The organism is Rhodophyticola sp. SM2404 (assembly GCF_053570515.1).
In genome coordinates, this window is the sequence record NZ_JBSEDL010000002.1 from 395229 (window position 1) to 448989 (window position 53761).

The 53761-nt window shown below is 55.6% G+C and carries 53 protein-coding genes, 1 tRNA gene and 1 pseudogene (1 of these 55 running past the window's edge); 12 read left to right on the top strand and 43 right to left on the bottom strand.

The annotated features are described in order from the left end of the window. From rpsC to ACTYEO_RS05065, 23 genes are all read right to left on the bottom strand, one after another. On the bottom strand, positions 1-391 hold the 5' portion of the coding sequence (gene rpsC / locus ACTYEO_RS04955; RefSeq protein WP_449322598.1) for a 30S ribosomal protein S3. Its footprint begins 317 nt before the window's first position; the window shows 391 of its 708 coding nt (coding positions 1-391); the start codon lies at positions 389-391; its stop codon lies beyond the left edge, outside the window. Next, on the bottom strand, positions 391-771 hold the full coding sequence (gene rplV, locus ACTYEO_RS04960; RefSeq protein ID WP_449322599.1) for a 50S ribosomal protein L22: 381 nt from the start codon (positions 769-771) through the stop codon (positions 391-393). The genes rpsC and rplV overlap by 1 nt, the downstream gene beginning before the upstream one ends. A gap of 3 nt (positions 772-774) precedes the next feature. Further along, on the bottom strand, positions 775-1053 hold the full coding sequence (gene rpsS / locus ACTYEO_RS04965) for a 30S ribosomal protein S19 (protein WP_011453714.1): 279 nt from the start codon (positions 1051-1053) through the stop codon (positions 775-777). A gap of 3 nt (positions 1054-1056) precedes the next feature. Continuing rightward, positions 1057-1899, bottom strand: coding sequence for a 50S ribosomal protein L2 (gene rplB, locus ACTYEO_RS04970; RefSeq protein WP_449322600.1), 843 nt, complete (start codon positions 1897-1899; stop codon positions 1057-1059). Between the two features lie 127 nt (positions 1900-2026). Then, the gene (locus tag ACTYEO_RS04975; protein ID WP_449322601.1) at positions 2027-2323 is read right to left on the bottom strand and encodes a 50S ribosomal protein L23; all 297 of its coding nucleotides are present in this window, start codon (positions 2321-2323) and stop codon (positions 2027-2029) included. Then, on the bottom strand, positions 2320-2940 hold the full coding sequence (gene rplD / locus ACTYEO_RS04980) for a 50S ribosomal protein L4 (protein ID WP_449322602.1): 621 nt from the start codon (positions 2938-2940) through the stop codon (positions 2320-2322). Before rplD ends, ACTYEO_RS04975 begins: the two co-directional genes overlap by 4 nt. After that, a complete protein-coding gene (gene rplC, locus ACTYEO_RS04985) occupies positions 2940-3677 on the bottom strand; it encodes a 50S ribosomal protein L3 (RefSeq protein WP_449322603.1) in 738 nt (245 codons plus the stop codon). The genes rplD and rplC overlap by 1 nt, the downstream gene beginning before the upstream one ends. A gap of 14 nt (positions 3678-3691) precedes the next feature. Next, positions 3692-4006 (bottom strand): 30S ribosomal protein S10, encoded by a 315-nt coding sequence (gene rpsJ / locus ACTYEO_RS04990; protein WP_449322604.1) that lies wholly within the window; start codon positions 4004-4006, stop codon positions 3692-3694. 107 nt (positions 4007-4113) lie between these two features. Further along, positions 4114-5289 carry an elongation factor Tu gene (gene tuf, locus ACTYEO_RS04995; protein WP_449322605.1) on the bottom strand — a complete coding sequence of 392 codons (1176 nt, stop codon included), beginning with the start codon at positions 5287-5289 and terminating at the stop codon, positions 4114-4116. Between the two features lie 84 nt (positions 5290-5373). Further along, positions 5374-7494, bottom strand: a complete 2121-nt coding sequence (gene fusA / locus ACTYEO_RS05000; protein WP_449322606.1) for an elongation factor G — start codon at positions 7492-7494, stop codon at positions 5374-5376. 27 nt (positions 7495-7521) lie between these two features. Then, entirely contained in the window at positions 7522-7992 is a 471-nt protein-coding gene (gene rpsG, locus ACTYEO_RS05005) for a 30S ribosomal protein S7 (protein ID WP_449322607.1), read from the bottom strand. A 12-nt stretch (positions 7993-8004) separates the two neighbouring features. Continuing rightward, complete coding sequence (rpsL, locus tag ACTYEO_RS05010) at positions 8005-8376, bottom strand: 30S ribosomal protein S12 (RefSeq protein WP_449322608.1); 372 nt, start codon at positions 8374-8376, stop codon at positions 8005-8007. A gap of 341 nt (positions 8377-8717) precedes the next feature. Continuing rightward, positions 8718-9635 (bottom strand): DMT family transporter, encoded by a 918-nt coding sequence (locus tag ACTYEO_RS05015; protein ID WP_449322609.1) that lies wholly within the window; start codon positions 9633-9635, stop codon positions 8718-8720. A gap of 35 nt (positions 9636-9670) precedes the next feature. Continuing rightward, positions 9671-10570 carry a glycosyltransferase gene (locus ACTYEO_RS05020; RefSeq protein WP_449322610.1) on the bottom strand — a complete coding sequence of 300 codons (900 nt, stop codon included), beginning with the start codon at positions 10568-10570 and terminating at the stop codon, positions 9671-9673. 158 nt (positions 10571-10728) lie between these two features. Beyond that, on the bottom strand, positions 10729-14958 hold the full coding sequence (gene rpoC, locus ACTYEO_RS05025) for a DNA-directed RNA polymerase subunit beta' (protein WP_449322611.1): 4230 nt from the start codon (positions 14956-14958) through the stop codon (positions 10729-10731). 54 nt (positions 14959-15012) lie between these two features. Further along, entirely contained in the window at positions 15013-19149 is a 4137-nt protein-coding gene (gene rpoB / locus ACTYEO_RS05030) for a DNA-directed RNA polymerase subunit beta (protein ID WP_449322612.1), read from the bottom strand. A gap of 263 nt (positions 19150-19412) precedes the next feature. Continuing rightward, positions 19413-19793, bottom strand: coding sequence for a 50S ribosomal protein L7/L12 (rplL, locus tag ACTYEO_RS05035; RefSeq protein ID WP_449322613.1), 381 nt, complete (start codon positions 19791-19793; stop codon positions 19413-19415). Positions 19794-19868: 75 nt separating this feature from the next. Next, positions 19869-20381 (bottom strand): 50S ribosomal protein L10, encoded by a 513-nt coding sequence (gene rplJ, locus ACTYEO_RS05040; protein WP_449322614.1) that lies wholly within the window; start codon positions 20379-20381, stop codon positions 19869-19871. Between the two features lie 388 nt (positions 20382-20769). Further along, on the bottom strand, positions 20770-21468 hold the full coding sequence (gene rplA / locus ACTYEO_RS05045) for a 50S ribosomal protein L1 (protein ID WP_449322615.1): 699 nt from the start codon (positions 21466-21468) through the stop codon (positions 20770-20772). A 3-nt stretch (positions 21469-21471) separates the two neighbouring features. After that, entirely contained in the window at positions 21472-21924 is a 453-nt protein-coding gene (rplK, locus tag ACTYEO_RS05050) for a 50S ribosomal protein L11 (RefSeq protein ID WP_449322616.1), read from the bottom strand. 131 nt (positions 21925-22055) lie between these two features. After that, on the bottom strand, positions 22056-22589 hold the full coding sequence (gene nusG, locus ACTYEO_RS05055) for a transcription termination/antitermination protein NusG (protein WP_449322617.1): 534 nt from the start codon (positions 22587-22589) through the stop codon (positions 22056-22058). A 202-nt stretch (positions 22590-22791) separates the two neighbouring features. After that, positions 22792-22983, bottom strand: coding sequence for a preprotein translocase subunit SecE (secE, locus tag ACTYEO_RS05060; RefSeq protein WP_449322618.1), 192 nt, complete (start codon positions 22981-22983; stop codon positions 22792-22794). A 123-nt stretch (positions 22984-23106) separates the two neighbouring features. Continuing rightward, positions 23107-23182, bottom strand: a tRNA-Trp gene (locus tag ACTYEO_RS05065). 127 nt (positions 23183-23309) lie between these two features. Here ACTYEO_RS05065 and ACTYEO_RS05070 point away from each other — a divergent pair. Further along, positions 23310-24011, top strand: a complete 702-nt coding sequence (locus tag ACTYEO_RS05070) for a lysophospholipid acyltransferase family protein (protein ID WP_449322619.1) — start codon at positions 23310-23312, stop codon at positions 24009-24011. 73 nt (positions 24012-24084) lie between these two features. Here the strand turns inward: ACTYEO_RS05070 and tuf (ACTYEO_RS05075) are convergent, their stop codons facing one another. Further along, positions 24085-25260, bottom strand: a complete 1176-nt coding sequence (gene tuf, locus ACTYEO_RS05075) for an elongation factor Tu (protein ID WP_449322605.1) — start codon at positions 25258-25260, stop codon at positions 24085-24087. A 123-nt stretch (positions 25261-25383) separates the two neighbouring features. Next, complete coding sequence (locus ACTYEO_RS05080) at positions 25384-26184, bottom strand: hypothetical protein (protein WP_449322620.1); 801 nt, start codon at positions 26182-26184, stop codon at positions 25384-25386. A gap of 119 nt (positions 26185-26303) precedes the next feature. Between ACTYEO_RS05080 and ACTYEO_RS05085 the strand changes: the two genes are divergently transcribed. Then, positions 26304-27650, top strand: a complete 1347-nt coding sequence (locus tag ACTYEO_RS05085; protein ID WP_449322621.1) for a cytochrome P450 — start codon at positions 26304-26306, stop codon at positions 27648-27650. Between the two features lie 14 nt (positions 27651-27664). On the opposite strand, the gene ACTYEO_RS05090 is transcribed toward ACTYEO_RS05085, so the two are convergent. Genes ACTYEO_RS05090 through ACTYEO_RS05100 form a run of 3 tightly spaced genes read right to left on the bottom strand, consistent with a single transcriptional unit; the run spans position 27665 to position 32375 of the window. Beyond that, complete coding sequence (locus ACTYEO_RS05090) at positions 27665-28813, bottom strand: M48 family metallopeptidase (RefSeq protein WP_449322622.1); 1149 nt, start codon at positions 28811-28813, stop codon at positions 27665-27667. Positions 28814-28824: 11 nt separating this feature from the next. Continuing rightward, positions 28825-30063, bottom strand: a complete 1239-nt coding sequence (locus tag ACTYEO_RS05095) for a DUF898 family protein (protein ID WP_449322623.1) — start codon at positions 30061-30063, stop codon at positions 28825-28827. A gap of 8 nt (positions 30064-30071) precedes the next feature. Then, positions 30072-32375 (bottom strand): DNA topoisomerase IV subunit A, encoded by a 2304-nt coding sequence (locus tag ACTYEO_RS05100; protein ID WP_449322624.1) that lies wholly within the window; start codon positions 32373-32375, stop codon positions 30072-30074. 131 nt (positions 32376-32506) lie between these two features. Between ACTYEO_RS05100 and ACTYEO_RS05105 the strand changes: the two genes are divergently transcribed. The 6 genes from ACTYEO_RS05105 (at position 32507) to ACTYEO_RS05130 (ending at position 36685) form a co-directional block, all read left to right on the top strand. Beyond that, the gene (locus tag ACTYEO_RS05105) at positions 32507-33058 is read left to right on the top strand and encodes an SH3 domain-containing protein (protein WP_449322625.1); all 552 of its coding nucleotides are present in this window, start codon (positions 32507-32509) and stop codon (positions 33056-33058) included. Between the two features lie 60 nt (positions 33059-33118). Beyond that, complete coding sequence (locus ACTYEO_RS05110; protein WP_449322626.1) at positions 33119-33946, top strand: SDR family NAD(P)-dependent oxidoreductase; 828 nt, start codon at positions 33119-33121, stop codon at positions 33944-33946. 121 nt (positions 33947-34067) lie between these two features. Beyond that, a complete protein-coding gene (locus ACTYEO_RS05115) occupies positions 34068-34271 on the top strand; it encodes a twin transmembrane helix small protein (protein WP_449322627.1) in 204 nt (67 codons plus the stop codon). 10 nt (positions 34272-34281) lie between these two features. Next, complete coding sequence (locus tag ACTYEO_RS05120) at positions 34282-34854, top strand: cob(I)yrinic acid a,c-diamide adenosyltransferase (RefSeq protein ID WP_449322628.1); 573 nt, start codon at positions 34282-34284, stop codon at positions 34852-34854. Positions 34855-34997: 143 nt separating this feature from the next. Next, positions 34998-35759, top strand: coding sequence for an electron transfer flavoprotein subunit beta/FixA family protein (locus ACTYEO_RS05125; protein WP_449322629.1), 762 nt, complete (start codon positions 34998-35000; stop codon positions 35757-35759). Further along, positions 35759-36685 carry an electron transfer flavoprotein subunit alpha/FixB family protein gene (locus ACTYEO_RS05130; RefSeq protein ID WP_449322630.1) on the top strand — a complete coding sequence of 309 codons (927 nt, stop codon included), beginning with the start codon at positions 35759-35761 and terminating at the stop codon, positions 36683-36685. Before ACTYEO_RS05125 ends, ACTYEO_RS05130 begins: the two co-directional genes overlap by 1 nt. Before the next feature lie 69 nt (positions 36686-36754). Here ACTYEO_RS05130 and ACTYEO_RS05135 read toward each other — a convergent pair whose 3' ends face one another. Continuing rightward, positions 36755-37591: a DUF6473 family protein gene (locus ACTYEO_RS05135; RefSeq protein WP_449322631.1), complete on the bottom strand. Its 837-nt coding sequence runs from the start codon at positions 37589-37591 to the stop codon at positions 36755-36757. A 167-nt stretch (positions 37592-37758) separates the two neighbouring features. On the opposite strand from ACTYEO_RS05135, the gene ACTYEO_RS05140 reads away from it, so the two are divergent. Further along, a complete protein-coding gene (locus ACTYEO_RS05140; RefSeq protein WP_449322632.1) occupies positions 37759-38634 on the top strand; it encodes a 3-hydroxybutyryl-CoA dehydrogenase in 876 nt (291 codons plus the stop codon). Between the two features lie 14 nt (positions 38635-38648). Here ACTYEO_RS05140 and ACTYEO_RS05145 read toward each other — a convergent pair whose 3' ends face one another. The 7 genes from ACTYEO_RS05145 to ACTYEO_RS05175 all read right to left on the bottom strand — a co-directional run bounded on the left by ACTYEO_RS05145 (position 38649) and on the right by ACTYEO_RS05175 (position 44191). Further along, complete coding sequence (locus tag ACTYEO_RS05145) at positions 38649-39518, bottom strand: lysophospholipid acyltransferase family protein (protein ID WP_449322665.1); 870 nt, start codon at positions 39516-39518, stop codon at positions 38649-38651. 90 nt (positions 39519-39608) lie between these two features. After that, on the bottom strand, positions 39609-39890 hold the full coding sequence (locus ACTYEO_RS05150; protein ID WP_449322633.1) for an HPr family phosphocarrier protein: 282 nt from the start codon (positions 39888-39890) through the stop codon (positions 39609-39611). Then, complete coding sequence (locus ACTYEO_RS05155; RefSeq protein WP_449322634.1) at positions 39887-40279, bottom strand: PTS sugar transporter subunit IIA; 393 nt, start codon at positions 40277-40279, stop codon at positions 39887-39889. The genes ACTYEO_RS05150 and ACTYEO_RS05155 overlap by 4 nt, the downstream gene beginning before the upstream one ends. A 21-nt stretch (positions 40280-40300) precedes the next feature. After that, positions 40301-41227, bottom strand: coding sequence for an RNase adapter RapZ (gene rapZ / locus ACTYEO_RS05160; RefSeq protein WP_449322635.1), 927 nt, complete (start codon positions 41225-41227; stop codon positions 40301-40303). 27 nt (positions 41228-41254) lie between these two features. Continuing rightward, entirely contained in the window at positions 41255-41755 is a 501-nt protein-coding gene (locus ACTYEO_RS05165; protein WP_449322636.1) for an HPr kinase/phosphorylase, read from the bottom strand. A gap of 3 nt (positions 41756-41758) precedes the next feature. Next, positions 41759-43489, bottom strand: coding sequence for a sensor N-terminal transmembrane domain-containing protein (locus ACTYEO_RS05170; protein WP_449322637.1), 1731 nt, complete (start codon positions 43487-43489; stop codon positions 41759-41761). Further along, on the bottom strand, positions 43490-44191 hold the full coding sequence (locus tag ACTYEO_RS05175; protein WP_449322638.1) for a response regulator transcription factor: 702 nt from the start codon (positions 44189-44191) through the stop codon (positions 43490-43492). A gap of 360 nt (positions 44192-44551) precedes the next feature. Between ACTYEO_RS05175 and ACTYEO_RS05180 the strand changes: the two genes are divergently transcribed. Continuing rightward, entirely contained in the window at positions 44552-46150 is a 1599-nt protein-coding gene (locus ACTYEO_RS05180) for a phosphoenolpyruvate carboxykinase (protein WP_449322639.1), read from the top strand. Between the two features lie 60 nt (positions 46151-46210). Here the strand turns inward: ACTYEO_RS05180 and ACTYEO_RS05185 are convergent, their stop codons facing one another. Further along, positions 46211-46981 carry a sulfite exporter TauE/SafE family protein gene (locus tag ACTYEO_RS05185; RefSeq protein ID WP_449322640.1) on the bottom strand — a complete coding sequence of 257 codons (771 nt, stop codon included), beginning with the start codon at positions 46979-46981 and terminating at the stop codon, positions 46211-46213. A 341-nt stretch (positions 46982-47322) separates the two neighbouring features. Here ACTYEO_RS05185 and ACTYEO_RS05190 point away from each other — a divergent pair, with 341 nt between their 5' ends. Further along, complete coding sequence (locus ACTYEO_RS05190) at positions 47323-49068, top strand: DUF6538 domain-containing protein (RefSeq protein WP_449322641.1); 1746 nt, start codon at positions 47323-47325, stop codon at positions 49066-49068. Positions 49069-49173: 105 nt separating this feature from the next. Here the strand turns inward: ACTYEO_RS05190 and ACTYEO_RS05195 are convergent, their stop codons facing one another. From ACTYEO_RS05195 to ACTYEO_RS05210, 4 genes are all read right to left on the bottom strand, one after another. Next, positions 49174-49968 (bottom strand): hypothetical protein, encoded by a 795-nt coding sequence (locus tag ACTYEO_RS05195; RefSeq protein WP_449322642.1) that lies wholly within the window; start codon positions 49966-49968, stop codon positions 49174-49176. Continuing rightward, positions 49949-50593: a hypothetical protein gene (locus tag ACTYEO_RS05200; RefSeq protein WP_449322643.1), complete on the bottom strand. Its 645-nt coding sequence runs from the start codon at positions 50591-50593 to the stop codon at positions 49949-49951. Before ACTYEO_RS05200 ends, ACTYEO_RS05195 begins: the two co-directional genes overlap by 20 nt. Continuing rightward, positions 50593-51210, bottom strand: a complete 618-nt coding sequence (locus ACTYEO_RS05205; RefSeq protein WP_449322644.1) for a recombinase family protein — start codon at positions 51208-51210, stop codon at positions 50593-50595. The genes ACTYEO_RS05200 and ACTYEO_RS05205 overlap by 1 nt, the downstream gene beginning before the upstream one ends. A 66-nt stretch (positions 51211-51276) precedes the next feature. Further along, a complete protein-coding gene (locus ACTYEO_RS05210; RefSeq protein WP_449322645.1) occupies positions 51277-51552 on the bottom strand; it encodes a DUF3303 domain-containing protein in 276 nt (91 codons plus the stop codon). Between the two features lie 233 nt (positions 51553-51785). Here ACTYEO_RS05210 and ACTYEO_RS05215 point away from each other — a divergent pair, with 233 nt between their 5' ends. After that, positions 51786-52925 carry an MFS transporter gene (locus ACTYEO_RS05215; protein ID WP_449322646.1) on the top strand — a complete coding sequence of 380 codons (1140 nt, stop codon included), beginning with the start codon at positions 51786-51788 and terminating at the stop codon, positions 52923-52925. A gap of 4 nt (positions 52926-52929) precedes the next feature. On the opposite strand, the pseudogene ACTYEO_RS05220 reads toward ACTYEO_RS05215, so the two are convergent. Next, a pseudogene (locus ACTYEO_RS05220) lies at positions 52930-53157 on the bottom strand (FkbM family methyltransferase); the annotation flags it as partial. Positions 53158-53420: 263 nt separating this feature from the next. After that, the gene (locus ACTYEO_RS05225; protein WP_449322647.1) at positions 53421-53678 is read right to left on the bottom strand and encodes a DUF3303 domain-containing protein; all 258 of its coding nucleotides are present in this window, start codon (positions 53676-53678) and stop codon (positions 53421-53423) included. Between the last annotated feature and the right edge of the window lie 83 nt (positions 53679-53761).

The window sequence follows — 53761 nt, forward strand, 5'->3', positions numbered from 1 at the left end:
GGAAGGACACACGACGCTCGAGCTGCTGAGCAATCGATTCAGCGACAAGCTGAGCATCAAGCTCGGGCTTGCGCACTTCAACGATGTTCAGGTGCAATTCACTGTCGGTCATTGCCGCCAGCTTCTTGCGAAGCGTCTCGATGTCTGCACCTTTTTTGCCGATGATCACACCAGGACGAGCGGTGTGGACCGTAACGCGGCATTTGCGGTGAGGACGTTCGATGATGACCTTCGAAACACCTGCTTGCTTGCATTCAACAGCAATGAATTCACGCATACGGATATCTTCAAGCAGAAGATTACCGTAATCCTTCGTGTCGGCATACCAGCGGCTGTCCCAGGTGCGGTTCACCTGCAGGCGCATGCCAATCGGATTGACCTTATGACCCATTACGCTTGCTCCTCGACCTGGCGAACTTTGATGGTGAGTTCCGAGAACGGCTTGTGGATACGCCCGAACCGGCCACGTGCACGCGGACGACCGCGCTTCATGATCAGGTTCTTGCCCACGAAGGCCTCGGCGACGACGAGTTCGTCAACATCAAGGTTGTGGTTGTTTTCAGCATTGGCGATTGCCGATTGCAGGCACTTCTTCACATCGATCGCGATACGCTTGTTCGAGAAGGTCAGCGCGGTAAGCGCTTTCTCGACCTTCTTGCCGCGGATCAATTGAGCGACGAGGTTCAGTTTCTGCGGGCTTGTGCGCAGCATGCGCAGCTTTGCCATCGCTTCGTTATCCGCCACGCGGCGGGGATTTTTATCCTTGCCCATGGCTTACTTCCTCTTAGCTTTTTTGTCAGCCGCGTGACCGTAATAGGTGCGCGTCGGCGAATATTCCCCGAACTTCTGGCCGATCATATCCTCGGTCACATTGACCGGAATATGTTTGCGACCATTGTAGACCCCAAAGGTGAGGCCCACGAACTGGGGAAGGATGGTGGAGCGGCGCGACCAGATCTTGATGACCTCATTGCGACCGGATTCCTTCGATTTTTCTGCCTTTTTGAGGACGTAAGAGTCGACAAAAGGACCTTTCCAAACAGAGCGAGACATGTCTTAGCGCCCTTTCTTCTTGGCGTGACGCGAGCGGATGATAAGCTTCTGAGACGCCTTGTTCTTGTCGCGGGTGCGGCGACCCTTGGTGTCCTTACCCCAAGGCGTAACCGGCGTACGGCCACCCGAGGTACGACCTTCACCACCACCATGCGGGTGATCGATCGGGTTCATTGCAACACCACGAACGGAAGGACGCTTGCCCATGTGACGGACACGGCCAGCCTTACCGAGGTTCTGGTTCGAGTTGTCAGGGTTCGACACGGCACCAACAGTGGCCATGCATTCCTGACGCACCAGACGCAGCTCGCCCGAAGACAAACGAATCTGAGCGTAGCCGCCATCACGGCCAACGAACTGAGCATAAGTGCCTGCGGCGCGGGCGATCTGGCCGCCTTTACCTGGCTTAAGCTCGATATTGTGGACAATCGTCCCGATAGGCAGACCCGAGAAGGGCATCGCGTTGCCGGGCTTGATGTCTGCCTTTGCGGAGGCAACCACCTTATCACCAACTGCGAGACGCTGTGGTGCGAGGATATAGGTTTGTTCGCCATCTTCGTATTTCACGAGGGCGATAAACGCTGTCCGGTTGGGATCGTATTCAATCCGCTCTACCGTTGCCGATACATCGAACTTGGTACGCTTGAAATCTACGATACGATAGAGACGCTTCGCGCCACCGCCGCGGCGGCGTGCTGTGATCCGTCCGGTATTGTTCCGGCCGCCTTTTTTGGTCAGACCCTCAGTGAGGGACTTAACCGGGCGACCTTTCCAAAGCTCCGAACGGTCGATCAGAACCAGCCCACGCTGGCCCGGCGTCGTCGGTTTATACGACTTGAGTGCCATGCTTTCTGTCTTCCGTTGCTTTGCGGGGGGTAAGCCCCGTTAGGTGAAGGGCCCCCGAAAGGTCCCCGAATCTCAGTAAAAGCGACGGCCCCGATCAAGATCGGGGCCGAAGTGATGCCGTCCTCTATTAGAGGCCAGTAGTGACGTCAATGGTGTTACCCTCTTCGAGCGTAACATATGCTTTTTTGACATCCTTGCGTGTGCCCGCGATACCGCGGAAACGCTTGTTCTTACCCTTGGTGATTGTGGTGTTAACCGCTTTCACCTTTACACCAAACAGGCTTTCAACAGCCTCTTTGATCTGGGGTTTGTTCGCATCGATCGCGACTTCAAAAACAACCGCTCCGTTTTCGGAGACCATGGTCGCTTTTTCCGTGATGATCGGCTTGCGAACAACGTCGTAATGCTCAGGCTTCGTGCTCATTTCAGTCGAGCCTCCAGTGCTTCAACACCCGCTTTGGTGATCACGAGTGTGTCACGCTTGAGGATGTCATAAACGTTGGCACCCATTGTCGGCAGCACATCGAGACCTTCGATGTTCTGGGCCGCACGGGCGAAGTTTGCGTCAACCGCCGCACCATCGATGATCAATGCACGCTTCCAGCCGAGATCCTTGATCTGCTTGGCCAGAACGCTGGTCTTGGCTTCTGCCAAGGCCGCATTGTCGATGATGACCAGCTCACCTGCCGCAACCTTTGCCGAAAGCGCGTGCTTCAGGCCAAGTTTACGGAACTTTTTGGTCAGCTCGTGGCCGTGGCTACGCGGGGTTGGACCCTTGTAGATACCGCCCTTACGGAAGATCGGCGCGTTACGGTCACCGTGGCGTGCGCCGCCGGTGCCCTTTTGGCGATAGATCTTCTTGGTCGAATAGCTGGTCTCGGAACGGGTCTTGACCTTGTGGGTGCCAGCTTGCGCATTGTTGCGCTGCCAGCGGACCACACGGTGCAGGATGTCCACGCGGGGCTCCAGACCGAAGATGTCGTCGCCGAGATCTACGGAACCGGCTTTACCACCGTCCAATTTGATGACGTCGAGTTTCATTATTCCTCACCTCCCTCGGCGGGTGCCTCTTGTACCGGAGCTTCGGCAACAGGGGCAGCGGCGGATTTCAGAGCAGCAGGCAGAACCGCGTTCTCGGGGAACGGCTTCTTGACTGCATCCTTGACGGTCACCCAACCACCTTTGGAGCCGGGAACGGCGCCTTTGACCATGATCAAGCCACGGTCGGTGTCGGTGCGCACAACCTGAAGGTTCTGCGTGGTAACACGGGCAGCACCCATGTGACCGGCCATCTTCTTGCCTTTGAAAACACGGCCAGGGTCTTGACACTGACCTGTGGAGCCATGCGAACGGTGGCTGATCGAAACACCATGCGATGCACGAAGGCCGCCGAAGTTGTGACGCTTCATCGCGCCGGCAAAACCTTTACCGATCGATGTGCCTGCCACGTCAACGAATTGACCTTCAAAGTAATGGTCGGCGGTGATCTCTTCACCAACGCCAATCAGGTTTTCGGGGTCTACACGGAATTCAACCAGCTTACGCTTGGGCTCAACCTTTGCGGCGGCGAAGTGACCGCGCATAGGGGCCGAAACGCGCTTGACCTTGGCCGCGCCTGCACCAAGCTGAACAGCTGTATAGCCATCCTTCTCAGGGGTGCGCTGCGACACGACCTGAAGGCCGTCAAGCTGCAGAACGGTGACAGGAACCTGACGACCGTCTTCCATGAACAACCGGGTCATGCCCAGTTTCTTTGCGATAATTCCAGAGCGCAACATCTACATGCCCTCCCTTAGACCTTGATCTCGACATCCACGCCGGCGGCGAGGTCGAGCTTCATCAGCGCGTCCACCGTCTGCGGGGTCGGATCAACGATGTCCAAGAGACGCTTGTGGGTACGGATTTCCCACTGGTCACGGCTCTTTTTGTCGATATGGGGTCCACGCAGAACGGTGAACTTTTCAATCTTGTTCGGCAGCGGGATGGGCCCGCGAACCTGTGCGCCAGTCCGCTTGGCGGTGCTGACGATTTCCTGAGTGCTGGCATCCAGCACACGGTAATCAAACGCCTTCAGGCGGATGCGGATATTTTGGCTTTGTGCGGCCATAATCATAATCCTTTACGATTGAGAGGAGGGGCAGGATTTAACTCCACCCCTCGTCGAACCGGTTTCAAGTAGCGCAAGGGCACAGAACGCGCCCTTGCGAATTCAGATCACTCGATGATCTTAGATACGACGCCGGCGCCGACTGTGCGGCCACCTTCGCGGATCGCGAAGCGCAGGCCGTCTTCCATGGCGATGGGAGCGATCAGCTCAACACCGAAGGAGACGTTGTCGCCTGGCATAACCATTTCCGTGCCCTCAGCCAGCTGAACAGTGCCAGTGACGTCGGTGGTGCGGAAGTAGAACTGTGGACGATAGTTCGCGAAGAATGGCGTGTGACGGCCACCTTCCTCTTTGGTGAGGATATAGGCTTCTGCTTCGAACTTCGTGTGCGGCTTAACCGAACCAGGCTTACAAAGAACCTGACCACGCTCAACACCTTCACGGTCAACACCGCGAAGAAGTGCACCGATATTGTCGCCCGCTTCACCGCGATCAAGCAGCTTGCGGAACATTTCAACACCAGTACAGGTCGTCTTGGTCGTGTCACGGATGCCAACGATTTCGATCTCGTCGCCAACATTGATCACGCCACGCTCAACACGGCCAGTCACAACAGTACCACGACCAGAGATCGAGAATACGTCTTCGATTGGCATCAGGAACGGCAGGTCAACTGCACGTGCCGGTGTCGGGATATAGGTGTCAACAGCTTCGAGAAGCTCACGGATCGAGTTCTCACCAATCTCAGCGTCACGCTCTTCCATCGCCGCCAGAGCAGAGCCCTTAACGATTGGGATATCGTCGCCAGGATACTCATAGGAGGTCAGCAGTTCACGGATTTCCATCTCGACGAGCTCGAGAAGCTCTTCGTCGTCAACCTGATCAACCTTGTTCATGTAAACAACCATGTAGGGAATACCCACCTGGCGGCCGAGAAGGATGTGCTCACGGGTCTGGGGCATAGGGCCGTCAGCCGCGTTCACAACGAGGATCGCACCATCCATCTGAGCCGCACCAGTGATCATGTTCTTCACATAGTCAGCGTGGCCAGGGCAGTCGACATGCGCGTAGTGGCGTGCCTCGGTCTCGTACTCAACGTGAGCCGTCGAGATCGTGATGCCGCGTGCTTTTTCCTCAGGCGCACCATCAATCTGGTCATATGCCTGGAAATCACCGAAATACTTCGTAATCGCCGCCGTCAGTGTCGTCTTGCCATGGTCAACGTGACCAATCGTGCCGATGTTAACGTGCGGTTTCGTACGTTCAAACTTTTCCTTTGCCATGATGGCCTCCTTATCTTCTCGGGGTGACGGATATTTCCGCCCTACGTTGTGGTGGGTAGGGCGGGGGTTACCCCGCCACCCGTCTTATGCGAATTTCGCTTGAATCTCGTCCGAGATATTGTTCGGAACGGGTTCGTAATGGTCGAATTGCATCGTGAACTGCGCGCGGCCCGAAGACATGGAACGCAGGGTGTTGATGTAGCCGAACATATTGGCCAGTGGCACAAAGGCGTCGATCGCGATGGCGTTGCCACGTGTATCTTGACCCTGAACCTGACCGCGACGTGATGTAAGGTCACCGATGATGCCACCAGTGTAATCCTCAGGCGTGATAACCTCGACCTTCATGATAGGCTCGAGCAGTTTCGCACCCGCTTTGCGCATCCCTTCACGCATGCCCATACGGGCTGCGATTTCGAATGCGAGGACGCTGGAGTCCACGTCGTGGAACTTACCGTCGACCAAGGCCACTTTGAAATCGATCACGGGGAAGCCAGCGAGAGGGCCGCTATCCATGACGGACTTGATGCCTTTTTCAACACCAGGGATGTATTCCTTTGGAACAGCACCACCAACGATGCGGCTTTCGAAGGAATACCCCTCACCAGGCTCGGTTGGCGTGATGATAAGCTTGACCTCGGCGTATTGACCCGAACCACCCGACTGCTTCTTATGCGTGTAGGTGTGCTCGACTTCATGGCCGATTGTTTCACGGTAAGCCACCTGTGGCGCACCGATATTCGCTTCAACTTTGAACTCGCGCTTCATGCGGTCGACAAGAATGTCGAGGTGCAATTCGCCCATGCCCTTCATGATGGTCTGGCCCGATTCGATATCGGTTTCGACGCGGAAGGATGGGTCCTCGGCCGCAAGACGCTGAAGAGCCAATGCCATCTTCTCTTGGTCGGCCTTTGTTTTCGGCTCAACCGCGATCTCGATTACGGGATCAGGGAAGGTCATCGTTTCCAGAACAACCGGATCAGCTTTGTCGCAAAGCGTGTCACCTGTTGTTGTGTTCTTCAGACCACCAAGCGCGATGATGTCGCCCGCGAAGGCCTCATCGATTTCTTCGCGATTGTTGGAGTGCATCATCATCATCCGGCCAACACGCTCGTTATTCCCTTTGGTGGAATTGATCATGTTGTCGCCTTTCCTGAGTTGCCCAGAATAGATCCGAACAAACGTCAAGGAGCCAACGAAGGGGTCGTTCATGATTTTGAACGCAAGGCCAGAGAAGGCCATGTTATCGTCAGCGCGGCGTGGGATGTTACGGGTTTCCGTCTCATCGCCAGGCTTGAAGCCCATATAGTCAACCACGTCGAGCGGGCTCGGCAGATAGTCGATCACAGCATTCAACAGAGGCTGAACGCCTTTGTTCTTGAACGCGGAACCACCAAGGACAGGAACGAAAGCCATCGCCAATGTGCCCTTGCGCAGCAAAGCACGCAGGGTTGGAACATCAGGCTCGGCCGCGTCCATCAGGTACGCTTCCATCGCATCATCGTCCATTTCGACCGCGGCTTCGATCATCTTGCCGCGCCACTCAGTCGCCATGTCTTTGAGGCTGTCGCGGATCGGTGCTTTGATCCAGGACGCGCCCAAATCTTCACCCTGCCACAGCCACTCTTCCATGGTCACGAGGTCGATCAGACCCTCAAGCTCGGTCTCGGCACCGATTGGGATACCGACAGGAACGGCACGCGCGCCAGTGCGGTCTTCAATCATGCGAACGCAGTTGAAGAAGTCAGCGCCGATTTTGTCCATCTTGTTGACGAAAACCATGCGCGGAACTTTGTAGCGGTCAGCCTGACGCCAAACAGTCTCGGTCTGAGGCTCAACACCCGCGTTGGCGTCGAGAACACAAACCGCACCATCGAGAACCGCCAAAGAACGCTCAACTTCAATTGTGAAGTCAACGTGGCCAGGGGTGTCGATGATGTTCAGACGGTGCTTTTCCGAGTCAGGCGTTTTACCATCTTCGGTCCGCTCCCAGAACGTGGTCGTCGCAGCCGAGGTAATGGTGATACCACGTTCCTGCTCCTGCTCCATCCAGTCCATTGTCGCAGCGCCATCATGCACTTCGCCAATATTGTGGGATTTGCCTGTGTAAAACAGAATCCGCTCGGAACAGGTGGTCTTGCCCGCATCAATGTGGGCCATGATCCCGAAGTTCCGGTAACGTTCGAGGGGATAATCGCGTGCCATGGGAGTGTCCTCAGGCTAAAATTGAAATTACCAGCGGTAATGGCTGAACGCTTTGTTCGCGTCGGCCATTTTATGCGTGTCTTCGCGCTTCTTCACTGCCGAGCCGCGAGCGTTCACGGCGTCGACCAATTCACCGGCCAGACGTTCTTCCATAGTGTTCTCGTTGCGGGAGCGGGCTGCTTTGATCAGCCAGCGGATCGCAAGCGCTTCACGACGCTCAGGGCGCACTTCGACAGGAACCTGATAGGTTGCACCACCAACACGACGCGAACGAACTTCGACGGACGGTTTGATGTTGTCGAGCGCTTCGTGGAAAACTTCCACAGGAGCGCGCTTAAGGCGGCCTTCAACGCGATCGAATGCGTTATAGACGATGGTTTCTGCGATCGATTTCTTACCATCGATCATCAGGTTATTCATGAATTTCGTCAGGACACGATCACCAAACTTGGCATCGGGCAGGACTTCGCGTTTTTCCGCGCTGTGACGACGGGACATGTGTGTATCCTCTTACTTCGGACGCTTGGCGCCGTATTTCGAACGACGCTGGCGACGATCCTTGACGCCTTGCGTATCGAGCACACCACGCAGGATGTGATAGCGCACACCGGGAAGGTCTTTTACACGACCGCCGCGGATCAGAACCACAGAGTGTTCCTGAAGGTTGTGGCTCTCACCAGGGATGTAGCTGATGACTTCAAAGCCGTTGGTCAGGCGAACCTTCGCAACTTTCCGCATAGCGGAGTTCGGCTTCTTTGGCGTCGTTGTATAGACGCGTGTGCATACGCCCCGCTTTTGGGGGCAGGATTCCAAGTGTTGCGACTTGGAGCGCTTGATTTTTGGCTGCCGCGGTTTGCGGATCAGCTGCTGAATAGTAGGCATTCGGTTCCCCGTCTTGCTCTCTCATGTACGATGACGGCTTCGCAGGCACGAATACGCCAAAACCGCATGCGTCCCTTCCCTACCTGGAGGACGCCGCGGCGGTTGTCTCAGAGGATCGGGGCGCATAAGGCCCGGATCGTGACCACTCAAATCTGTATCGCTGACAAACAGGTATGAAATACCCCTGCCAGATGGCGCGGTGTATAGGAGGAGTCGCCGGGGCTGTCAACAGCGGCTGGGACCCCTTTCTCGAATGGGGTCCGATAGGCGCAAAACAGCACGCGATATTCGCCTCTCCTCCCCCAAACAATACCCCACAAATGCGGCCTATTTGTTTGGCGTCACTCGGCTTTTGGGTCACGCGCGCCAGATGACAAGGCCGAGGCCGCCGCCGTAGCCGTTGGCGAGGCAGGTGTCCGCGCCAAATGCCGCGCCACGCGTCTTTCGCGCAGGATCGTGAACAGGCCTGTGGCAACGACAATCCCGCCGCCAATCATGGTCAGCGCATTCGGCCAATCCCCGAAGACCAAGAACCCCAACATCAAGGCCCAGATAAGGGAGGTATAGCGGAAAGGCGCAACCGCCCCGATATCGCCCACGCGCATCGTCATGATAGAAAAGACATAGCCCCCGATAATGAAGATAGACGCCCCGATAATCAGCATGACCGTCTGCGCGTCGGGCATGGCCCATGTCTCACGAATGGAAAGCAACCCACCCAGAACAGCCACCGCTGCCGCCGTGATCACCGCCACGCTCATGGACGGCACGCTTGCGCTGAAGCGGCGCGTCACAAGATCACGGATGGTCACCATAATCACCGCAAGAAACGCAACTAGGGAATAGATGCTGAACCCATCCGTTCCGGGTTGGATGATGAGCATCACACCCACAAAACCAACGAGAATGGCCAACATTCGCCGCCAGCCGACAGGTTCGCGCAGGAAAAGATACGCGGCCAGCGTGACGGTCAAAGGCAAGGCGGCAAGGATCGCCGATATATTGGCAATCGGCATATTCACCAAGGCAATGGTAAAGGCGACCATCGCGCCAAGCTCAGCCGCGGTGCGCCAGAAAACGCGGGGGCGATCTTCGCGCGGGATCGCAAAGCTCAACTGCCCCATGGCGCGCACGACGATCAGCATCAGCAGGGTTGTCAGGATCCCTCGCAAGAACACGATCTGGAACAGGGGGATCGATTGGGCCGCCAGTTTCACCAAGGCATCGTTCAGCGTGAAACACGCCATGCTGCCAGACATGAACAACGCGCCTCTGAGATTGGGGCTCACCGTGATTACTCCTCGACGAAGGGCTCCGGTGGTCCATCCTCCGGTTCTTCTTCCTCTATACTCATTGGATCGTCGCGCAAGCGCCGCATCATATTGATGAGCTTCACAGGCTCGAGGCCGAAGCGGTCCCGCATCAGGGTTTTGGCGTGATGATCGGTCATAGGCTCCGCGCCCGGAGGCACGGATCGGTCACTGTCATTATGGCCATGCAGGGTGCGGATGAACATCATATCGGTCGGGTCCATCCAGCTGCGCACATGGGCGGCCACTTTGCGGTGGTTCCAGCGAAACATATTGGTTTGGGTTTCCACGGGCGTGATCATCGCACTGGCCAAGCCAAGCGGCCCGATTTCGCTGAATTCATGGAAAGGGGCCGCGTCATTTTCCATGTCCCAGTAAAGCCCGCGATGGAAGGCAATCACCGCGTTATGTTCGTGATCGGCCCACCCCATTTCCAGAAAATGATCGGCCAGCTCACGGGTCTTGGCGATATAGTCAATCGCAACGGCATCATCATCATCCATCCGGAAACCCGTCATGAATTCTGATTTGCGGTCCCATCCCCGCTTATAGGCGCGGCGCGTTGAATTCAGCGGCCCTGCGGCTTCCAAAGTGCACACCTGAAGGAAGGGGTAGATTTCCATAAGGTTCTTGAGCCTGCGCCGCCATTTGAAAGGCATTGTATCGGCGATAAGCGCCACAAATTTAAAATCCTGATCGGTTTGCGCAGCCAGTGAAGGCAGGCAGATATTCTCGAAAAAGAAGAAGCGCTGGCGCATGCGGGTGGGGTCATAAAGCATCGCCTCCAATTCCCACAGCTCCTGCTGCGAGGCGCTGAAGCCGCCGAAGCCTGCATAGGAGAAGCGGCATACGCCGACGATCTGATTGCTGATCGGTTTTCCCATGACTGCCCTTTGGTTCCTGCCTGCAGGCCAACACTAGGCGAAACTTGATCGCGGGGGAATCCCCCCTGCCCTTTGCGTTGCGCAGGCCCAAAAGAAAACCGCCCCGCTGATCTGTCAGCGGGGCGGTTTGTTTTATTCAGATAGCATCCGCGCGCGGATCAATCCTCGGTGTTGTCTGCCTCAGCAGGAGCCGCCTCAGCCGAGGTGGTCTCTTCTGGGGCGGCGAGGGCTGCGGCGGCTGCCGCCTCTGCCTGAGCGGCCTCAATAACAACCGAGTCGCGCTCGGTGGCGATGCGGCGCACGTCTTGCGTCGCCCCACCCGTACCCGCAGGGATCAAGCGACCAACGATCACGTTCTCCTTGAGGCCAACAAGCTTGTCACGCTTGCCTTGGACCGAAGCTTCGGTAAGGACGCGGGTCGTCTCCTGGAAGGAGGCGGCCGATACGAAGGAACGTGTCTGCAAGGAGGCCTTGGTGATGCCGAGCAAGACAGGCTCACCAACTGCGGGGCGTCCGCCTTTGGCGATGGTCTTGGCATTCTCGGCTTCGAACTCGGCCTTATCGACATTCTCGCCTTTGAGAAGGGTCGATTCACCCGAGTCGAGGATCTCGATTTTTTGCAGCATCTGGCGAACAATCACCTCGATGTGCTTATCGTTGATCTTCACACCCTGCAGTCGATACACGTCCTGAACCTCATCGATGAGGTAATCAGCAAGCGCTTCGATCCCCAAGATCCGCAGAATATCATGCGGCGCGGGGTTACCATCCATGATGTAGTCACCCTTCTGGATGAAATCACCCTCGGCAACTGGGATGTGCTTGCCCTTGGGCACCATGTATTCGATCGGCTCGAGGCTCTCATCGGCAGGAACAATCGCGATACGGCGCTTGTTCTTGAAGTCGCGGCCAAATTTCACATAGCCATCGCGCTCGGCGATGATCGCGTGATCTTTTGGACGACGTGCCTCGAAGAGTTCGGCCACACGCGGCAGACCACCAGTAATATCTTTTGTCTTTGCGCCTTCACGAGGAATACGCGCGACAACATCACCCGCTTGGATGTCTTGGCCATCTTCGACCGACAAAATCGCATCCACCGACATCGTATAGGTGACGGGGTTGCCAAGGTCATTGCGCTGCGGTTCGCCATCTTCACCAACGATGATGATTTCAGGCTTGAGCTCATTGCCTTTCGGTGCTGCACGCCAGTCCGACACAATCTTCTGTGTCATGCCTGTCGCGTCATCGGTTTCTTCACGCAATGCGATACCGTTGATCAGGTCCACATACTTAACCTTACCCGCCTTCTCGGCGATGATCGGCAAAGTATAAGGGTCCCATTCAAAGAGGCGATCGCCGCGTGCAACCGTTGCACCCTCAGCAGCATGGACCTTGGAGCCATAGCCAAGCTTGTGGCTTGCGCGCTCAACACCATGCTCATCCATGATTGCCAGAACCATGTTACGGCCCATGACGATGCTTTCGCCTGCCGCATTGGTCAGAAGGTTCGCATTGCGGTATTCAACCACGCCTTCTTGGCCTGCTTCCTGGAAGGATTGCTGACCACCTTGCGCAACGCCGCCGATGTGGAATGTCCGCATAGTCAGCTGTGTGCCAGGCTCACCGATCGACTGAGCCGCGATGATACCAACCGCTTCGCCCGTGTTCACACGTGTACCACGTGCAAGGTCACGACCGTAGCAAGTGGCGCAAACGCCCTCTTCGGCTTCACAGGTCAGTGGCGAGCGGATCTTGACGGTTGCAACACCAGCCGCCTCAACGGCATCGGCCTTACGCTCGTCAATCAATTCACCGCGTGCAACGATCACTTCATCCGTGCCGGGAACCAGAATGTCCTCACCTGCGGTCCGGCCCAGAATACGCTCGGCCAGCGAGGAGACGACTTCACCGTCATTCACGGCCGCTTCGGCTGTGATGACGTTGTCCGTTCCACAATCGACCATACGCACGATGCAGTCCTGCGCCACGTCCACAAGACGGCGAGTCAGGTAGCCCGAGTTCGCCGTCTTCAGAGCGGTGTCCGACAGGCCCTTACGAGCGCCGTGTGTCGAGTTGAAGTACTCAAGAACGGTGAGGCCTTCTTTGAAGTTCGAGATGATCGGCGTCTCGATGATCTCGCCCGACGGCTTGGCCATAAGGCCGCGCATACCGCCAAGCTGCTTCATCTGGGTGACCGAACCACGCGCACCGGAGTGGGCCATCATATAGACCGAGTTCAGCTCGGATTCCGAACCGTCCTCGTCGAATTTCTTCGCCGAGATGGTCGACATCATCGCATCGGTTACTTTGTCATTGGCCTTCGACCATGCATCGATAACCTTGTTATACTTTTCGCCCTGAGTGATCAGGCCGTCCATATATTGCTGTTCGAACTCTTTCACTTGTTCGCGGGTTTCATCAACCAATTCCCACTTCGTCTCAGGCACGACCATGTCGTCCTTGCCGAAGGAAATACCAGCACGGAAGGCTTCGCGGAAACCCAGACCCATGATCTGGTCACAGAAGATGACACTCTCTTTCTGGCCACAGTAACGATACACGTTGTCGATAACCTGCTGGACTTCCTTCTTCCGCAGAAGACGGTTGACCAGATCGAAAGGTGCTTTGGCATTCAGCGGCAGAAGCGCGCCAAGACGCAAACGGCCTGGCGTGGTGTCAAAGCGCTGGAATACCTCATTGCCTTCGTCATCGATCTGCTTGACGCGTGCATTGATCTTGGCGTGCAGATGCACTTCACCAGCGGTCAGGGCATGCTCGACTTCTTCGATCGAGGAGAAGGACATGCCTTCGCCCTTCATGCCTTCGCGCTCCATCGTGATGTAATAGAGACCAAGGATCATATCCTGCGACGGAACAATGATCGGCGCGCCGTTTGCAGGCGACAGAACGTTGTTTGTCGACATCATCAGAACGCGTGCTTCCAACTGGGCCTCAAGGCTCAATGGAACATGCACGGCCATCTGGTCACCGTCGAAGTCAGCGTTAAACGCGGAACACACAAGCGGGTGCAGCTGGATGGCTTTGCCTTCAATCAAGACAGGCTCGAATGCCTGAATGCCAAGACGGTGCAGCGTAGGCGCACGGTTCAGGAGAACCGGATGCTCACGGATAACCTCGTCAAGAATATCCCAAACCTCGGGGCGCTCTTTCTCGACCAGCTTTTTGGCTTGCTTGACGGTCGAGGACAGGCCCTTGGCTTCAAGACGCGAATAGATGAACGGCTTGAACAGCTCCAGCGCCATCTTCTTGGGCAGACCGCACTGATGGAGCTTCAATTCGGGGCCAGTCACAATGACCGAACGACCCGAGAAGTCCACGCGCTTACCCAAAAGGTTCTGACGGAAGCGACCCTGCTTACCCTTCAGCATGTCCGAGAGCGATTTCAGCGGGCGCTTGTTGGCACCCGTAATCACGCGGCCACGACGGCCGTTATCGAACAAGGCGTCGACAGATTCCTGCAACATCCGCTTTTCGTTACGGATGATGATATCAGGCGCACGCAATTCGATCAGGCGCTTGAGGCGGTTGTTCCGGTTGATCACACGACGATAGAGGTCGTTGAGATCGGATGTCGCGAAACGGCCACCATCGAGCGGAACCAAGGGGCGCAGTTCTGGCGGGATCACGGGGATCACGGTCAGAACCATCCACTCGGGACGGTTGCCCGATTCAAGGAAGTTCTCGACGATCTTCAAACGCTTGATGATCTTCTTGGGCTTCAATTCGCCCGTGGCTTCCTTGAGGTCTTCGCGCAGCTGGTTTGCTTCGGCTTCAAGGTCGATATTGGCGAGCATCTCACGGATGGCTTCGGCACCGATATTGGCTTGGAACGCATCCGCGCCATAGGCGTCTTGCGCGTCGAGATATTCCTCTTCGCCCATCAACTGGCCATAGCTCAGGTCAGTCAGGCCAGGCTCGATCACCACGTAATTCTCGAAGTAGAGAATACGCTCGAGATCGCGCAGCGTCATGTCGAGCATGAGGCCGATGCGGCTTGGAAGCGATTTCAGGAACCAGATATGCGCAACGGGCGCGGCCAGTTCGATATGGCCCATACGCTCGCGGCGAACCTTCTGGAGGGTCACCTCAACACCACATTTCTCGCAGACAACGCCGCGATACTTCATGCGCTTATATTTACCGCAAAGGCATTCGTAATCCTTTACGGGTCCAAAGATACGCGCACAGAACAAGCCGTCACGCTCGGGCTTGAAGGTACGGTAATTGATGGTCTCTGGCTTTTTGATCTCACCAAAGGACCAGCTGAGGATACGCTCAGGGCTGGCAAGTGAAACCTTGATCTCGTCGAAGGCTTTTGGGGCCATCAGCGGGTTGAACGGGTTGTTGGTAATTTCCTGGTTCATTTTCAAATCCTTGAAGTGGGGCAGAGGGGAGAGGAAGCGGGGGTGACCCCGCGGTTATTCCTCATCCTCTGCATCCAGGAGTTCCATATTGAGGCCCAAACCGCGGACCTCCTTGACGAGAACGTTGAACGATTCAGGCACACCAGCCTCGAAATTGTCTTCGCCCTTGACGATCGATTCATAGACCTTGGTCCGGCCTGCGACGTCATCCGACTTCACCGTCAGCATTTCCTGCAAGGTGTAGGCGGCGCCGTAAGCTTCCAGAGCCCAGACCTCCATCTCACCAAAGCGCTGACCACCGAACTGCGCTTTACCACCCAGCGGCTGCTGGGTCACAAGGCTGTAAGGCCCTGTGGAACGCGCGTGGATTTTGTCATCCACAAGGTGGTGCAGTTTGAGCAGGTATTTGACACCCACGGTAACCTTACGCGCGAATTTATCGCCCGTGCGGCCATCGAAGAGATCAGACTGACCGGAGGTGTCGAACCCGGCACGCGTCAGCGCGTCGTTCACGTCAGCCTCTTTGGCACCATCAAAGACAGGTGTCGCAATCGGAACACCGCGCGTCACATTGGATGCGGCCTCCAGAACCTGTGCTTCATCCATCGGACCGAAGGCATCGGAATAGACCTCATCGCCATAAGCGATTTTCAGAGCATCACGCACAGGGGTCATGTCGCCCGAGCGGCGGTACTCATCCAGTGCCTCATCGATCTGAAGACCGAGCGAACGTGCCGCCCAACCCATATGGGTTTCGAGAATCTGACCGACATTCATACGCGAAGGCACGCCGAGCGGGTTCAACACGAAATCAACAGGGGTACCATCTGCGAGGAACGGCATGTCCTCCATTGGCACCACTTTCGAGATCACACCTTTGTTGCCGTGACGGCCAGCCATCTTGTCACCAGGCTGAAGCTTGCGCTTCACCGCGATGAAGACTTTGACCATCTTCATCACGCCCGGGGGCAGATCGTCGCCGCGGCGAACCTTCTCGACCTTATCTTCAAAACGCAGATCCATTGTCCGCTTTTGAGCTTCGAATTGCTGGTTCAGCGCCTCGACCTCGGCGGCGTCTTTTTCGTCGCCCAAGGCAAGCTGCCACCACTGGCCATGGCTCAGCGTTTCCAGCAGCTCCTCGGTGATTTCCGAACCCGATTTGACACCTTTGGGGCCTTTGACGGCCTCTTTGCCAAGGATCATGGATTTCAGACGCGCATAGATGTTGCGCTCGAGGATGACCAATTCGTCGTCACGGTCACGTGCCAGACGCTCGACCATTTCACGCTCAATCTGCAGCGCACGCTCGTCTTTTTCCACACCATGGCGGTTAAAGACACGCACTTCCACGACCGTGCCGAAATCACCGGGCGGCAAACGCAGCGAGGTGTCACGAACATCGGAGGCTTTCTCACCGAAGATGGCACGCAGAAGCTTTTCTTCAGGTGTCATCGGGCTTTCACCCTTCGGTGTGATCTTGCCCACAAGAATATCACCTGGGCCAACATCGGCACCGATATAAACGATGCCCGCCTCGTCGAGGTTGCGCAGCGCTTCTTCACCGACATTGGGGATATCACGGGTGATTTCTTCTGGCCCAAGCTTGGTGTCACGGGCGGCGACTTCGAATTCCTCGATATGGATCGAGGTGAAGACGTCGTCACGCACGATGCGCTCAGAGATCAAAATGGAGTCTTCGTAGTTGTAACCGTTCCAAGGCATAAACGCGACGACCACGTTTTTGCCAAGTGCCAATTCGCCCATATCCGTAGATGGACCATCAGCAATCACTTCGTTCTTGGACACACGATCACCGACCTTCACCAGCGGACGCTGGTTGATGCAGGTGTTCTGGTTTGAACGCTGGAACTTGCGCAGGCGGTAGATATCGACGCCCGCATCGCCCAACTCGAGATCTTCGGTCGCGCGCACAACGATACGCTGCGCATCGACTTGGTCGATGATGCCGCCGCGCTTGGCCATAATGGATGCGCCGGAGTCTTTGGCGACAACGCTTTCAATACCAGTGCCGACGAAAGGTGCATCCGCTTGCAGAAGCGGCACAGCCTGACGTTGCATGTTCGATCCCATAAGCGCGCGGTTCGCGTCGTCATTCTCGAGGAATGGGATCAACGAGGCCGCAACCGAGACCAACTGCTTGGGCGACACGTCGATCAGATCAACGCTTTCATTCGGGGCAAGCGTGTATTCGCCCGACTGACGTGTATTGACCAGATCGTTCATGAAACGACCCTCACCATCGAGATTGGCGTTCGCCTGAGCCACAGTGTGGCGCATCTCTTCGGTCGCGGACATATAGACCACGTCATCAGTGACCTTGCCGTCGGTAACGCGGCGATAAGGTGTTTCGATGAAGCCGTATTTATTCACCCGCGCGAAAGTCGCGAGGCTGTTGATCAGACCAATATTCGGGCCTTCCGGCGTCTCAATCGGGCACATACGGCCGTAATGGGTTGGGTGAACGTCACGCACCTCAAAGCCCGCACGTTCACGCGTCAGACCACCTGGCCCGAGCGCGGAAAGACGACGCTTATGCGTAACTTCGGACAGCGGGTTCGTCTGGTCCATGAACTGCGACAGCTGCGAGGAACCGAAGAATTCACGTACCGAAGCGGCCGCTGGTTTCGCGTTGATCAGATCCTGCGGCATGACCGTGTCGATCTCGACCGAGGACATACGCTCCTTGATGGCACGCTCCATGCGGAGAAGGCCAACACGGTACTGGTTTTCCATCAACTCGCCGACCGAGCGGACACGACGGTTGCCGAGGTGGTCGATATCGTCCACATCGCCGCGGCCATCACGCAGATCAACAAGCGCTTTGACACAGGCCACGATGTCTTCGTTACGCAGGGTGCGCATTGTATCTTCGGCATCCAGAGCCAGACGCATGTTCATTTTCACACGTCCAACAGCCGAGAGGTCATAACGCTCGGAGTCGAAGAACAATGTGTCAAACAGGGCCGAGGCAGCCTCGACAGTGGGTGGCTCACCCGGACGCATCACGCGGTAGATATCCATGAGCGCAGTATCGCGGTTCATGTTCTTATCTGCCGCAAGCGTGTTGCGCATATAGGCACCGACATTGATGTTATCGATGTCGAGAACGGGGATGTCGGTCACGCCAGCATCCATCAGGTCCTGCAGGGTACCGCCAGTGATGTTGCCTTCCTTGTCATATTCAAGGGTCAGCTCATCGCCAGCTTCGACATAGATCGCGCCTGTTTCTTCATCGATGATGTCCTTGGCCACAAAGCGGCCAACGATCTGATCGAAAGGCAAAAGCAGATTTTCAACAGCACCTTCATCGATCAGCTGTTTAACGGCACGCGGGGTGACCTTCTTGCCAGCTTCGGCAATCACTTCACCTGTTTTGGCGTCAACCAGATCGAATGTCGGACGTGTGCCGCGGACACGCTCGGGGAAGAACGGTGTGACCCAGCCTTTGTTCTTCTCAAGCTTGAAATCAACGGTTTCGTAATAGGCATCCATGATGCTTTCCTGATTCATGCCGAGGGCATAGAGCAGGGTCGTCACAGGAAGCTTACGACGGCGGTCGATACGCGCGAAGACAAGGTCTTTCGCGTCGAATTCGAAATCCAGCCACGAGCCGCGATATGGGATAATGCGGCAGGCAAACAGCAGCTTGCCCGAGCTGTGGGTTTTGCCTTTGTCGTGATCAAAGAACACGCCGGGCGAACGGTGCATCTGGGAAACGATCACACGCTCGGTGCCATTCACAATGAATGTGCCGTTCGGTGTCATGAGGGGCATGTCACCCATGAACACGTCTTGTTCTTTGATGTCCTTGACCGATTTTGCGCCTGTATCTTCATCGATATCAAACACGATCAAGCGCAGCGTCACCTTGAGGGGAGCTGCGTAAGTCAAGTCGCGCTGCTGGCATTCATCGACGTCGAATTTCGGCGTCTCCAGCTCATATTTGACGAATTCGAGAATCGCGGTCTCGTTGAAATCCTTGATCGGGAAAACCGATTGGAAAACACCTTTGATGCCTTCGCCGTCAAGCGGCTGTGGCTGGTCACCGGATTTCAGGAAGAGGTCATAGGACGACTTCTGAACTTCGATGAGGTTTGGCATCTCCAATACTTCGCGGATTTTGCCATAAAATTTGCGGATACGTTTCTGGCCTGCGTAGGTCTGAGCCATGCTCTCAAACACCTTTCCGTTTCTTTAGCATCACACGCCGTCGGGGCCACGGCGAGGAAGCAACGAAACAAGACGAGCGGATCAATTCATGTCTGCCGTCCCACCGACAAACTCCCGATCCATACGCCACGTCTAGAAGAGGGTCCCTTAGGCGATCCGTCCTGCGGATAGGGGGCCCTCGTCAAGACGAGGATAGCTGGACCCGAGAAAACCCGCGTCCAGCCAAATTTCTTTCAGCATCCGACCCGAAAGGTCGGGGCTGATTACTTGAGTTCCACCTCGGCGCCAGCTGCTTCCAGCTTGCCTTTGATGTCCTCTGCTTCTGCCTTGTCGACGCCTTCTTTGACGGCTTTGCCGCCAGCTTCGACGAGGTCTTTGGCTTCTTTCAGGCCAAGACCAGTGATCGCGCGAACTTCTTTGATCACGTTGATCTTGCTTGCGCCTGCGGACTTGAGGATGACGTCAAACTCAGTCTGCTCGGCAGCAGCTGCGCCACCGGCGTCGCCACCAGCTGCAGCCATCATTACTGCGCCGCCAGCTGCGGGCTCGATGCCATACTCGTCCTTGAGGATGGTTTTCAGTTCTTGTGCTTCGAGAAGGGTCAGACCCACGATCTCTTCAGCAAGTTTTTTCAGATCAGCCATTTTCACGGTTTCCGTATTTAAGTTTGTGTTCCAACATCGCTTGGGTTTGCCATGCGACGGGTCTCAAAGGTTGCTTTACGCGGCCTTCTCTTCGATGGTCGAAAGAATGCTCGCGATATTCGAAGCAGGTGCACCAATTGCGCCAGCAAGGTTCGAAGCAGGTGCGCCGATACAGCCAACGATCGAAGCGATAAGCTCCTCACGCGACGGCATAGCAGCCACAGCTTTGACACCAGCCTGATCAAGAACTGTTTCGCCCATTGAACCGCCGAGGATGACGAATTTGTCATTCTCTTTGGCGTAATCGTTGGCAACCTTGGCCGCAGCCACAGGATCCTCGGAATAGGACAAGACAGTCATACCAGTCATCAGGTCGGCGATGCCTTGGGCAGGCGTTCCCTGAAGGGCGATTTTGGCGAGCCTGTTCTTGGCGACACGTACGGAACCACCAGCATCGCTCATGCGTGCGCGTAGATCCTGCATCTCAGCAACCGTGAGGCCCGCGTAGTGACTTACTACAACGACGCCAGAGCTTTCGAAGATCTGGCCGAGTTCCTCGACCACGCTCTCTTTTTGGGCTCTATCCACAGTTTCACTCCAATTTGGGGTTGGTCTCCCACACCCCGGCTCAAGTTTGGCGGGTTGCCCCGCCACTTCGGATCCAAGTCAGGGGCCCGAGCCTAATCGCCAGAGGGAAAACCCTACGGAAATTTTTAACTCGTTTCCCATCTCAGGAAGGAATTACAGGGACTTAACCCAACCCTCCGTCTCGGACAGGTCACCTCACGCACGAATCGCACGCAAGGATCGAAAGGGGGCCATACGACAGATCGGGAAAAAACCCAATAGCCGATTGACGATATGACGATCACATCGCCAAAACGGCTCTGTCTGACCCCGCCTCCCGCATCATGCCATCACGGCATAAATCGGGAATGGTTTGGCCCCCGCCCGAATGGAGCGGAGGCCAGTTAACTTAGTTGCCGGTTGCGTTCTCAACATTGAGAGACACGCCAGGGCCCATGGTGGAGCACAGCGAGATCTTCTTGAGATACGCGCCTTTTGCACCAGCAGGACGTGCCTTGGAGACAGCATCAACATAGGCGCGCACGTTCTCAACCAGCTTGGCTGCGTCAAAGCTTGCCTTGCCGATTGCCGAGTGCAGAACACCCGCTTTCTCGACCTTGAACTGGACCTGACCACCTTTGGCGGCCTCAACAGCGGCTTTGACATCCATTGTTACCGTGCCGATTTTCGGGTTCGGCATCAGGTTACGGGGGCCAAGCACTTTACCAAGACGACCAACAATCGGCATCATGTCAGGTGTTGCGATGCAGCGGTCAAATTCGATCTTGCCCGACTGAACCGTTTCCATCAGATCTTCGGCGCCAACAATATCGGCACCAGCAGCGGTGGCTTCATCAGCCTTAGGGCCACGTGCGAAAACCGCAACGCGAACCGATTTACCTGTGCCATTTGGCAGATCAACTGTACCACGGACCATCTGGTCTGCGTGGCGCGGATCAACACCAAGATTGACGGCGATTTCGATCGACTCGTCAAATTTGGCATTTGCATGCGCTTTGATCAGCTCGACCGCCTCTTCGACAGTCAGCTCTTCTTTGCCAGCGAAAGCGGCGCGGGCAGCCGTTGTACGTTTACCAAACTTGGCCATGACTTACCCTTTCACCTCGATACCCATCGACTTGGCGGAACCAAGGATGATCTGCATTGCTGCTTCAACGTCATTCGCCGAGAGGTCTTTCATTTTCGCCTCAGCGATTTCGCGAACCTGAGCAACCGAAACGGTGCCAACAGTTTCACGACCAGGCGTTTCCGCACCACGAGGGCGGTTACGCTTGCCTTGGTTCTTAAGACCAGCAGCTTTTTTCAGGTAATAGGACGCAGGTGGCGTCTTGATGTCCATTGTGAAGGACTTGTCCTGATAATAGGTGATCACGGTCGGGCAAGGTGCGCCTTGTTCCATTTCCTGTGTCTTGGCGTTGAACGCCTTACAGAATTCCATGATGTTGATACCACGCTGACCGAGGGCAGGGCCCACGGGTGGCGAGGGGTTGGCTTGACCTGCAGGGATCTGCAGCTTCATCGTGCCAGCAAGTTTCTTGGCCATTTGGCCTCTCCTTCTTTCCAACAAAGCCCTAACGCGTCGGGGCCTTTTCAGTGTTGCTGTGGTCTGGTCCGGTGCGCGCGCGCCCCTCGCCTCCCACATTTACTGGCGCCGGAGTTCGGCGCCGCTTCGCCTCAGATCTGCTTGGAGACCTGAGTGAATTCCAGTTCAACGGGCGTCGCGCGGCCAAAGATCGATACCGTCACCTTCAGGCGCTGGTTCTCTTCGTCCACGTCTTCGACCATGCCGTCGAAATCTTCGAACGGACCTTCGTTGACCTTGACCTTTTCACCAACCTCGAAGGTGATTGTCGAGCGCGGCGAGGACTCGCCTTCCTCAACACGGTTCAGGATAGAATTTACTTCTTCGTCACGCATGGGCATCGGACGACCCTGCGGGCCGAGGAAACCTGTAACGCGCGGGATCGAGGAGACCGCGTGATACGCACGGTCCGTCAGGTCCATCCGCACAAGCACATAGCCAGGCATGAAGCGGCGCGGCACGGTCACTTTCTTGCCGCGGCGGATCTCAATCACTTCTTCTTCGGGAACGAGAACTTCGTCGATCTCTTCCTCGAGGCCCTTTTCGGCCACGGCGTTTCTGATCTGCTCGGCGATGCGCTTCTCGTAATTCGAAAGCACACTGACCGAATACCACCGTTTCGCCATGTCGTCTTGCCCATCCTAGTAACGGCGCCAAAGGCTGCCGGAAATTCCAAAAATCCAGAGGCTTAGATAAAACACAACCCTCTGGCCCCAACAAAAAACAGCGCGCATCTCGAATCGACGCACGCCATGATCTTGGGATTGAGGGGTGTCCTACATCCCAGCCCCGCGAAAATCAAGGGCTTAGCACCCCTTCCCCCGTGCCTTACGAGAAGGTGGTCAGGATCAATTCAAGCGTCTGACGGATCAGCCAATCCACTCCGAAAAAGAAAATGGCTGACACAACCGCCAACATGAACACCATCGCCGTCGTCAAAAGAACCTCACGGCGTGTAGGCCATGTGATCTTGCCGATCTCGGAGCGGGTCTGCTGGATGAACTGAAGAGGGTTTGTCATTGATCTGTCCCATATCACGGAATGAAGGGCATATACGATCACATGGACCCGGGCGCAAGGCACCCTCTCGCGCCTTTGCGCGGGCGCAGGGCGACCCAAGGATCGTTTTTGCAGGATTGGCCTTGGCAGGGGCAGCAGGATTCGAACCCGCGGCCTACGGATTTGGAATCCGTTGCTCTACCAACTGAGCTATACCCCTAAGGCCGAGGCAGTCATTAGCCTCGCGCCTTGGGCAATGCAAGAGGATTGGCGCGGGGAATCGGCGATGCGGCCAAAAACCTTCCCGCGCATTGACCACAAGCGCATGATAGGCCAAGTCCTGCGCAATGCTAAAAAACCTTCGAACCTCAATTGCGAACTCGGATCGCATGAACCAGATCGTGGCGGGCCTCTTTGCCAAATGGTCAGGCTTCGTGCGTGCAACCAGCCATGTCGAAGAAGACGGCTGGGATGCGGTCGCTGCCGCCTTGGAGGCCCATGGCGCGATTATCATCGTATGCTGGCATCAACGCCTAATGATGACGCCTTACATGTTCGACCTTGAAAAAGCTCCCTGCCGCAGTCTGACCTCGAATGCGCGCGCAGGGCGTTTGGTGGGCTGGGTGCACCGCCATTTCGGGTATGAGACCATGCCAATGCCCAAAGGCGTGTTGGGCGCTGCCGAAATGCGCACCGTCCTGAAGGGGCTAAAGCAGGGCATTTCAATCGGGATATCGCCTGACGGCCCCCGTGGCCCCGCCCGCAAAGCCAAACTCACCCCCATTCAATGGGCGCGGGTCTCGCAGGTGCCTGTTGTGAATTTCACCTTCTCGGCCAAACGCTTTGTCACTTGGCCAACATGGGACAGCCTGATGTTCCCCCTGCCCTTCACCCGCCTTGCCCTGACATGGCGCATTTGGGATGCCGAGGTTCCCGAACGCATGTCGGATGCCGAGGCACAAGCCATGGCGCAGGCGCTGGAAGGTTTTATGGATGACTGCGCGCTAGAGGCCGATCTCAAGGTGGGCCATAGCGGCGCACAACTCTGAAACTTCTTTAGCTCTGGATACAAAAAGGCCGCCCCGAAGGAGCGGCCTTTTCGATATCTGGATTGGTATCAGATCACTCGATGATCTTAGATACGACGCCGGCGCCGACTGTGCGGCCACCTTCGCGGATCGCGAAGCGCAGGCCGTCTTCCATGGCGATGGGAGCGATCAGCTCAACACCGAAGGAGACGTTGTCGCCTGGCATAACCATTTCCGTGCCCTCAGCCAGCTGAACAGTGCCAGTGACGTCGGTGGTGCGGAAGTAGAACTGTGGACGATAGTTCGCGAAGAATGGCGTGTGACGGCCACCTTCCTCTTTGGTGAGGATATAGGCTTCTGCTTCGAACTTCGTGTGCGGCTTAACCGAACCAGGCTTACAAAGAACCTGACCACGCTCAACACCTTCACGGTCAACACCGCGAAGAAGTGCACCGATATTGTCGCCCGCTTCACCGCGATCAAGCAGCTTGCGGAACATTTCAACACCAGTACAGGTCGTCTTGGTCGTGTCACGGATGCCAACGATTTCGATCTCGTCGCCAACATTGATCACGCCACGCTCAACACGGCCAGTCACAACAGTACCACGACCAGAGATCGAGAATACGTCTTCGATTGGCATCAGGAACGGCAGGTCAACTGCACGTGCCGGTGTCGGGATATAGGTGTCAACAGCTTCGAGAAGCTCACGGATCGAGTTCTCACCAATCTCAGCGTCACGCTCTTCCATCGCCGCCAGAGCAGAGCCCTTAACGATTGGGATATCGTCGCCAGGATACTCATAGGAGGTCAGCAGTTCACGGATTTCCATCTCGACGAGCTCGAGAAGCTCTTCGTCGTCAACCTGATCAACCTTGTTCATGTAAACAACCATGTAGGGAATACCCACCTGGCGGCCGAGAAGGATGTGCTCACGGGTCTGGGGCATAGGGCCGTCAGCCGCGTTCACAACGAGGATCGCACCATCCATCTGAGCCGCACCAGTGATCATGTTCTTCACATAGTCAGCGTGGCCAGGGCAGTCGACATGCGCGTAGTGGCGTGCCTCGGTCTCGTACTCAACGTGAGCCGTCGAGATCGTGATGCCGCGTGCTTTTTCCTCAGGCGCACCATCAATCTGGTCATATGCCTGGAAATCACCGAAATACTTCGTAATCGCCGCCGTCAGTGTCGTCTTGCCATGGTCAACGTGACCAATCGTGCCGATGTTAACGTGCGGTTTCGTACGTTCAAACTTTTCCTTTGCCATCGCCCTTGCGCCTCATGCATTGGGGGGCCGAATAAGAGCCCGATTCAACATGGCGCGGTCGTTACGAGGCTTGGAGAGAAAAATCAAGGGATCAGATGCACCCACCCATCTCTGAACGACGCTTTATGGCAGGGTTTGCACAGTTGTCTGCCCTGCGGGGTCCCCAACAGGTTGCTCGGGGCGCGGGCATGGCAGAACCAGCGATGTCGCGGGATCACAGGCGGGGGCCGCCGAGACGCCTTCAACGGAAGCCTCAAGCGGCTCGATAAGCGCAGCATCAGCGCCCTCAGATAGCACGGCTTCATCTGGTGTTTCGCTCAGAACTTCGCCCTCGGATGCAACCGCAATCGCGGCCACTTCTTCGACCGCCTCTGCTGCGATCTCGGGGTCGATATCGAACCATTCGGGGTTCTCCAGCATCCACAATTGCACACGCCGCACGAGGTTACGGGCAAGAATTTGCATCTGTTCTTCACGATTGCGCGCAAAACCCGACCCGATCACAGTCGCGGCTGAGGCGCCCTCGAATACGGTAATCTGGTTCGGCTCGTCATGCAGTTTCTCACCTGCGGCGTCATCCCAGATATTTGCCGAAACCACGAGAATCGATTTCGGCGCAAGCAAAACCGGAATTCCGGGAGGGGCGAGAGAATAGCCATCCACATTCAGGGCAATGTGATAGAGGCGGTCGCCCTCATAGGAATCAAAGCGGCGCTCGATTTCGGAGGTTAAAATCGCCTCCCACTCATCAGGCGTGGCATTTCGGGAGGGCGGAACCTGCTGCATGTTATCCGCCACCACGATATTATAGGCGAGGCGGAAATCGCCCATTTCAGGCAATTCTTCATCCAGAGGGTCCTGTGCCGCGCATCCCGCGAGAAACAAAATCAAACCAAGGGTCGAAAGGCGGGCAACAAGGCGCATATGCGTCTCCGGATAGGGGAACGGTCCGCACCGAGATAGCCTAGCCAGCCCTTTCGCGCAACGCATCTGCGTTGAACTCGGCGCGATCAAGTCTATCTCCCAGAGAAAGGAGAAACGTGATGGCCGAACCAGTTTCAGCAGCTTTGCCGATCGAGCGGATGAGCCTTTGGGAAAGCTATCAGGCCGCAAGGCGCAATATCCTTGAAATCATCCCCGATGCCGCGCTGGATCGTGACATTATTTCGGGGCGGACAGGCCCGCAGCGTTGGCATATGGTCATGATGCCCAAAGCGATCCGTAAAATCCTTCTGGAAAACGTTGAGAATTACCCAAAATCCACCGCAACCAAAGCCGTTTTGGAACCCGCCATCGGCGAGAGCCTTTTCACCGCAGAAGGGGCCAATTGGCGCTGGCAAAGGCGGGCCGCAGCACCTGCATTCTCGGCACGCAATGTCGCGCAACTGACCCCTGTCATGTCGGCTGCCGCCGAAGCCGCCTGCCAGCGTATGGAGGGGCATATCGGGCGCGGTGTGAACTGCCTCGAGGAAATGACCAGCGTGACCTATGATATCATCACGCGGGTATCGCTTGGCGAAGACGGAACCGTGGACCGTGCCGAGGCGAGCGCCGCCTTGGATCACTATATCGACCAAGCCGCGCGGATTTCGATGCTCGACATGGTGGGTGCGCCTCCATGGATTCCTCGCCCTGGCCGCAAAGCCGCCGCCGCGCAGCTGTCACATGTGCAATCCCAATTGGACCAAGCGATAGACGAGCGGCGCAAGAGCGGCAGCAGCGAACAGATCGATCTGCTTGATCTGATCCTTGACGCCGCAGACCCGAAATCAGGGCGCGCCATGACAACCGAGGAGATGCGGCACAACCTTCTGACCTTCATCGTTGCAGGCCATGAAACCACCGCGCTCACACTGGCTTGGGCGCTGTATTTGCTGGCAGGCGACAGCGCGGCACAGACAAAGGCACGTGACGAGGCGCAAGCCGTCTTGGGCGACAGAATTGCCGAAGCGAAGGATGTCGAAAACCTGCCCTTCATTCGCCAAGTGATCGAGGAAAGCCTGAGGCTCTACCCGCCGGGCGGTTTTCTGTCGCGCACGGCGCAGGCTGATGATGAGTTAGAAGGCGCCCAAGTCAGGCAAGGGGATACCGTTATCATTCCCGTCTATGGTGTGCATCGGCACCGCAAGCTCTGGGATGCGCCCAATGAATTCCGCCCTGAGCGTTGGGAAAACCGCAGCGCCATTGATCGCTACCAATTCCTGCCTTTTGGGGATGGCCCACGCATCTGTATCGGCGCGGCTTTCGCCATGCAGGAAGCCATCGTTATTCTGGCCTCCATGCTGGCACGGTTCCGCTTCAAATCTATCAAAGGCAAAGAACCCAAGCCCGTGATGATCCTGACACTCAGGCCCGAAGGCGGCGTCTGGCTGGAAGTCGAACGCGTCTAGACCCGCACCCTGCCTCAGGATTTGGCAGGAGCGGCGCCACCACCACAGATTGTCCGCAGCGCTGCCCATTCCGCATCCGACAGGATCATTTGATCCCCCAGCATCGCATCATCTGCCGCCGTCATGGTCGCATCAATCCTGTCCGCCAACTCGGGGTGGGACGAGAGATGCTGTAACACGCCAATATCCGTTGCCATGCCTTCTTCTTCAAGACGGGTGAAAAAGCTTGCCAGATGGCGCGGCGAGATATCTGCATTCTCCAGCATTCTATGGGCATAGGCATCGGCATTGGTTTCGGCCTCGCGGCTATGCGAGGAGGAGATCAGGCTTTGGGTGACACCCGCAACGGCCGTTGTTCCAAAGACATCGCCAAAGGCCAAGCCGACCAAGCCAAAGGACCCCATCGCCTGAAGCGCGGCGCGCGTGCCGTCGCGATGTGCGACATGGCCGATCTCATGAGCCAGCACAGCCGCCACCTCATTGGGGTTCTCAGCCTGCGCGATCAGACCCGAATAGATGGTGATATGCCCCCCCGGCAGGGCCGTGGCCTGCGGCATGGGGTCATTGATGACGCGAATGGTTAAGGGCAGGCCGATATTGGCATTGGCGCTGAGCCTTTCCTCCATCTGATCTAGGGCCGCTTGACCAGCGGGGTTGGCGCATTGGCGGTAGCCTGCTTGCGCATAGATCATGCCAAACATCTGCTCGCCAAAGGCGATCTCGCGCTCGGGCGGGACCATATCGGTTGCCCGCGAAGCCAATGTGGGCACGGCAAAAAACACCAAACCAGCAATCATGCCGAGTGCGACACCCGCAAAGGCAAAGGCCTTACGCGCCTTTTTCGGGTCCGAGCCCTGCACCTTCATATTCGGATTGGCCGTCAGAATCGCCCTGAGCGCATTGACCTCGTCCACAACAAGGCGCGCGGGGTCGGTGTTATTGGCCGCGAAGGTCATGCTGCTATCATCCGCCAGCCCGTCAAAGCGCCGCATTTTGGACAAGCGCCAGATTGTCGTGCTTTGGGTCTCGGAATTTTGCATCTCCAGCTCGTCGGCATCGACACGCAACCGAAGTGAGACGCGTTGCGCACGCGGGCTGATCCCGTCGAAATACTCCGCGAAGGTCAGAGCCATTTTCGCGTTAAACTCGGTATTTTTGTTCATTGGGCCGCTCATCAGAATGCCGCTCCTACATCTAGGGCGTCAGCGAAACCGCCTGCTTCTCTGCGGGCATCATTATCCCGCTGGCGGATTGTTTCGAGAAGCTCGGCTTCATGTATTTCGAAAGTTTGCGAGACATGTTTGAACAGCGGGAAGGTGATAAACGCCTCGCGAAACACGCCATAGAGGATGAACACGGTAACCCATGTCAAAACCGCAATCAGGGCTGCGATATTGGCGGGTTGGTTAAACAATAACCCGGGATCGACCTTGCCGGAGAACACGAGCGGCAAAAGCACAAGCCCGAGGATGACAGGCGACACAAGCGAGATCAGGATAGACGAGATCAGGTTCCCGAAGACATAGATCGAGATCACCTTGCCGACGCGCGGGCGCAGGTCGAACTCCACACCATCGCCAAGCACTTTCATCGAGGCAAGAAGGCCAATAGCCGCCACATTGAAATTGATGAAGAAGAGCGCCGAGCATAGCAGAAAAAAGCCGCCCATCACGAAGCAGACAATCTGCTCGGCTTCAAAGGTCAGTTCACTGGCGGCGGTCAAATCGGCCATGCCTGTCAGACCAGCCGAATAAACACCCCACCCAATGGCCGCGACCCCCGCGATAAATGCCAAAGGCACCGCCGCAAAAAGCCCATAGAGCGAGAATGGCCCGCCAAATTGGGTGAAACGCGCGGTGCCATACCATGTTCGGTCCGTCAGATATTTTTCAAGCTGATAGGTTTTTAACGGCCATAGCAGGCCAAACGTCATGATGCTGAGCAGCCAATACATACAGGCCCGCCACGCATAGCCCCATGCACCTTTCGACATTCCAAACCGAATGCCGCGCCATCTTGTGCGCGAGACCATATAGGCGCGCATGCGGTATTTCGCCATGTAGATCAGAGGGATCAGCACCAGTGGCGCGAAGGAAACCCCTGTGGCCATCCACCAAGGCAGGGCCTCGGCCAAACCGATCATCGCCCCGATCGAGGCCATGTTTACCAACAGCAAGATGACAGCCAGAATGATCACCGCGATGCAAAAGCCCGCCAGTTTTTCAATACCCGTGCCTGTATATTCGAGAGGATGCCCCCCGGGTCTCACGGCTGACCAATAATAGCGACGCAAGCGCGCGATCCGCCAGAACCGGTAGATACCAAGCGTTAGAGCCGTCAGAAGACCCGCCTTCAGAGCGATCTGGAATAAGACGCCACGGTCACCTGAGAACCGCGTTTTGAGAGCTGACATGTGACCCCTTAAGTAAACCGATTATCCCGTGGAAAGCCGCGCGGGGCCATCCGGCCCGCACTGGCGCGCTTGCCCACCCATTCGGTCAAATCGGTCTCCGTCCGCGTGCGGCCTGCCGGATCACTCCAGCTCAAGCCTTCGGACAGAGCAAAGCTGCGGGCGTCAACAAGGCCCCCATCTTTGTACTTTTGCAGGCGAACCCCTTTGCCGCGTCCCATTTCGGGAAGCTCTTCAAGGGGGAATACCAGAACCTTGCGGTTCTCTCCAACACAGGCGATGTGATCATCACCGGATGCAAGGCGTTTGCAGACCTTGGCGGTCACTGCATCCTTCACATTCAGCACCTGCTTGCCAGAGCGCGTCTGCGCGATCACATCCGCCTCAGACACCACAAAGCCGTCTCCTGCAGAGGAGGCGACCAGCAGTTTGCCATCAGCTTTGTGTACGAACAGATCCACGATTTCGACCTCATTGGGCAAATCCACCATCAGGCGGACAGGTTCACCCATCCCACGCCCTCCGGGCAAATTTGTGGCAGAAATCGTGTAAAAACGGCCATTATTGCCGAAAACCAGTAATTTATCGGTGGTCTCGGCATGAAAGGCGAAACGGCCCTCATCCCCATCACGGAATTTCAATTCCTGAGAGGTGTCGATATGGCCCTTCATCGCGCGGATCCAGCCCATCTTGGAGCAGACCACTGTCAGCGGTTCGCGATCGATCATCGCCTCGATCGGAACGTCTTCGACCTCACCCGCCTCGGCAAATTGCGTGCGGCGCTCTCCTCCGGGGCTGGTCTTGCCGAATTTCTTGCGCATATCGCGCAATTCATCGGAAATTTTCGCCCATTGGATCGAGTCATTTTCCAACAAATCTTCAAGATTTGCGCGTTCTTCCATCAGCGCTTCGCGCTCACGGACCAACTCCATCTCTTCCAAGCGGCGCAGGCTGCGCAGGCGCATATTGAGGATGGCTTCGGCCTGAACTTCGGATAATTCACCAGCGCCCTCGGGCGGTGATTGGTAATCCGCCTCCGAGATCGCACGCGTGAAATCACGGCCCCAATCCTCGCGCATCAAAGCATCCTTGGGCGCGGCATCATAGCGGATGATATCAATCACGCGGTCAAGATGGAGGAAGGCGATGATAAAGCCCTCAAGCACCTCCAAACGGTGGTCAATCTTGGCCATCCTGTGGCGCGACCGGCGCAAAAGCACCTCTTGGCGGTGGTCAAGGAATGCGCGCAGAACCTCTTTGAGGCTGCAAACCTTGGGCGTGCGCCCGTCGATCAGCACATTCATATTCAGCGAAAACCGCGTCTCCAGATCGGAATTGCGGTAGAGCATGCTCATCAGAACGTCGGGTTCGACATTCTTGGAGCGTGGCTCAAGCACAATACGGATGTCATCCGCGCTCTCGTCGCGGACATCGCCAAGGATCGGGATTTTCTTGGTCTGGATGACTTCGGCCAGCTTCTCGATCAGCTTGGATTTCTGAACCTGATAGGGAATTTCGGTGACAACGATCTGCCATGTCCCGCGCCCCAGATCCTCAACCTCCCATTTCGCACGAAGACGGAACGCGCCGCGCCCTGTGCGGTAGGTCTCCATCATGCTCTCGCGCGGCTCAACAATGATGCCGCCTGTAGGGAAATCGGGGCCCTGTACATAGTTCAGCAAGGTCTCGTCGCGGGCATCGGGGGTCTTGATCAGGTGCAAACATGCATTGACCAATTCATCCAGATTATGCGGTGGAATATTCGTCGCCATGCCCACGGCAATCCCGCTTGAGCCATTGGCCAGCAGGTTCGGGAAGGCTGCGGGCAGCACTTCGGGTTCTTTCAGGGTGCCGTCATAATTGGGGCGGAAATCAACGCAATCCTCGTCCAGCCCTTCCAGAAGGGCCTCGGCCACTGCGGTCATGCGCGCTTCGGTATAGCGGCTGGCAGCAGGGTTATCGCCGTCGATATTGCCAAAATTGCCCTGACCATCGACCAGCGGGTAGCGCACGTTGAAATCCTGCGCCAAGCGCGCCATCGCGTCATAGATCGCGGCATCGCCATGCGGGTGGTAATTGCCCATCACATCGCCCGAGATTTTCGCGGATTTCCGGAAGCCCCCATTATGTGACAGGCGCAATTCGCGCATCGCAAAAAGGATACGGCGATGCACAGGTTTCAACCCGTCCCGCGCATCAGGAAGCGCGCGGTGCATGATGGTGGATAGCGCATACTGCAAGTAACGCGAACCGATGGCACGGCTCAGCGACTCGGAGGATTGGCGATCATCAGTTGGGTCAGGCTGCTCATTCATTGCAGTGGTGATACGCAAAGGAACGGGGAGGGACAAGAAACATGCTGTGCAGAAAATTTATTTTTCTGGATGGCATGTGGCTTTAGATAGGGTAGAGGTCCTTTTGATATTTCGCGTTGGGGGACGCTTCATTGATCAAGCTGACAGTAATTTTATGTGCCTGCCTGTACCTTACGATGGTGATTTGGGGCGACCACGACGCGCAGACGTCGCAACCTGACATCGTTGCGCGGTCGGATTTCCAGCCAAGCGCGGTCATCGCGCCGCCATCCACGACAACCCAAGATGTCGCCACAGCCGCAAATGCTGATCCGCAGGACACCCTTATGCTCGCAAATGGCGGTGTTCTTGAGATCGCCGCAGTGATCAGGCCTGCTGAGCTGGACCTTGGAACCGTTCTGTCGCTTCGCCCAGAACAGGCCTCCGCCCCAACCTCTGCCCCTGCTGAGATCGGCACAAGCGCGGACACCACCCCTGAACTTGCAATCGTCTATGTCTCGGGCAGCATGGTAAATATGCGCAGCGGCCCTACCACATCGGATGCGGTTGTTGGCGCTGTCGGCTATGGCGCAAGCATCGAGCTGATCGAAGACCTCGGGAATGGGTGGTCGCATATTCGCGATATCGCAACGGGCCAGACAGGCTATATGGCCAGCCGCTTCCTGACGGCCTCCCTGACCTGAGGCATTGCGCTTGGCGTCGTGCTCTCCTACCAAAACCCCTTGAGGTCTTGAGAGTACAACATGCCGAAAACCATACTTATCACCGGATGTTCATCAGGTATCGGCGCCACTGTGGCGCGCGGCGTACGCGATCATGGCTGGCGCGTAATCGCCAGCGCGCGAAAGCCTGAGGATGTCGCGGCCCTCAAAGCAGATGGGTTTGAAGCGGTTCAACTGGACTATGCCGACCCTGACAGCATTGCCTCGGGCTTGGCAGAAACACTTGCGCTGACCGGCGGAACACTGGATGCGCTGTTCAACAACGGTGCATTCGGAATGCCCGGCGCGGTGGAAGATCTTCCGCGCGGGGGGCTGCGCGAGATATTCGAGACCAATCTTTTTGGCGTGCATGACCTGACCTGCCGTGTCATCCCGATTATGCGGGCGCAGGGGCATGGGCGGATTATCCAGCATTCATCGGTGCTTGGGCTGGTGCCCCTGAAATGGCGCGGGGCCTATGTCAGCACGAAATACGCGTTGGAAGGCCTGACCGATGTTCTGCGGATCGAGATGCGCGATACCCCGATCCATTTCACACTTCTCAATACTGGCCCTGTGACATCAAAAATCCGCGTGAATTCCATTCCGCATTTCGAGCGCTGGATCGATTGGGAAAACTCGGCCCGTACAGAGCAGTATCGCGAAGCGCTTATCCCGCGATTATATGAGGATAGCGGCCCCGACCCGTTTGAGCTGCCCCCCGAGGCTGTCACGAAAAAGGTCATCCACTTCCTTGAAAGCCGCCGCCCCAAGCCGCGCTATTACATCACGACGCCCACCTATATCATGGGCGCGCTCAAGAGACTTTTGCCAACCCGCGCGCTTGATTGGATAACCTCACGGGTCTGAACAGAAGTGCGCCCGAGGCGTTTCGACCCCAGCCCGTCAAGAAATTACTTCGTCAGCCAGTGGCAAATGCGGATTTCTCGCCTAAGTCACTAAAAGCACGTCACAAGAAGGGACCACCCCCATGAACGACCCGCTTTTCATCATTGTTGTCATCGCTTGCCTTGCGGTCGTTGTGGCACTGTTGCTTGGGCTGAACGCCTTTCGGCGCGGCACGGCAGAAAGCGCAAAACAATCGAATAAATTCATGCGCTGGCGCCTGATCGCACAATTCGTTGCGGTCCTCGTGATCATCGCATTTGTCTATCTCCGCGGCCAAGGAGGCTGAAACAAATCCAATGGTAGTCCTGAACAAAATCTACACCAAAACTGGCGATCACGGCGAAACAGCACTTGGCGATGGCAGCCGCGTGGCCAAGCATTCCATGCGGGTGGCCGCCTATGGCACAGTCGATGAATTGAACGCCATTCTAGGTGTGACGCGCCTGCATGCCGAAGGTGAAATGGCCACGCGCCTTGCCGCCATTCAAAACGACCTGTTCGATCTGGGTGCCGATCTTTGCACTCCGAATATGGAAAAAGACGGCGAGCGCGAATACGCACCCTTGCGGATCGTTGCGGCCCAAGTCGCCCGTCTTGAGAGCGAAATTGACGAGATGAACGGAGAGCTTGAGCCGCTGCGCAGCTTTATCTTGCCCGGTGGCAGCGCTCTCGCCTCCTATCTGCATATGTGCCGAACCGTCTGCCGCCGCGCCGAACGGATGAGCGTCGAATTGGCCACGATGGAATCGGTCAATCCGGATGGTGTGAAATACCTCAACCGTCTGTCGGATTGGTTTTTTGTCGTGGGTCGTGTCGCAAATAATGGCGGCAAGGACGATGTTTTGTGGGTTCCAGGCGCAAACCGCTAAGGTCCAACAAAGACAAGACGCCGCGTAACAGCGTCTCAGATGCCGTTTTTGGCCTGTTCCCTTGCGGCATGAGGCTTTAAATCCATGACAAACTCAGGAAGATCGCTGAAAAAGCGTGAATCAAAATCAGGAGAGACGTGCAAATGAAGGTGTTGGTGCCTGTAAAGCGCGTGATTGATTATAACGTGAAAGTCCGTGTGAAAGCGGATGGCACGGGTGTCGATCTCGCCAATGTGAAAATGTCGATGAACCCTTTCGACGAAATCGCGGTGGAAGAAGCGATCCGTCTTAAGGAAGCGGGCAAGGCCGATGAGGTGATTGCCGTGTCCATCGGCGTGAAGCAGGCCCAAGAAACCCTACGTACCGCGCTGGCCATGGGTGCAGACCGCGCCATTCTCGTCGTTGCCTCCGATGACGTCACTCAGGATATCGAACCACTGGCCGTTGCGAAAATCCTCAAAGCCGTGATCGATGAAGAGCAGCCCGGCCTTGTGCTGGCAGGCAAGCAAGCGATTGATAACGATATGAACGCAACGGGGCAGATGCTCTCGGCGCTTCTTGGATGGTCGCAAGCAACCTTCGCCTCCGAAGTAGATATTGATGGTGACAACGCCGTTGTCACCCGCGAAGTCGATGGCGGATTGCAGACGATCAAGGTCAAAATGCCCACCATCGTCACCGTAGATTTGCGCCTGAACGAGCCGCGCTATGCCTCGCTGCCCAACATCATGAAGGCCAAGAAAAAGCCCTTGGATGAAAAGACAGCCGCCGATTACGGCGTTGATGTCACGCCACGTTTGTCCGTCGTCAAAACCACCGAGCCCGAGACACGCAAAGCAGGTGTCATGGTCGGCTCGGTCGATGAATTGGTCGAGAAACTCAAAACCGAAGCGGGAGTGATCTGATGGCTGTTCTTCTTCTTGCAGAAGTCTCGAATGGTGAGTTGGCAATGGATGCCACCGCCAAGGCTGTAACAGCCGCGAAGTCCTTGGGCGATGTCACCGTGCTATGCGCCGGCGCCTCCGCCAAAGCCGCAGCCGATACGGCCGCAACCATCGATGGCGTGGCGCGTGTGCTCTGCGCCGAGGATGGCGCTTTGGGCCACCGCTTGGCGGAACCTACAGCGGCTTTGCTTGTATCCTTGGCGGGCGATTACAGCCATATCGTGGCACCCGCGACGACAGATGCGAAAAACATCATGCCGCGTGTTGCAGCCCTTCTGGACGTCATGATCATCTCGGAAGCGACTGCCGTAATCGACGCCGATACATTCGAGCGTCCGATCTATGCAGGCAATGCAATCCAGACCGTGACATCATCGGATGCCAAAAAGGTCATCACCTTCCGAACCTCCACGTTTGATGCGGCCCCAACAGGCGGCTCTGCTTCGGTTGAGGCGATCTCGGCTGCGGGGAGCGATGGTCTGTCTGAATGGGTTGAAGATAAGGTCGCCGAAAGTGATCGCCCTGAACTGACCTCGGCTGGTATCGTGGTTTCGGGTGGTCGCGGTGTTGGCAGCGAAGAGCAATTCGCCATCATCGAAGGCCTTGCCGACAAGCTCGGCGGCGCTGTTGGTGCCTCCCGTGCCGCGGTCGATTCAGGCTATGCCCCGAATGATTGGCAGGTTGGCCAAACAGGCAAAGTCGTGGCCCCTGACCTTTACATCGCAGTCGGTATTTCCGGCGCGATCCAGCACCTTGCTGGTATGAAGGATTCCAAGGTCATCGTTGCGATCAATAAGGACGAAGAAGCACCGATCTTCCAAGTCGCCGATTACGGTCTGGTCGCCGATCTGTTCGAGGCGGTTCCGGAATTGTCGTCGAAACTGTAATTTGCCTTCAAAGGTCGATACGCAAACGCCCCGCCACATAGGTGGGGCGTTTTGCTTTTGGGCATCATGTTACGGCGCGCTCACCATAGCGATTTTCTGCGCCAACGCCCGCGCGGCGCGGCTATGCATCTCGGGGCAAGGAAGGATGCGTGCGGCGGCTTCCTCCCGCGCGGCAAAGAACATGCCTTTGGTCGGCGCAACCTGTTCCGCCGCCGTTGCCACGCAGGTGGTCAACGAGGCCGCGAGGGGGGCCACCTCATCCAGCATGGCTTGCGTCACGAAGAGCGGGTCCGACCCGAGGGTATCATCGGTAGTCGCCTCCTCAGCAGGGTTCTGCTGGCCCATCCACAGAAGATGCACAGAGCATTCCACACGCGATAAAACCGCTTTCATCCGTCCCAGCCACGCAGCCTGAAGCTCATCTGTGACAATTTCAAAACGATCACGGGAGGATTGCAAAAGGCTGTTGAGCATATGACGCGTAAAGTGGAACTCGGTGAAATCCACATCGCGGTAGATTGTCTGCAAGATCGCCGAGGCCTTCAGAAAACGGTCATTTCGGCGTGGATGCACCGTATAGAACCGGTTGGTCATATTTTGCGCCCCCATGATCTGAAGCACGATGCCTTCGGCCCGTGTCATCATTTCTTGGACCACAGGATCATGAAGCATCACTTCCAGCCCCGCATTCATGACGCCCATATTCATTGCAGGCAGGCCCGTCAGCTCGGACAGGGTTGCTGGATATGGCTCGGCCACAAATTTGCCGAATGTCTCGGAACTGCCCAGACAAAGCATGAAAGGCGCATCCGGATCGGGCTGTGGCCCCCGAAACCTCAGCGGTGTCCCCTCAAAATTCACCAATTCATAATCTAAAGGGCCATGCCCCATACGTGCAAAGCTCATGGCTTCTACCCACCTTGATTCGTCTCACCCAAAGCCAGCCTGCATCCAATGCCTTTCCAATTGGCTAAACCGCGAAGTTGAACGGGTTTTGAAACAAGGTTTAACCTTGTGTCCCTGCCGCTCGCCCGCCTATGGTCTGAGCTGAAACCAATGGCAGGATCAGACCAATGGACATCCAGAAAATCGGCATCGTTGGCGCAGGGCAAATGGGCAACGGGATCGCGCATGTTTGTGCTGTTGCGGGCTATGATATCGTCCTGAATGACATCTCGCAGGACATGCTGACCAAAGGCATGGATGTGATCGAGAAGAACATGGTGCGGCAGGTGTCTCGGGGGAAATTATCCGAGGCCGATATGGAGGCCGCCCTTGGCCGCATCACCACGACCTTGCAGCTCAAGGATTTGGGCCCGACCGATCTAGTCATCGAGGCCGCAACCGAGCGCGAAACCGTCAAACAGGCGATCTTCGAAGATCTTCTGCCGCATCTTCAGCCCCATACGATCCTGACATCGAACACCTCTTCTATCTCGATCACCCGTCTGGCAAGCCGCACGGATCGCCCTGAAAAATTCATGGGGTTTCACTTCATGAACCCTGTGCCTGTGATGCAATTGGTGGAACTGATCCGCGGCATCGCAACGGATGAGGAAACCTTTACCGCCTGTAAGGCCGTTGTCGACAAACTCGGCAAAACAGCCGCCACCGCCGAGGATTTTCCAGCCTTTATCGTGAACCGTATTCTCATGCCGATGATCAATGAGGCAGTCTATACGCTCTATGAAGGTGTCGGCAGTGTCAGATCAATCGACGAGTCGATGAAGCTGGGTGCAAACCACCCTATGGGTCCGCTTGAGCTGGCCGATTTCATCGGGTTGGATACTTGCCTCGCGATTATGAACGTTCTGCATGACGGCTTGGCAGACACCAAATACCGCCCCTGCCCATTGCTGACAAAATATGTCGAGGCGGGCTGGCTGGGGCGCAAGACAGATCGCGGTTTCTATGATTATCGTGGTGAGGTTCCCGTTCCGACACGCTAGGCTGGCGCGCTGGCTCAGCCGGTATAAATCGCGTCGGGGTTCTCTTTCAGACCAATCGTATGCGCGCGAAGCGATGCCATGAATTGGCGGGGCTGCTTGATCTGCTCTTCCCAAATATCAGGCGAAATGGGCTGCCCAATGATCGGCGCTTGCGGCTTGTCGAAAGCATGCACCACTTCATGGATCAAAAGACCCTGCCGCAAGATCGGGGAAATCTGGTTGGCAACCTGATAGGCCCGCGAATTGGCCCCTTGGAAGCACAAAGGCACAATCGTGGCCCCTGACATGCGGATCATTTTGGCTGTAAACACATTCCACTCAGCCTCGATCGCTGGCCCGAACATGGTTTCAGACGCGGCAACCACACCTGATGGGAACAGAGCAATCAGCCCTTGTTCGCGCAAGTGCTCCATCGCTTGGCTGCGCATCTCAACCATCTTGCGCTGCGCATCTTCCTCATGCGGGAAGGGCACGGGGATCATGTAGCTGGCCGCACTCTCGTCAATACCTGTGAGCAAAGCGCGGGTCAGGATCCGGTAATCATTTCGTCTGCGCCCGATCAAATCGGCAAGGATCATCCCGTCAACCAAGCCATGTGGATGATTGGCAACCAAGACCACGGGCCCTGTTTCGGGAATACGGTCAAGCTGGGTTTGGGGCGTTTGCAAGTCAATGCCCATGGCCTGCATCGTGGCGGGCCAAAAGGCCTGCCCCGTTGGGGTGCCCATCTGCTCGAAGCGACGGACACGACGAATGATTGTTATCTTGCCCGTCAGCCATTCGATCGCTTGGATCAGCGTGCGAATAACGGGGCTGGAGAAGGTATTTGAATACGTCAGACTGCGGCGGTCATACACCTTTGGAGCCTCGGCAACCGGCCCCAGAGGCTGCGCCTCGTGACCTGTTACGACATTGCGGGTGCTCGTATCGGTCAAGCCAGCTCGCTCCTTGTATCCGCCTTGTGAAAGTAAGGCTCAGTGTCCCTCGCCGAACTTATCAGCGACCAAAGCCTTAAGTGCCTCGGCAAGTGCGTCGGCCTCAGACCCCTGTGTTTCAACCTCAATAGTGGTTCCAATAGACGCTGCCAACATCAAAAGTCCCATGATCGAATCTCCAGCGGCACTCAGCCCATCCTTGCGAACGATTGCCGTGGCGTCATAGCCCTCCACCGTTTCAACGAATTTCGCAGAGGCACGGGCATGCAAGCCTTTCTCATTCACGATTTCCAGCTCGAACAGATTTGATGTCTCACTCATGGTGCTGCCCCGTCAAAAGAATTGATGTAGCGGCGACCCGCCTCCGCGGCGCGTTCAACTGCCATGCCCACATCAAGATGGCGGGATTTCACCAGCTTGATCAGCATCGGCAGATTGACCCCCGTCAAGATTTTACGATTTTCGGGGTTGCAGGCCTTGAGGCTCAAATTCGAGGGTGATCCGCCGAACATATCGGTCACCACCACCACACCCGCGCCAGTATCGACAGAATCCGCGATATCGCAAATCTCGCGCTGCCGCTCGGCACGGTCATCTTCGGGCCCAATGGAGATCGCGGCAAAGGCTTGCTGCGGACCGACCACATGAACAGTGGCCGCCAAAAGCTCCTGCGCTAGGCCCCCATGGGCGACAATCACGATTCCGATCAAAATTTTTCCTGCAATCCGCGTTCAAGGCGTAGGGACGATGCCCTTACGCTCTAATTCCCGATGCCTTTTAGACACCTGCCAACTGGCTTCTGCAAGGTGGCTGCTCAAATTTTCGACCATCGCGACCGAGCGATGCTGCCCGCCCGTGCAGCCAAAGGCGACCGTGAGATGGGTTTTACCCTCATCGATATAGGCAGGCAGCAAGGTTTCGATCAGCGAGGTCACTTGATCAGCAAAAGGTTTGAAGCGCGGATCGTCAGAGATGAAGTCTTGGACCTTTGAATCACGGCCATCGACACTGCGCAGGGCCTCGTCCCAATAGGGATTCCGCAAAAAGCGGCAATCCAGAATGATATCCGCCCCAGTGGGCAGGCCGCGCTTATACGAGAAAGATTGCACCGAAAGCGCAAGGGTCTGCTTACCAGAGGGGCCGAAGAGGCGCAGAATCTGTTCGCGCAAATCATGGGGGCTGATATCGCTGGTATCGATCAGAATGCCCGCCCGCGCCCGCACGGGGGCCAAAAGCTCTTTCTCGATCTGAATTCCACGGATGGGTTCACCCTCAGGGGCGAGGGGGTGACGGCGGCGGGTTTCGGAATAGCGCCGCACCAAGACCTCATCCGCGCAATCGAGATAGACCAGATCAGCCAGAATATTCGAAGCAACGGCCAGACGATCAACCGCCGCAATCAAGGCTTGAGCAGAAAAATCACGGTTGCGCGTATCGGTTCCCAGAGCGAGCGGGCGCGCCAAGGGCGGGCCATCTGTCAAGCGCGGTAAAAGGCTGAGGGGAAGGTTATCAATCGCCTCGAAGCCCAAATCCTCAAGCACATTAATCGCGGTGGAGCGCCCTGCACCTGACGGACCCGACACAAAAACCACCCGAGACGTGTCTTCGGCACTCGCATGCTTCGGGTCGGAAAGCCTTGGCCTATCTTCGCTATCCATCGCCATTCCCTTCGCTCGAGTGCGCTTCTATTTCGGAACAGCTATACCGGCCCGAAGAACTTGCAAGATATAAGCCCATAAAATTGGCTGATCCTGTCCAAGGATCAAGCGACAAGATTGTGACTTCCATCTGGCCTGCCTAGGAGGCGGCAGACGATGCGCCTCTTTCTGGCCGAGATCAACAACCAAAGCCAGTGGCGCTTGGGCAGAAACAGGCCCTGAATTGAGCAAGCCCACGCCACGAGCTTCGATAAATTCAGGTTTGTTTTCTGGGCGCATAAGCCTGTGCGGCTCTTGCCCTCCATCCTCAAGAAAAACACCATCATCCGCGATAAGCTGTGCGGCATGCGCCATCAACGCCAAAGCGCAGGTGGATTTCCCTGACCCTGATGGCCCAAGGAAAAGAACACCTTGGCCGTTCAGAGAAAGGGCAGTCCCGCGTAAAAACAGCCGCGCATCTACCTCTTCCCCAAACTCGGTAAGCAGCAGGGGGGCGGGCCGGTCGTCCTCTATCGGGGGGTTGGCCATCAATTAGGTCGGCAGGCCCACGACGAAACGCGCGCCAAGTGGCTCGGAGGTAATGTCATCATCTGTCGGGCGGATATTCTCGGCCCAAATGACACCGCCATGCGCCTCAACGATCTGTTTCGAGATCGCCAGACCAAGGCCCGAATGATTGCCGAATTGCTGCACATGACGTTCAGAATAGAAACGTTTGAACACCTTGGTGAGCGCTTCTTCAGGAATACCCGGCCCTGTATCCTCGACCACGATCAAAACCCTGTTGTCACGACGACGCGCCCAGATGCGTACGGCATCGCCGTCTTCGCAGAACGAAATCGCATTGGTCAGCAGGTTCACAAAAACCTGCGCAAGCCGTCCTTCAAGGCCACTGATCCGGATCGGGTCATCAGGCAGATCCGAGATAAACTCGACACCCTTTTTCGATGCTTCCTCGGCATTGAATTCCGAAATATTTTCAAGGGTTCTGATCAGATCGAACTCTTCTTCGTCTTCCTTGACCAAATCGGAATCAAGCCGCGAGGCGTTCGAGATATCCGAGACCAAGCGATCAAGGCGCTGCACGTCATGTTCGATGACATCCAGCAAACGTTTGCGTTGTTCATCTGTCTTGGCAAGGCCCATGGTCACAACCGCAGACCGCAAGCTGGCCAGTGGGTTCTTGATCTCATGGGCGACATCCGCCGCGAATTGTTCGTTGGAATCGATCCGGTCATAAAGGGCCGAAACCATCCCGCGCAAAGCCCCCGACAATCGGCCAATTTCATCAGGACGACCCGACAAATCGGGGATACGAACGCGGGTCGGGCTCATCTTGCGTGCGTTTTTATCGCGGCCCAATTCCGCCGCGGCTGACAGATCAGACAGCGGGTTTGCAATCGTCGAGGCGAGAACCAAGCTCAACCCGATGGAGACAAGCAGAGCCACGACAAAGAGCTGCAACAATTGCTCACGCTCGGCCCGCACAAGAAGGTCAATCTCGCCAGCCGCTGTGGCCGCCACGACGACCCCGATAACACCTGTCGCGCCCTCAATCGGCGAGGCTGCGGTATGAACGGTGCCTGCTTGGTCCACGCCACGGCGCAAAACGGTGGCGCCGCTCAAAGCATCTTCCACAATGGAGCTGGCCAAAGCCTCACGGTCAACGGCATCCAGCTCGGCCGTGTCCGCAGACAGGACCGAAGCGATGCCATCCCAAACCCTGTTCAGAAGGTCGGTGATCAACATCGTGCTCGAGTCTCTGGCTTCGAGGCCACGGACAGGGCGCGCGGGGTTGCGCGCGACGCTATCCGTTGATGTCACCAGATCGCCTGAGGGCGAAAACACGTAAACATCCAAACCATCGGTCAAGCCGATCCGCCCCAAGACTTCGGCGGGATCGACGCCATCACCCGTCACCAAATCCGCCGGCGCGCTGCTCGGCAGGCTGGCTTCAAAGACGTCTGCGATCAATTGCACCTCAACGGCCAAGGCCTGTTCGCGCTGCAAAACAAGGCTGTCACGGAACGGATTGAGGTAAAGAACCCCCGCAACCAAAACCACAATACCAAGCAGATTGAACAAGATGATCTTGCGCGCCAAAGGCGATCTGTTCAGCGACAGAACATTCCGTCGCTGACGCGCAGCCCTCAGCTCGGACTCGACCGCTCCTTGCGGACGATCCCAATCTTCACCCAATACGATATCAGTGCGTTCTGAAGACCCACGTGCAGTCATTGGAAGATCCGAGGCTATGGACATTTACTCCTCGTTATACCGATAGCCGATGCCGTAAAGCGTTTCGATGGCCGAAAAATCATCATCAGCATTGCGCATTTTCTTGCGCAGGCGCTTGATGTGGCTGTCGATGGTGCGGTCATCAACATAGACCTGCTCATCATAGGCGACATCCATCAACTGATCGCGGCTTTTCACGAAGCCTGGGCGTTGTGCAAGGGCTTGAAGCAGCAGGAATTCTGTCACTGTCAGCGATACATCCTTGCCCTTCCACGTCACCGCGTGGCGCAGCGGGTCCATCGACAATTCGCCGCGAACAAGCACCTGACTTTCCTCGGGCGCTTCGGTTTCGTCAGACGCGATAGCGTCTTGGCGGCGCAGGATCGAGCGGATGCGCTCAACCAGCAAACGCTGCGAGAAGGGCTTTTTGACGTAGTCATCAGCGCCCATACGCAGGCCCATCAACTCATCAATCTCATCATCCTTGGAGGTCAGAAAGATGACAGGCATCTTTGATTTCTGGCGGAGCCGCTGAAGCAGGTCCATTCCATCCATACGGGGCATCTTGATGTCAAAAACGCCCAGATCGGGAAGTTTTTTGTTGAAAGCGTCAAGCGCGGACTGACCGTCATTATACGTTTCAACTTCGAAGCCCTCAGCCTCAAGCGTCATTGAAACCGACGTCAGAATATTCCTGTCATCATCGACGAGTGCGATCCTCGACATGTTCGATATTCCTTATACTGCTCGTTATAATTTTTTTCCCTTTTTCAGCTTTCTGGCGCAGAGAATCAATCTTTAGTTTCGAATCGACCATCGTATGCGTGTGATTCGTTGCATTTTTGGCTTAATGAGTCGTGAAAGACGCAGTTTCAGGACGGCATCCCCCGCCAGCAGTCGAAATCTTACTCCCGAACTGACAGGCTGTTAGCGTTATCTTCTAAGTGATTGCGCTAACTGTGCTGTTGCGTCCTGTTCAGACAAAATTTCAGCGTGTTATAGGTTTAGCTACGTTGAGGTGCGGAGGTGGCACCTGATGATTTCCAACTTGAGGCCGTGAAACACCGGCACGGGAGCTTACAAGACATGACCACAGGACGCGTGAACCCAGTGATGACACTGGAACATCAAGGTGTGACGGATCTGGGTCATGTGTATTATAACCTGCTCGAGCCTGCGTTGATCGAGGCTGCACTCAAGCGTGATGAAGGCCAATTGGGCCAAGGCGGCACCTTCCTTGTCACCACTGGCAAATACACGGGCCGTTCCCCCAAGGATAAATTCGTTGTGCGCACCCCATCGGTCGAGCCGCATATCTGGTGGGATAACAACGCGCCAATGGAGGCTGACGCCTTTGATCGCCTCTATGAAGATATGAAGGCGCATATGAAGGGCGGCGAGTATTTCGTGCAGGACCTCTATGCAGGCGCTGATGTCGAGCATCGCCTTGATGTGCGCGTCGTGTCCGAACTGGCTTGGCATAACCTGTTCATTCGCCATCTCCTGCGTCGCCCTGCGCGGGACGAACTTGACGGCTTCCTGCCAGAATTCACCATCATCAATTGCCCAAGCTTCAAAGCGGATCCCGAGCGTCATGGCTGCCGCACCGATACGGTGATCACTCTGAACTTTGATCGCAAGCTGATCCTGATCGGCGGAACGGAATATGCTGGCGAGAATAAGAAATCCGTTTTCAGCCTGCTCAACTACATCCTGCCTGAAAAAGGTTTGATGCCGATGCATTGCTCGGCCAATCACGCCAAGGACAACCCCGAGGACAGCGCTGTGTTCTTCGGCCTGTCTGGCACGGGCAAGACAACGCTCTCCGCTGATCCGGGCCGTGTTCTGATCGGGGATGACGAGCATGGCTGGTCGGATAATGGTATCTTCAATTTTGAAGGTGGCTGCTACGCCAAGACAATCAATCTGCGCGAAGAGGCCGAGCCTGAGATTTTCGCAACGACCCGTAACTTCGGCACCGTGATCGAGAATATGGTGTTCGACCCTGAAACGCTCGAGCTGGATTTCGATGATGCAAGCCTGACCGCCAATACGCGGTGCGCCTATCCGCTGGAGCAGATTTCCAATGCCTCCGCATCGGGCCTTGGTGGTCACCCCAAAAACATCATCATGCTGACCTGTGACGCCTTCGGTGTCCTGCCTCCGATCGCGCGGCTGACACCTGCACAGGCGATGTATCACTTCCTGTCGGGCTTCACCTCGAAGGTTGCTGGCACCGAGCGTGGCGTGACCGAGCCTGAGCCCACGTTCTCAACCTGTTTCGGCGCGCCCTTCATGCCGCGCCGTCCCGAAGAATATGGAAACCTGCTGCGCGAGAAGATCGCGCAATATGGCTCCACCTGCTGGCTTGTAAATACGGGCTGGACGGGCGGTGCCTATGGCACGGGTTCACGGATGCCGATCAAAGCGACACGCGCGCTTTTGACAGCGGCTTTGGATGGCTCCCTGAACAATGCAACATTCCGCAAGGACCCGAATTTCGGCTTTGACGTTCCCGTCAGCGTCGCGGGTGTCGATGACACATTGCTGGACCCACGTTCCACTTGGGCCGATGCAAGCGCCTATGATGCGCAGGCCACCAAGCTGGTGAATATGTTCTCGGATAATTTCGCCCAATACGTGCCGTTCATCGATGATGATGTGAAGGCCGCGTCGATCTCGTAAGGCGCTATCGCAGATTTGGAATAGGGCCGCAGCATCCCCGCTGCGGCCTTTTTCTTTGGGTCACCCCATCACGCCACGGCGCACGAGATTGGCCCCTGCAATGATCAGCACCAATAAGGTGAGTTTGCGGAATTTGTCAGGATCAAGCTTGTCGGAGAAGCGAAAGCCCACCTGCATCCCCAAAAATGCAGGGATCAGCAACAGCGCCGAGAACGGGGCTGTTTGCCAGTTAAGCACGCCCGAATTCAAATGCCCCGCCAATAAGCTGACCGAGCCGAGCCCGTAGACTACGCCTTGCACCAGCATCTGTTTGGCCTTGGGTGTCTCAAGCGCGATCAGATAAAGCACTGTCGGCGGCCCCCATGTGCCCGTCAAACCGCCAAGCGCGCCTGCAAAACCGCCGACAACCCATTCCGACAAACGGCGGCGATGCTGCGGGATATGGAACTTGATCCCCAAAAGCTGGATGGTGGAAAGCACGACAACCGGCACACCAAGGATAAGATACATGGTCTGGGTCGGAATGATCGTCACGAATTGAGCGACGATCAGGATCATTACACAGACGATCAGAATATAGCGCCAGTATTCAAGAAGAGCGGCTTTAGCCTCGGCGCGGCCATAGCGGGCGACTTGCAGGAAATTCGACAGAACAATCGGCAGGATGATCCCTGCAATCGCCAAGGTCGGCTCCAGAAACAGTGACAGGCCCGAGATCATGATCAAAGGCATCGCAAACCCGACCGAGCCTTTGACAAACCCCGCCGCGAAGGTCACCGCCAAAGCAGCCAGCAAGGCCCATATCGGCAGAAGCGCCATAAAATCCAGCATCCAAAATCCTTCCCAGCTCCCGCTGACTGCGCATCACAACGCGCGCATGGCCTACATTTGCTCTATTCAGAGAAGAAAGGGAATGCAGCACCAGAATGCTAGCCCGAGACCCGTTGAAGCCGTCACCGTCCCTTTGAACGATTGCCACCCAATGCTGCGGTCAAAGCTGGCTCATCACTGATCCGCGATCGCAGCGATGGAGCCTATGAAGGGAGCCATATATAGTATCATTATAGTCAATATTTATTGATTTACTGATTAAATGCGGTATTAATATATTTAGCTTGTGATACACAGATTACAATATTGTGATACACATGCAACTTCTCTAGGGTAGCTGCATGTCTAGTGCAAACCAATACATCACGCTCAGATCAAACGGATGGTACTACTACATCAGGCGTGTTCCTGTGTCGCTTCGTGGTCGCATCAAACAGAAAGGTTTCAGTGAACTTTTCTACCGTGTCTCACTTAAGACAAAGGATGAAAGACAGGCCAAGCGACAGGCCTCTTATGCACATGAAATTTACAACATCTCAGTGAACCTAGAAGAGCGGAGACTTGCCATTGCAGGAGACCAGCCGAAGAGCGCAGCACTCCTTGCCCTTGAGCATGAGCTAAGAAAGAGGGGCATCCATCCACAGCAAGCACCAACGGTCAACGCACCGAAACAAGATCAGGAGAAATACCTGCGTGACCGTAATGACTTTATTTACGGTGCGGGCCACCTTAGAAACCTTGACTTGGATGATGTTGCGCTGGCTTCAATGGCTGGTCAAACCGAGTATCAGGGCATCCCTATTCCGTTTCAGATTGAAGATGGCGATGGTGACGAGATCATCGCTCTTGGAAACGGCGGCTTGGTCAAAGACAGATCTTCAGCAAGCAATCCTGAAGAATGGAACAGCCATCAGGCTATGATACAGTTTGCTCTGGGCAAGACAGACAGCAGCTTCGCATACAAAGATGGCGTTCCCACGCTTGAGAAAGCTCAACAACTGTACAGCGAGCAGATTCAGGCAAACCCAAAGAGATCAGACTTTGATAAGGGCAAGGAAGTTAAGCGGCTTGGACGATTGGTTGAAAGGCTAGCGCTGCAACTGAGTGGCGAAACGAATACAGCCATGGGTCTTAGCCGTACCCTTGATAGCATCACGGAAGAAGATGCTGAGTTGTTCATTCACCGCTTGCGGCAAAGGAAAGATGGCAATGGTCAGAAAGCCCTGTCGTCTGTGGGGCGTGAACTGAGCATGGTTGTTGCGATGTATAACCTTGCAGAAAGAAAGACCAAGAAAGCGTGGGCTGCAGATGCTCGAAACAATAACCCCTTCGCCAATCGTAGAGGCGCTCTGGAAGAGCAACACAGAGATGAAGTCAAGCTTGGGCAAACACCTAATCTGAACCGAAGGGCTTTCACACCAGAGGAACTTAACACCTTTTTTAACGATCATGCGCCACAAATGAATGAGGAAGCGCAGCTTATCGCACTCATAGGCCACCACACGGGTTGCAGGATTGGTGATGCTGCAGGCTTGATGATGTCTGACTTCTGGCAAGGCGATGATGAAGAGCCTATTCCATTTATACACTTCACGGATAATCGCTTGAGGCGGGTAACAAAGGACGGCTTTGATAGACAGGTTCCATTGTTTGGTGATGTCTTTGATCGCCTTAACGGCTATTTGGTGGAGCGAACCAAACACTGTCTCAATTCTCAAACAAACTACGATCCAGAACGCACTCCAATGTTTCCTAAGTATGGCAGGAAAGAAGGGGGTGGGGCCGATGCTGCAAGTGCCGTAATCAACAGGCGCATACATCAAATGAGAGGCGAAGATAAACGTTTGGCGTTCCATAGCTTCAGGCATACGCTACAGGCAAAGTTTCTGGCTGCATCTGCTGATCCAAACTTCTCTTCTTACATTGGTGGCTGGAAGAATGAGGTAAACAAGGGTTTGCAGGCAGCTTATCAGAAGGACGGCATTCCCCTGAAAGCGCTCGAAGAGGCACTACGATCTGCGCACAGCCAGCGTACATGGGGAAAGATAGACGCTTCTGAGAAGATGAAGCGTGGCATCATCATCTAGCTCAACGCATGACAGGGCCTGATTTCACTTATGTATACATATCAATGACTTATGTCAGAATGTCTGCTTAAGGTCGTCCTTCCTCCAATAAGACAAAGAACGCTGTCACAAACAGTCTTGGCTTCCCATTACACGCTCCTGCATCTTGCCTTTACGAGTTAGCTTCATGGCAGGATAGCAATCCATGACACTGACCCGTTTGTGCTTGATGCAATGTGCTTTCACATAAGCGTTCACAGTGTCACGATAGACCGACATTGCCCCCGCCATCTGTGATGCTTTGACAAGAATGCAGTCATGAACAGAGTAGGCTGGGATGTCTTTCTTCATGAGCCTGAACAGGGTCTGCTTGAGTATCTCCGCTTCGTGATAAGCTATGAAGCCATGCCCATTCATGTGATCTGCGTCCAGATGTTTCAGAGCAGGAACATGGGCCAACAACAGATCACGATATTCTTCCCACTGCCCAGCGCTAAACATGTGCTTCTTGTCATCTGATGGGCCAGCCTTGTGGGCATTACCTGAGCCAATCACTTCCATAGCTACAGTCTTGAGCTTGTCTCTTGTTTCTTCTGTGGCAGCCTCGCCCAGTATCTCTGCATAAAGGTCAAACCACGTGGACTTTGGCAGACGTAGATGCATTCCCATCAGCATAGAGAACAGGAATGGCTGTGATGCGTTAATGTCTAAGCTAACAAGCTCCACACCATCTATCGTGCAGTCCAAGCGCTTTGCTTCACGCATCCCTGTCCACACCCCATAGAACCTACCGCCTGCATCAAGCCGTCCATCGTGGAAGACCCGATATGTTGCAGCTACGTAGTCAGGTGATTGATTGCCGTTCCGGGGAAGCTGTAACGGGTGCTTCTTGTAGTAATCGTTACAGCTGCCGAACTTCATGTTCTAGGATTTGTAGATCACGCCCAAACCGCTTCTGTGCCACCGTATAGCTCAAGCGTGGCGTCTTCTTATCTGACTGCTTACGATCATAGCGTTCACCACGGGTCTCAGCCTTGTTGACTGAGATCAGCTTCGCATGGGTTTGCATAAACACAGCATGTGGCAGCTTGTTCTTAATCCCGTCATCAGGGTTGAACTTGTAATGTGTGACCTGAGCATAGGTGAACTCCATGCCAACCATCTCAAGATATTCACTCGTGTGCTTTGTCCATGCACCCGAACCCTCGACACGCTTCAGAAGAGAGCCATCAAGCGCATCAACTACTTGCCATACGGCATTGCGACCAATCCCATTAGAATAGCCCGTGAATGTGTTTGTGTTGCGGCTACAGGCAATCGTCTTGTGACCTTCTGCATCAATCGACTTTGCAGCCTGAAGCAAACTGGCGATGATGGTTCGATACTTTTGCCCCATCTTGCCTGACTTCGTCAGACCACAACTATCAAGGATGTGCTGCACGAGTTCTGCTGCTGCGTTGTACGGCTCCCAGAGAGGCTGAAAGAACACCACTTTAGGCATTCTAGGTGTTTCATCCCATAGCTGTTGCAGGCTCTTGTCAGGCATCAGTTAATCCCTAAGACACCGTAGTAACGATAGACACTGGCACGTGAGATACCCAAAGACTTAGCAATCTGTTCTGCTGTCAGGCCCTTCTTTTGCAGATCAATAATCTTGTCAGCGTCAATAGTTGCCTTGCGCCCTTTATATCGTCCTGCCTCTTTTGCTTTGCGGATACCTTCAGTCTGTCGTTTGCGTGTCAGCTTTCGTTCCATCTCTGCGAATGCACCAAGCACCTGCATCTGGAACGTAGCAAAGATGTCTTCGCTATCTGGCTTGAACGTCAGGTTCTCAGACAGGAAGGATACGCTGCAGCCTTTCTTGAGAATGACCTCTACGATCTCCTGCAAGTCACGCAGCGATCTGGCCAGTCGTGATAGCTCATGCACCTGAACCACATCGCCTTCACGGATAAAGTCGAGCATTTGCTGAAGCTGTGGTCTGTTCCGCTTAGCTCCGCTTTCAGTTTCCTCAAAGATGCGCTCTGCATCAGGTAACTCTTGGCGCACTGGTTTCGTAAAATCATAGAAGTCAGAGGCGTCTCGTTGCGGTGGCACAAGCGTCCTTGATGGCGGCGCCAAAGTCTCCGCCACCGAACAAGAGCAAATTCCAGAACTCGCCATTCATTCAATCTAGGGTAATCGTTACAACGACCTCAGAAGAATAATTAAACTGTCACTCTTGAACAGTCAGCTAAAATGCTTCGGAAGCACTGAGCTGATTGTGTCATCATCCATAATGGGAGTAATTTCTATTCTTATCAGGCCATTCCAATCAAGAGCATAGTCAGCAAGCGCCGCCGCACTCGTACTCTCTAGGATAACAAACCCACCAGTACCATCTAGATTATGGTATCTAGAGATAAACTCAACGCCATCAGGTGGCATACCACCAGTAGCCATAAATTTCTTTACCGTTTCGTCTCTCGCTTCAGGTGTATGCGTCCATGCAAATTTGAAAAGCATCCTTTTTCTCCTTACCGGTTAAAACTTTTATGCTGACCTTCAACCTATAACCAGTCCGATCAAAAACCACTAAAAAAGGTAAACTAGTTTGACTATTAAACTTGTATTGATGTTGAGCCTCCCCCCCCCGCGGTGTGTATACTGATGAGGCGGTTTATTGTAATGAAAGTCAGGGTTTTGGTGAGCGGTAACTAATGCATGTAACTACCTCCCCCCTGTCTGAAAATCGCTGGATGATCCTGGCTGTGCTTTTTCTGGCGCGGATGAGCATGGCGTTTCAGTTCCAGTCAGTGGCCGCCCTGTCGGGTCCCTACAGGGATGCGTTCGGTGTTTCCCTGTCTGATGTTGGCTTTCTGATCGGGCTTTATTTTATCCCGGGTATTTTCATCGCCCTGCCCGGTGGGGCAATGGGGCGGTTTTTCGGGGATAAAAAAACGGTTACCGCTGGGATGATGCTGATGGTGGCGGGGGCCATCATGACCGGTTTCACCCAGGACTGGTCATGGCAGCTTACCGGCCGGATCATTGCCGGTATTGGCGGGGTGATCCTCAATGTGCTGATGTCAAAGTTGGTGGTGGATTATTTCCAGCACAGCAGACTGAGTACCGCCATGGGGATATTTGTAACCTCATGGCCGATCGGCATCGCGCTGGCATTGGTGGTGCTGCCCATCCTGTCGGCATCATCCGGTCTTGCGGCGGCGTTGCATAGCGTCAGTCTCTTCACCCTTCTGGCCATGATCGGTTTCATGGTGATGGTTTCGGCCCCTTCACAGCGGCAGGCATCAGCCATCACCCTTGAACCCCTGAGGGGGCGGGTCCTGCTCTGCCAGTTTCTGGCATCCATCGTCTGGGCGTTCTATAACGGGGCGATTGCCATGGTCTTCAGCTTTGCCGCCACCATGCTGACCGAGCGGGAGTTTTCCATCCTTGAGGCCAGCAGCATGATCAGCCTGACGCTGTTTGTCATTGCGGCCTCGGTCCCGCTGGGGGGCATCCTTGCCGATGTATTGAAACGGCCGGTGATGGTCATTTTCATCAGCCTTGCCGGGTTTGCCATGCTGCTGCCGGTGACCATGACAACCGATCATGTCGCGCTGGTGTTTATCCTGCTCGGGCTGTTTGCCGGGGCGGCGGCGGGGCCAGCCATGGGGCTTCCGGCCAGGGTTCTGTCTGCGGGCAACACCGCCATCGGGATGGGCCTGTTTTTCGCGCTCTATTACCTGATCATGGTGCTTAGCCCCATGGTCGCGGGCAGTATCGCCGACAGGGTGGGTACAGCCTCCGTGACCATGATGATCGGCGTGGTGATGCTGGTGGTTGCCCTGATGGCCCTGATGGGGTTTGAATGGCTCAGGCCAAAACGCCAGTAGTCGGCTAAACCACCGGGGCTGCTTCCGGTTCTTTGGTGAACATGACATCGACGTTGTGTTCCTTTTCGACTGTCCAGTCGACCCGGAACCCGAGCGCAATCATGTAATCAATGATGGTGAGGTTAACGCGATCTATTTCGATAAAAACGTCCCTGATTGACGATGAGGCGAGTATGGATTTTGCGCCCTTGAGGACATCGAATTCCGCACCATCAACGTCGATCTTGATATGCGTTGGCTTGACGTTGTTGGTGCGGGCAAAATCTGTCTGTCGTCATACAGCTTCGAGACAGTAAAGAGACATGCTGCGATAATGGCTATGAGGGCGAGCAGGAGTTTCACGCTACGTCATGCTCGTTTATAACCGACACTGAGGTTGTGATCAGTCGTGCGGCCTGATCGCTATTTGGACCCATAGGCGCTGACGTCAGACATACACTGTTATCATCTAGAACAACACCGTGAGTTGATGCTATGGGATGGCTGAAAGTTTAGTCACCCACGCTTCATAACAGGAGTGACCTCAAAGTTCCCCATCTCAAGGATTGGATCGAAGGCCGCATCCAGTTGTTCAAAAGTATCGGCCTCACATACTATAAACAAAACGTGTTCTAATCTGTTTGAATATTGGGCATGAACTTTCACACCGTGATCTCCAAGGTTAGCTAGTGTTTCCTTAAAAAAGGGACCTTTTTCTGGGTGGTGTGTTTGACACGTTGAGTAGTCATGGGTTGATTTTACAATGAAAAGCATACTGATTTCCTCTTATTGACAGAAAATTTTTTATTCAGCGTAACTACACTGAGCTATGCAGCAGATCGCCACTCAACGGCATC

Excerpts from the sequence above, each read along its gene's own strand:
- rpsL (WP_449322608.1), bottom strand. The coding sequence starts at position 8,376 with ATGCCTACTATTCAGCAGCTGATCCGCAAACCGCGGCAGCCAAAAATC.
- ACTYEO_RS05100 (WP_449322624.1), bottom strand. The coding sequence starts at position 32,375 with ATGAATGAGCAGCCTGACCCAACTGATGATCGCCAATCCTCCGAGTCG.
- ACTYEO_RS05080 (WP_449322620.1), bottom strand. The coding sequence starts at position 26,184 with ATGCGCCTTGTTGCCCGCCTTTCGACCCTTGGTTTGATTTTGTTTCTC.
- rplV (WP_449322599.1), bottom strand. The coding sequence starts at position 771 with ATGGGCAAGGATAAAAATCCCCGCCGCGTGGCGGATAACGAAGCGATG.
- ACTYEO_RS05090 (WP_449322622.1), bottom strand. The coding sequence starts at position 28,813 with ATGAACAAAAATACCGAGTTTAACGCGAAAATGGCTCTGACCTTCGCG.
- ACTYEO_RS05120 (WP_449322628.1), top strand. The coding sequence starts at position 34,282 with ATGGTAGTCCTGAACAAAATCTACACCAAAACTGGCGATCACGGCGAA.
- ACTYEO_RS05200 (WP_449322643.1), bottom strand. The coding sequence starts at position 50,593 with ATGCCTGACAAGAGCCTGCAACAGCTATGGGATGAAACACCTAGAATG.
- rplB (WP_449322600.1), bottom strand. The coding sequence starts at position 1,899 with ATGGCACTCAAGTCGTATAAACCGACGACGCCGGGCCAGCGTGGGCTG.
- ACTYEO_RS05135 (WP_449322631.1), bottom strand. The coding sequence starts at position 37,591 with ATGAGCTTTGCACGTATGGGGCATGGCCCTTTAGATTATGAATTGGTG.
- ACTYEO_RS05225 (WP_449322647.1), bottom strand. The coding sequence starts at position 53,678 with ATGCTTTTCATTGTAAAATCAACCCATGACTACTCAACGTGTCAAACA.
- ACTYEO_RS05165 (WP_449322636.1), bottom strand. The coding sequence starts at position 41,755 with ATGGCCAACCCCCCGATAGAGGACGACCGGCCCGCCCCCCTGCTGCTT.
- rpoB (WP_449322612.1), bottom strand. The coding sequence starts at position 19,149 with ATGGCTCAGACCTACGCAGGCCAGAAACGTATCCGCAAATTTTATGGC.
- ACTYEO_RS05185 (WP_449322640.1), bottom strand. The coding sequence starts at position 46,981 with ATGCTGGATTTTATGGCGCTTCTGCCGATATGGGCCTTGCTGGCTGCT.
- rpsJ (WP_449322604.1), bottom strand. The coding sequence starts at position 4,006 with ATGGCCGCACAAAGCCAAAATATCCGCATCCGCCTGAAGGCGTTTGAT.
- rpsG (WP_449322607.1), bottom strand. The coding sequence starts at position 7,992 with ATGTCCCGTCGTCACAGCGCGGAAAAACGCGAAGTCCTGCCCGATGCC.
- nusG (WP_449322617.1), bottom strand. The coding sequence starts at position 22,589 with ATGGCGAAACGGTGGTATTCGGTCAGTGTGCTTTCGAATTACGAGAAG.
- ACTYEO_RS05195 (WP_449322642.1), bottom strand. The coding sequence starts at position 49,968 with ATGAAGTTCGGCAGCTGTAACGATTACTACAAGAAGCACCCGTTACAG.
- ACTYEO_RS05125 (WP_449322629.1), top strand. The coding sequence starts at position 34,998 with ATGAAGGTGTTGGTGCCTGTAAAGCGCGTGATTGATTATAACGTGAAA.
- rpsS (WP_011453714.1), bottom strand. The coding sequence starts at position 1,053 with ATGTCTCGCTCTGTTTGGAAAGGTCCTTTTGTCGACTCTTACGTCCTC.
- ACTYEO_RS05140 (WP_449322632.1), top strand. The coding sequence starts at position 37,759 with ATGGACATCCAGAAAATCGGCATCGTTGGCGCAGGGCAAATGGGCAAC.
- ACTYEO_RS05130 (WP_449322630.1), top strand. The coding sequence starts at position 35,759 with ATGGCTGTTCTTCTTCTTGCAGAAGTCTCGAATGGTGAGTTGGCAATG.
- ACTYEO_RS04975 (WP_449322601.1), bottom strand. The coding sequence starts at position 2,323 with ATGAGCACGAAGCCTGAGCATTACGACGTTGTTCGCAAGCCGATCATC.
- tuf (WP_449322605.1), bottom strand. The coding sequence starts at position 25,260 with ATGGCAAAGGAAAAGTTTGAACGTACGAAACCGCACGTTAACATCGGC.
- ACTYEO_RS05180 (WP_449322639.1), top strand. The coding sequence starts at position 44,552 with ATGACCACAGGACGCGTGAACCCAGTGATGACACTGGAACATCAAGGT.
- ACTYEO_RS05175 (WP_449322638.1), bottom strand. The coding sequence starts at position 44,191 with ATGTCGAGGATCGCACTCGTCGATGATGACAGGAATATTCTGACGTCG.
- ACTYEO_RS05170 (WP_449322637.1), bottom strand. The coding sequence starts at position 43,489 with ATGTCCATAGCCTCGGATCTTCCAATGACTGCACGTGGGTCTTCAGAA.
- tuf (WP_449322605.1), bottom strand. The coding sequence starts at position 5,289 with ATGGCAAAGGAAAAGTTTGAACGTACGAAACCGCACGTTAACATCGGC.
- ACTYEO_RS05150 (WP_449322633.1), bottom strand. The coding sequence starts at position 39,890 with ATGAGTGAGACATCAAATCTGTTCGAGCTGGAAATCGTGAATGAGAAA.
- ACTYEO_RS05190 (WP_449322641.1), top strand. The coding sequence starts at position 47,323 with ATGTCTAGTGCAAACCAATACATCACGCTCAGATCAAACGGATGGTAC.
- ACTYEO_RS05015 (WP_449322609.1), bottom strand. The coding sequence starts at position 9,635 with ATGTCTGGCAGCATGGCGTGTTTCACGCTGAACGATGCCTTGGTGAAA.
- ACTYEO_RS05095 (WP_449322623.1), bottom strand. The coding sequence starts at position 30,063 with ATGTCAGCTCTCAAAACGCGGTTCTCAGGTGACCGTGGCGTCTTATTC.
- ACTYEO_RS05115 (WP_449322627.1), top strand. The coding sequence starts at position 34,068 with ATGAACGACCCGCTTTTCATCATTGTTGTCATCGCTTGCCTTGCGGTC.
- rplD (WP_449322602.1), bottom strand. The coding sequence starts at position 2,940 with ATGAAACTCGACGTCATCAAATTGGACGGTGGTAAAGCCGGTTCCGTA.
- ACTYEO_RS05215 (WP_449322646.1), top strand. The coding sequence starts at position 51,786 with ATGATCCTGGCTGTGCTTTTTCTGGCGCGGATGAGCATGGCGTTTCAG.
- ACTYEO_RS05085 (WP_449322621.1), top strand. The coding sequence starts at position 26,304 with ATGGCCGAACCAGTTTCAGCAGCTTTGCCGATCGAGCGGATGAGCCTT.
- rplC (WP_449322603.1), bottom strand. The coding sequence starts at position 3,677 with ATGTTGCGCTCTGGAATTATCGCAAAGAAACTGGGCATGACCCGGTTG.
- rpoC (WP_449322611.1), bottom strand. The coding sequence starts at position 14,958 with ATGAACCAGGAAATTACCAACAACCCGTTCAACCCGCTGATGGCCCCA.
- ACTYEO_RS05110 (WP_449322626.1), top strand. The coding sequence starts at position 33,119 with ATGCCGAAAACCATACTTATCACCGGATGTTCATCAGGTATCGGCGCC.
- secE (WP_449322618.1), bottom strand. The coding sequence starts at position 22,983 with ATGACAAACCCTCTTCAGTTCATCCAGCAGACCCGCTCCGAGATCGGC.
- rplA (WP_449322615.1), bottom strand. The coding sequence starts at position 21,468 with ATGGCCAAGTTTGGTAAACGTACAACGGCTGCCCGCGCCGCTTTCGCT.
- ACTYEO_RS05210 (WP_449322645.1), bottom strand. The coding sequence starts at position 51,552 with ATGCTTTTCAAATTTGCATGGACGCATACACCTGAAGCGAGAGACGAA.
- rplL (WP_449322613.1), bottom strand. The coding sequence starts at position 19,793 with ATGGCTGATCTGAAAAAACTTGCTGAAGAGATCGTGGGTCTGACCCTT.
- rapZ (WP_449322635.1), bottom strand. The coding sequence starts at position 41,227 with ATGGATAGCGAAGATAGGCCAAGGCTTTCCGACCCGAAGCATGCGAGT.
- ACTYEO_RS05070 (WP_449322619.1), top strand. The coding sequence starts at position 23,310 with ATGCTAAAAAACCTTCGAACCTCAATTGCGAACTCGGATCGCATGAAC.
- fusA (WP_449322606.1), bottom strand. The coding sequence starts at position 7,494 with ATGGCACGCGATTATCCCCTCGAACGTTACCGGAACTTCGGGATCATG.
- ACTYEO_RS05020 (WP_449322610.1), bottom strand. The coding sequence starts at position 10,570 with ATGGGAAAACCGATCAGCAATCAGATCGTCGGCGTATGCCGCTTCTCC.
- ACTYEO_RS05205 (WP_449322644.1), bottom strand. The coding sequence starts at position 51,210 with ATGGCGAGTTCTGGAATTTGCTCTTGTTCGGTGGCGGAGACTTTGGCG.
- rplK (WP_449322616.1), bottom strand. The coding sequence starts at position 21,924 with ATGGCCAAGAAACTTGCTGGCACGATGAAGCTGCAGATCCCTGCAGGT.